At 63.4% G+C, this 56,450-nt stretch carries 50 protein-coding genes and 2 pseudogenes (2 of these 52 cut by a window edge); 20 read left to right on the top strand and 32 right to left on the bottom strand.

All coding sequences use genetic code 11. From position 1 onward, the window contains the following. On the bottom strand, nt 1-474 hold the 5' portion of the coding sequence (locus P3T43_RS23985; protein WP_429283531.1) for an amino acid ABC transporter permease. Its footprint begins 177 nt before the window's first position; the window shows 474 of its 651 coding nt (coding positions 1-474); the start codon lies at nt 472-474; its stop codon lies off the left edge, out of view. A gap of 78 nt (nt 475-552) precedes the next feature. Continuing rightward, a complete protein-coding gene (locus P3T43_RS23980; protein WP_429283530.1) occupies nt 553-1,380 on the bottom strand; it encodes a transporter substrate-binding domain-containing protein in 828 nt (275 codons plus the stop codon). A gap of 324 nt (nt 1,381-1,704) precedes the next feature. On the opposite strand from P3T43_RS23980, the gene P3T43_RS23975 reads away from it, so the two are divergent. Further along, the gene (locus tag P3T43_RS23975) at nt 1,705-2,688 is read left to right on the top strand and encodes an isopenicillin N synthase family dioxygenase (protein ID WP_429283529.1); all 984 of its coding nucleotides are present in this window, start codon (nt 1,705-1,707) and stop codon (nt 2,686-2,688) included. Further along, the gene (locus P3T43_RS23970) at nt 2,685-4,085 is read left to right on the top strand and encodes an FAD-binding oxidoreductase (RefSeq protein WP_429283528.1); all 1,401 of its coding nucleotides are present in this window, start codon (nt 2,685-2,687) and stop codon (nt 4,083-4,085) included. The genes P3T43_RS23975 and P3T43_RS23970 overlap by 4 nt, the downstream gene beginning before the upstream one ends. Before the next feature lie 74 nt (nt 4,086-4,159). Here the strand turns inward: P3T43_RS23970 and P3T43_RS23965 are convergent, their stop codons facing one another. Together P3T43_RS23965 and P3T43_RS23960 are read right to left on the bottom strand one after the other, a co-directional pair. After that, nucleotides 4,160-4,936 (bottom strand): hypothetical protein, encoded by a 777-nt coding sequence (locus tag P3T43_RS23965; RefSeq protein ID WP_429283527.1) that lies wholly within the window; start codon nt 4,934-4,936, stop codon nt 4,160-4,162. Nucleotides 4,937-5,058: 122 nt separating this feature from the next. After that, a complete protein-coding gene (locus P3T43_RS23960) occupies nt 5,059-5,850 on the bottom strand; it encodes a hypothetical protein (protein ID WP_429283526.1) in 792 nt (263 codons plus the stop codon). Between the two features lie 265 nt (nt 5,851-6,115). Here P3T43_RS23960 and P3T43_RS23955 point away from each other — a divergent pair, with 265 nt between their 5' ends. After that, on the top strand, nt 6,116-7,900 hold the full coding sequence (locus P3T43_RS23955) for a hybrid sensor histidine kinase/response regulator (protein WP_429283525.1): 1,785 nt from the start codon (nt 6,116-6,118) through the stop codon (nt 7,898-7,900). A 7-nt stretch (nt 7,901-7,907) separates the two neighbouring features. On the opposite strand, the gene P3T43_RS23950 is transcribed toward P3T43_RS23955, so the two are convergent. The 6 genes from P3T43_RS23950 to P3T43_RS23925 all read right to left on the bottom strand — a co-directional run bounded on the left by P3T43_RS23950 (nt 7,908) and on the right by P3T43_RS23925 (nt 12,543). Beyond that, nucleotides 7,908-8,654, bottom strand: coding sequence for a response regulator transcription factor (locus P3T43_RS23950; RefSeq protein WP_429283524.1), 747 nt, complete (start codon nt 8,652-8,654; stop codon nt 7,908-7,910). A gap of 522 nt (nt 8,655-9,176) precedes the next feature. Next, on the bottom strand, nt 9,177-9,353 hold the full coding sequence (locus tag P3T43_RS23945; RefSeq protein ID WP_429283523.1) for a hypothetical protein: 177 nt from the start codon (nt 9,351-9,353) through the stop codon (nt 9,177-9,179). Beyond that, nucleotides 9,328-10,332, bottom strand: a complete 1,005-nt coding sequence (gene cydB / locus P3T43_RS23940; protein ID WP_429283522.1) for a cytochrome d ubiquinol oxidase subunit II — start codon at nt 10,330-10,332, stop codon at nt 9,328-9,330. The genes P3T43_RS23945 and cydB overlap by 26 nt, the downstream gene beginning before the upstream one ends. 24 nt (nt 10,333-10,356) lie before the next feature. Beyond that, nucleotides 10,357-11,778, bottom strand: coding sequence for a cytochrome ubiquinol oxidase subunit I (locus P3T43_RS23935; RefSeq protein ID WP_429283521.1), 1,422 nt, complete (start codon nt 11,776-11,778; stop codon nt 10,357-10,359). A 287-nt stretch (nt 11,779-12,065) separates the two neighbouring features. Continuing rightward, entirely contained in the window at nt 12,066-12,353 is a 288-nt protein-coding gene (locus tag P3T43_RS23930; RefSeq protein ID WP_429283520.1) for a helix-turn-helix domain-containing protein, read from the bottom strand. Continuing rightward, nucleotides 12,340-12,543 (bottom strand): type II toxin-antitoxin system RelE/ParE family toxin, encoded by a 204-nt coding sequence (locus P3T43_RS23925; RefSeq protein WP_429283519.1) that lies wholly within the window; start codon nt 12,541-12,543, stop codon nt 12,340-12,342. The genes P3T43_RS23930 and P3T43_RS23925 overlap by 14 nt, the downstream gene beginning before the upstream one ends. Before the next feature lie 722 nt (nt 12,544-13,265). On the opposite strand from P3T43_RS23925, the gene P3T43_RS23920 reads away from it, so the two are divergent. Further along, nucleotides 13,266-13,571: a hypothetical protein gene (locus tag P3T43_RS23920; protein WP_429283518.1), complete on the top strand. Its 306-nt coding sequence runs from the start codon at nt 13,266-13,268 to the stop codon at nt 13,569-13,571. Nucleotides 13,572-13,583: 12 nt separating this feature from the next. On the opposite strand, the gene P3T43_RS23915 is transcribed toward P3T43_RS23920, so the two are convergent. Beyond that, complete coding sequence (locus P3T43_RS23915; protein ID WP_429283517.1) at nt 13,584-14,501, bottom strand: urea transporter; 918 nt, start codon at nt 14,499-14,501, stop codon at nt 13,584-13,586. A gap of 254 nt (nt 14,502-14,755) precedes the next feature. On the opposite strand from P3T43_RS23915, the gene P3T43_RS23910 reads away from it, so the two are divergent. Further along, nucleotides 14,756-15,310 carry a putative glycolipid-binding domain-containing protein gene (locus tag P3T43_RS23910; RefSeq protein ID WP_429283516.1) on the top strand — a complete coding sequence of 185 codons (555 nt, stop codon included), beginning with the start codon at nt 14,756-14,758 and terminating at the stop codon, nt 15,308-15,310. On the opposite strand, the gene P3T43_RS23905 is transcribed toward P3T43_RS23910, so the two are convergent. From P3T43_RS23905 to P3T43_RS23865, 9 genes are all read right to left on the bottom strand, one after another. Next, nucleotides 15,285-16,199, bottom strand: coding sequence for an alpha/beta fold hydrolase (locus tag P3T43_RS23905; protein ID WP_429283515.1), 915 nt, complete (start codon nt 16,197-16,199; stop codon nt 15,285-15,287). The two genes, P3T43_RS23910 and P3T43_RS23905, sit on opposite strands and share 26 nt — an antisense overlap. Before the next feature lie 14 nt (nt 16,200-16,213). Then, nucleotides 16,214-17,092 (bottom strand): metal-dependent hydrolase, encoded by an 879-nt coding sequence (locus P3T43_RS23900; protein WP_429283514.1) that lies wholly within the window; start codon nt 17,090-17,092, stop codon nt 16,214-16,216. A 62-nt stretch (nt 17,093-17,154) separates the two neighbouring features. After that, the gene (locus tag P3T43_RS23895; protein ID WP_429283513.1) at nt 17,155-18,060 is read right to left on the bottom strand and encodes an SDR family NAD(P)-dependent oxidoreductase; all 906 of its coding nucleotides are present in this window, start codon (nt 18,058-18,060) and stop codon (nt 17,155-17,157) included. Beyond that, nucleotides 18,057-19,637 (bottom strand): flavin-containing monooxygenase, encoded by a 1,581-nt coding sequence (locus P3T43_RS23890; RefSeq protein WP_429283512.1) that lies wholly within the window; start codon nt 19,635-19,637, stop codon nt 18,057-18,059. Before P3T43_RS23890 ends, P3T43_RS23895 begins: the two co-directional genes overlap by 4 nt. A gap of 204 nt (nt 19,638-19,841) precedes the next feature. Further along, the gene (locus P3T43_RS23885) at nt 19,842-20,750 is read right to left on the bottom strand and encodes a mechanosensitive ion channel family protein (protein WP_429283511.1); all 909 of its coding nucleotides are present in this window, start codon (nt 20,748-20,750) and stop codon (nt 19,842-19,844) included. Between the two features lie 217 nt (nt 20,751-20,967). Continuing rightward, nucleotides 20,968-21,996 carry a sulfonate ABC transporter substrate-binding protein gene (locus P3T43_RS23880; RefSeq protein ID WP_429283510.1) on the bottom strand — a complete coding sequence of 343 codons (1,029 nt, stop codon included), beginning with the start codon at nt 21,994-21,996 and terminating at the stop codon, nt 20,968-20,970. 241 nt (nt 21,997-22,237) lie between these two features. Further along, nucleotides 22,238-23,110, bottom strand: coding sequence for a MerR family transcriptional regulator (locus P3T43_RS23875; RefSeq protein WP_429283509.1), 873 nt, complete (start codon nt 23,108-23,110; stop codon nt 22,238-22,240). Nucleotides 23,111-23,119: 9 nt separating this feature from the next. Next, a complete protein-coding gene (locus tag P3T43_RS23870; protein WP_429283508.1) occupies nt 23,120-23,323 on the bottom strand; it encodes a hypothetical protein in 204 nt (67 codons plus the stop codon). Between the two features lie 124 nt (nt 23,324-23,447). Then, the gene (locus P3T43_RS23865; RefSeq protein WP_429283507.1) at nt 23,448-24,365 is read right to left on the bottom strand and encodes a DMT family transporter; all 918 of its coding nucleotides are present in this window, start codon (nt 24,363-24,365) and stop codon (nt 23,448-23,450) included. Between the two features lie 111 nt (nt 24,366-24,476). Between P3T43_RS23865 and P3T43_RS23860 the strand changes: the two genes are divergently transcribed. Then, on the top strand, nt 24,477-25,907 hold the full coding sequence (locus P3T43_RS23860) for a PLP-dependent aminotransferase family protein (RefSeq protein WP_429283506.1): 1,431 nt from the start codon (nt 24,477-24,479) through the stop codon (nt 25,905-25,907). 84 nt (nt 25,908-25,991) lie between these two features. Here the strand turns inward: P3T43_RS23860 and P3T43_RS23855 are convergent, their stop codons facing one another. The 3 genes from P3T43_RS23855 to P3T43_RS23845 form a co-directional block, all read right to left on the bottom strand. Continuing rightward, a complete protein-coding gene (locus P3T43_RS23855; RefSeq protein WP_429283505.1) occupies nt 25,992-27,068 on the bottom strand; it encodes a TAXI family TRAP transporter solute-binding subunit in 1,077 nt (358 codons plus the stop codon). 168 nt (nt 27,069-27,236) lie between these two features. Beyond that, nucleotides 27,237-28,286, bottom strand: coding sequence for a zinc ribbon domain-containing protein (locus P3T43_RS23850; protein ID WP_429283504.1), 1,050 nt, complete (start codon nt 28,284-28,286; stop codon nt 27,237-27,239). Between the two features lie 370 nt (nt 28,287-28,656). Then, nucleotides 28,657-30,165 carry an MDR family MFS transporter gene (locus P3T43_RS23845; protein ID WP_429283503.1) on the bottom strand — a complete coding sequence of 503 codons (1,509 nt, stop codon included), beginning with the start codon at nt 30,163-30,165 and terminating at the stop codon, nt 28,657-28,659. 106 nt (nt 30,166-30,271) lie between these two features. Between P3T43_RS23845 and P3T43_RS23840 the strand changes: the two genes are divergently transcribed. Then, the gene (locus P3T43_RS23840; protein ID WP_429283502.1) at nt 30,272-30,952 is read left to right on the top strand and encodes a TetR/AcrR family transcriptional regulator; all 681 of its coding nucleotides are present in this window, start codon (nt 30,272-30,274) and stop codon (nt 30,950-30,952) included. A 48-nt stretch (nt 30,953-31,000) separates the two neighbouring features. Here P3T43_RS23840 and P3T43_RS23835 read toward each other — a convergent pair whose 3' ends face one another. The 3 genes and pseudogenes from P3T43_RS23835 to P3T43_RS23825 form a co-directional block, all read right to left on the bottom strand. Continuing rightward, nucleotides 31,001-31,921, bottom strand: coding sequence for a phosphotransferase family protein (locus tag P3T43_RS23835; RefSeq protein WP_429283501.1), 921 nt, complete (start codon nt 31,919-31,921; stop codon nt 31,001-31,003). A 465-nt stretch (nt 31,922-32,386) separates the two neighbouring features. Further along, nucleotides 32,387-33,106 carry a ribonuclease activity regulator RraA gene (locus P3T43_RS23830; protein WP_429283500.1) on the bottom strand — a complete coding sequence of 240 codons (720 nt, stop codon included), beginning with the start codon at nt 33,104-33,106 and terminating at the stop codon, nt 32,387-32,389. Nucleotides 33,107-33,283: 177 nt separating this feature from the next. Next, nucleotides 33,284-34,212 (bottom strand): annotated as a pseudogene (locus P3T43_RS23825) (2-keto-3-deoxygluconate permease); the annotation flags it as partial. A 679-nt stretch (nt 34,213-34,891) separates the two neighbouring features. On the opposite strand from P3T43_RS23825, the pseudogene P3T43_RS23820 reads away from it, so the two are divergent. After that, nucleotides 34,892-35,349: pseudogene (locus P3T43_RS23820) on the top strand (response regulator). Between the two features lie 117 nt (nt 35,350-35,466). On the opposite strand, the gene P3T43_RS23815 reads toward P3T43_RS23820, so the two are convergent. From P3T43_RS23815 to P3T43_RS23805, 3 genes are all read right to left on the bottom strand, one after another. Continuing rightward, on the bottom strand, nt 35,467-36,072 hold the full coding sequence (locus tag P3T43_RS23815) for a Fur family transcriptional regulator (RefSeq protein WP_429283499.1): 606 nt from the start codon (nt 36,070-36,072) through the stop codon (nt 35,467-35,469). Nucleotides 36,073-36,218: 146 nt separating this feature from the next. Beyond that, nucleotides 36,219-36,845 (bottom strand): glutathione S-transferase family protein, encoded by a 627-nt coding sequence (locus P3T43_RS23810; RefSeq protein WP_429283498.1) that lies wholly within the window; start codon nt 36,843-36,845, stop codon nt 36,219-36,221. A gap of 37 nt (nt 36,846-36,882) precedes the next feature. Then, nucleotides 36,883-37,509 carry a glutathione S-transferase family protein gene (locus P3T43_RS23805; RefSeq protein WP_429283497.1) on the bottom strand — a complete coding sequence of 209 codons (627 nt, stop codon included), beginning with the start codon at nt 37,507-37,509 and terminating at the stop codon, nt 36,883-36,885. Nucleotides 37,510-37,683: 174 nt separating this feature from the next. Between P3T43_RS23805 and P3T43_RS23800 the strand changes: the two genes are divergently transcribed. The 3 genes from P3T43_RS23800 to P3T43_RS23790 all read left to right on the top strand — a co-directional run bounded on the left by P3T43_RS23800 (nt 37,684) and on the right by P3T43_RS23790 (nt 41,903). Continuing rightward, nucleotides 37,684-39,348 (top strand): ATP-binding domain-containing protein, encoded by a 1,665-nt coding sequence (locus P3T43_RS23800; protein ID WP_429283496.1) that lies wholly within the window; start codon nt 37,684-37,686, stop codon nt 39,346-39,348. A 237-nt stretch (nt 39,349-39,585) separates the two neighbouring features. Further along, on the top strand, nt 39,586-40,104 hold the full coding sequence (locus P3T43_RS23795; protein ID WP_429283495.1) for a molybdopterin-dependent oxidoreductase: 519 nt from the start codon (nt 39,586-39,588) through the stop codon (nt 40,102-40,104). Beyond that, nucleotides 40,074-41,903 carry an ATP-binding response regulator gene (locus P3T43_RS23790; protein WP_429283494.1) on the top strand — a complete coding sequence of 610 codons (1,830 nt, stop codon included), beginning with the start codon at nt 40,074-40,076 and terminating at the stop codon, nt 41,901-41,903. Before P3T43_RS23795 ends, P3T43_RS23790 begins: the two co-directional genes overlap by 31 nt. Nucleotides 41,904-41,942: 39 nt before the next feature. Here P3T43_RS23790 and P3T43_RS23785 read toward each other — a convergent pair whose 3' ends face one another. Next, entirely contained in the window at nt 41,943-42,797 is an 855-nt protein-coding gene (locus P3T43_RS23785; protein WP_429283493.1) for a helix-turn-helix domain-containing protein, read from the bottom strand. Nucleotides 42,798-43,206: 409 nt separating this feature from the next. Between P3T43_RS23785 and P3T43_RS23780 the strand changes: the two genes are divergently transcribed. Both P3T43_RS23780 and P3T43_RS23775 read left to right on the top strand, forming a co-directional pair. Next, nucleotides 43,207-43,839, top strand: coding sequence for a C39 family peptidase (locus P3T43_RS23780; RefSeq protein WP_429283492.1), 633 nt, complete (start codon nt 43,207-43,209; stop codon nt 43,837-43,839). Nucleotides 43,840-43,953: 114 nt separating this feature from the next. After that, the gene (locus tag P3T43_RS23775) at nt 43,954-44,223 is read left to right on the top strand and encodes a hypothetical protein (protein ID WP_429283491.1); all 270 of its coding nucleotides are present in this window, start codon (nt 43,954-43,956) and stop codon (nt 44,221-44,223) included. 140 nt (nt 44,224-44,363) lie between these two features. Here P3T43_RS23775 and P3T43_RS23770 read toward each other — a convergent pair whose 3' ends face one another. After that, nucleotides 44,364-45,101 (bottom strand): FadR/GntR family transcriptional regulator, encoded by a 738-nt coding sequence (locus P3T43_RS23770; protein ID WP_429283490.1) that lies wholly within the window; start codon nt 45,099-45,101, stop codon nt 44,364-44,366. A 194-nt stretch (nt 45,102-45,295) separates the two neighbouring features. Here P3T43_RS23770 and lhpH point away from each other — a divergent pair, with 194 nt between their 5' ends. The 3 genes from lhpH (at nt 45,296) to zwf (ending at nt 48,977) form a co-directional block, all read left to right on the top strand. Beyond that, nucleotides 45,296-46,303 (top strand): trans-3-hydroxy-L-proline dehydratase, encoded by a 1,008-nt coding sequence (gene lhpH, locus P3T43_RS23765; protein ID WP_429283489.1) that lies wholly within the window; start codon nt 45,296-45,298, stop codon nt 46,301-46,303. A gap of 30 nt (nt 46,304-46,333) precedes the next feature. Next, nucleotides 46,334-47,281, top strand: a complete 948-nt coding sequence (gene lhpI, locus P3T43_RS23760) for a bifunctional Delta(1)-pyrroline-2-carboxylate/Delta(1)-piperideine-2-carboxylate reductase (protein WP_429283488.1) — start codon at nt 46,334-46,336, stop codon at nt 47,279-47,281. A gap of 205 nt (nt 47,282-47,486) precedes the next feature. Continuing rightward, nucleotides 47,487-48,977, top strand: a complete 1,491-nt coding sequence (gene zwf / locus P3T43_RS23755) for a glucose-6-phosphate dehydrogenase (RefSeq protein WP_429283487.1) — start codon at nt 47,487-47,489, stop codon at nt 48,975-48,977. A 79-nt stretch (nt 48,978-49,056) separates the two neighbouring features. Here zwf and P3T43_RS23750 read toward each other — a convergent pair whose 3' ends face one another. Beyond that, nucleotides 49,057-50,136 (bottom strand): GlxA family transcriptional regulator, encoded by a 1,080-nt coding sequence (locus P3T43_RS23750; RefSeq protein ID WP_429283486.1) that lies wholly within the window; start codon nt 50,134-50,136, stop codon nt 49,057-49,059. Between the two features lie 373 nt (nt 50,137-50,509). On the opposite strand from P3T43_RS23750, the gene P3T43_RS23745 reads away from it, so the two are divergent. The 4 genes in view from P3T43_RS23745 to P3T43_RS23730 are tightly spaced (at most 29 nt apart) and all read left to right on the top strand, a layout consistent with a single transcriptional unit that may run on beyond the window. Continuing rightward, on the top strand, nt 50,510-51,895 hold the full coding sequence (locus tag P3T43_RS23745) for an L-serine ammonia-lyase (protein ID WP_429283485.1): 1,386 nt from the start codon (nt 50,510-50,512) through the stop codon (nt 51,893-51,895). A 16-nt stretch (nt 51,896-51,911) separates the two neighbouring features. Next, nucleotides 51,912-53,156 carry a sarcosine oxidase subunit beta family protein gene (locus P3T43_RS23740; RefSeq protein WP_429283484.1) on the top strand — a complete coding sequence of 415 codons (1,245 nt, stop codon included), beginning with the start codon at nt 51,912-51,914 and terminating at the stop codon, nt 53,154-53,156. Nucleotides 53,157-53,185: 29 nt separating this feature from the next. Further along, entirely contained in the window at nt 53,186-53,494 is a 309-nt protein-coding gene (locus P3T43_RS23735) for a sarcosine oxidase subunit delta (RefSeq protein WP_429283483.1), read from the top strand. Beyond that, nucleotides 53,491-56,450: the 5' portion of a sarcosine oxidase subunit alpha family protein gene (locus P3T43_RS23730; protein WP_429283482.1), read on the top strand. The gene runs 40 nt beyond the window's last position; the window shows 2,960 of its 3,000 coding nt (coding positions 1-2,960); it begins with the start codon at nt 53,491-53,493; its stop codon lies beyond the right edge, outside the window. The genes P3T43_RS23735 and P3T43_RS23730 overlap by 4 nt, the downstream gene beginning before the upstream one ends.

The following is a 56,450-nucleotide window of genomic DNA, read 5'->3' as shown; positions in this document are numbered from 1 at the left end:
CGCCTTGATCAGCAGCACCATCTCGTTGACGAGCGAGGGCAACGTCAGGCGGAAGGCCTGCGGTACCTGGATTCGCCGCAGCATGTCGAGCGGCGACATGCCGAGCATGCGCGCGGCTTCGATCTGGCCGGGTGGAATGCTCAGAAACCCGCCGCGCAAAATCTCGGCGATATAGGAGGCCGAGCAGAGCGACACGGCACTGATCGCCGCGACGAGCGGCGACACGTTGATGCCGACAAAAGGCAGCAGATAGTACACGAGCAGCAATTGCACGAGCATCGGCACGCCGCGAAAAAAGAACACATAGGCACCGCCGGCCATGCGGGCCGCACGATGCGCCGACAGCCGCGCCGAGCAGACACCGATTGCGACGAAGAAGCCGATCACGAGCCCCGTGAGCGAAATGCCGACCGTGGCGATCGCCGCGTGCAGCAGCAACGGCAAACCCTGAAGAAAGACAGTCATGCTGAACATGTGTTGGGCACCCGCGAGAGCAATCCAGCAAGCGCTGCCGAAGGCCGTACGGCCGGCAGCAGCGCTTGCCTCAATGCATCAATAGTTCGGCGTGGGCATCGTGGTCGGCGCGTCCATTGCGACGCCGAACCACTTCTTCTGCAAGGCCGCGAGCCGCCCGTCGTTATGCATCTTGACGAGCGCGGCATTGAACGCGTCGTCAAGCGACTTGCTGTCCGCATCCTTGCGCATGCAGTAAGCGAAGTACACCTTGGCGCCGAACGGCGGCTGTACCACGGTGAAGGTGTCGGGGCGCTGTTTCGCCACATAGGCGATGTTCGTCATCGAGTTGGCGACGGCGGCGATCCGGCCGGCGGCGAGGTCCGCGTAGGCCTGATTGTTGTCGACGTATTCGCGGACTTCAGGCGGCTTGGGCAGCGTCGCAATATAGGCCTTGAGCTGGTCGAGCTGGGCTGAGCCCTTGCCCGCGCCAACCGTCTTGCCGGCGATATCCGAGGATTGCTTGAGCGCGGTGTCGTTCGTGCGCTTGAGCAGCGCGTCGGTGGCGTCGGCGACGGGCAGCGTGTACGCGTAGCGTTCCATGCGTGCCTTCGTCACCGTCAGCGGACCGCCGACCATGTCGAACTTGCCGGCTTCCAGACCCGGCAGCACGCTGGGCCAGGGCAGGTCGATGAAGCGCACCTTCACGCCCAGTTCTTTGCCGACCTCGGCGAACAAGTCCTTGTTGAAACCGGCCTGCTGACCGTTTTCGAGGAAGTCGAATGGGGCGAACTGCATCTCCGTACCGACCACCAGTTCACCCGCCGCCTTGACCTTGGCAAGCTGATCTTCCGCGTGAGCGGCGACGCTTGCAGCGCACAAGGCTAACATCATCAAACGACACTTCCAGCCTGCAAGGATGCTCATGAGAATCTCCGGTTGGCAAAGCGGTGTCGCGCGATGAGGTGGGTCGACGCGCAGTATGCGGGGCAGTATATACCGCAGTTTTCGTGTGAAAAAAATAATCCTGTTGTGCGCTGCAAAGGGGCGCACGTAACGACTGGTACGTAGTGAAGAGGCGGCTTGCGATGCGGCTTTTGGCGGTATATACAACTGGGTAGGCGTGCGCGACGCGCCTGTTTTGCAAGGTGTTCGAAGTAGCGGCGACGCGCGCATTCGTCAGCTTATTAATCGGATTACTAAGCAGATTACCAGGCAGTCCAATCTGCTGAAGCTTTCAGGAGGGTTGCGATGCAGCCGGTCACCCGCATTCCGATCATCGACCTCGCTGGCGTACGCGTCGGCGATCCAGAAGCCATGCAGCGCGTGGGCCGTGAAATCCACGACGCGTGTACGACGATCGGGTTTTTCTACATCGTCAATCATGGTGTGCCGCAGGCCGCCATCGACGCGGCCGAGCGGGCGGCCCGCACCTTCTTCGCGTTTCCGGTGGAAACCAAACGGCGTGCTGCGGTGAACCAGCGGCATCGCGGCTTCAACGCGCTCGGCGATGCGACGATGTATCAGGCCAAGCGCCCCGACTACAAGGAGTTCTTCAGCATCGGACTGGAGTTGCCGGAAGACGACCCCGATGTGCTCGCGGGCCAGGCTTTGCGCGGGCCGAACAACTGGCCGGCGTTCATGCCCGAATTGCGGCCGGCGCTGTACGGTTACTATGAAGCGGTAGCGCTGTGCGGCGCCGACCTGTTGCGCGCGGTGGCCGTGAGTCTCGGCGTGGACGAACAGTTCTTTGCGCCGCGCTATACCAAACGCATGCAGCGCACGCAGATGGTGTACTACCCACCGCAGCCGCCGCAGTTGGATGCCGACCAGTTCGGCGTGGCGCCGCACACCGATTATGGCTGCATTACGCTGCTTTGGCAGGATCAGGTCGGCGGCTTGCAGGTGCGCGAGATTGCCAACGACACGTGGGTCGATGCGCCGCCGATTGCAGGCAGCTTCGTCGTCAACGTGGGCGACCTGCTCGCGCGCTGGACCAACGACCGGTTTCGCTCGACGCTGCATCGTGTGATCAACGCGTCCGGCCGCGAGCGTTATTCGATCGCCACGTTTTACGATCCGACCTACGGCGCGTCAGTCGATCCGCGCGAACTCGGTACGAGCGTCGCGGACCTCAGATATCAACCCGTCGCGGCGGGCGACTACATTCTTGGGCGCATCAACGACTCGATGGGTTACCGGAAGAAGCAGGCCGCGCAGGGGACGGCAGCATGACGAACGGACCCAGCGCCACGCTTTCCGCCACCCTGGCCGCGCTGCGCGAAGCACTCGGACATGACGCCGTGCGCGTTGGCGAACAGATCAGCGAGCGTTCGATGACCGACTGGACGCGTCAGGAGCCAACACGCGCAGCGGCGTTGTTGTTACCGCGGACTACGGAGCAGGTGTCGCAGGCGCTCGCGATCTGTCACGCAGCACATCAAACGGTGGTGCCGCAGGGCGGCATGACGGGGCTCGCAGGAGGGGCCATTCCCCGCGCCCAGGATATGGCGTTGTCGCTCGAACGGCTCACCGGCATCGAGGAAATCGATCCTGCTTCGGCCACCATGACGGTCCGGGCCGGCACCACCTTGCAGACGGCTCAGGAGGCCGCTGCGCAAGCGGGATTCGAGCTTGCTCTCGATCTCGGTGCGCGCGGCTCGTGTCAGATCGGCGGCAACCTCGCCACGAACGCGGGCGGCAATCGCGTCATCCAGTCGGGCACGGCGCGTGATCAGGTGCTGGGCCTGGAAGTGGTGCTGGCGAACGGCGCGGTCTTGAGCTCGCTCGGCAAGATGGTGAAGAACAACACGGGGTATGACCTCAAGCACTGGTTTATCGGTTCGGAGGGCACACTCGGCGTGATTACCCGCGCGGTATTGCGCCTGCATCCACAGCGCGCGGCGCGGCATACGGCGCTGGTGGCACTGGACGATTACGATGCGGCGGTCGGCTTGCTGCGCCGCTTGTCGACCCGCTTCGGCAATGACATCGGCGCGTTTGAAATCATGTGGCCGGACTTCTACGACTTCGGCGTCGCCTTGACCGGCAAGCGTTCGCCGTTTGCGCAGGCGCATCCGCTGTACGCGTTAATCGAACACGCCAGTTTCGATGCGGCTGATGATGGCGAACGCTATGCCGCTGCGCTAGCCGAAGCACTGGATGCGCACGCCATCCGCGATGCCGTCATTGCGCAATCGATGGCCGATGCGCGCGCCTTATGGGCAGTGCGCGAATGCACGGCCGAATTCCCGGTGAAGATGGACCCGATCAACTTCGACATCAGTCTGCCGATCGGCGAGATTGGTCGGTTTGTCGACCGCTGCCGTGCGGCGCTCGATCGTCAATGGCCGGATAACCAGTCCTATTTCTTCGGCCATATTGGCGATTCGAATCTGCATCTCACCGTGGATGGCCATTCGGTCCCAGACGTGGAGCATCGCGCGGTGTATGCGTACGTCTATGAAATGCTGGGACCGTTGCACGGCTCGGTCTCGGCGGAACATGGGATCGGCTCGTTAAAGCGCGAGTTCCTGCCGATCTCGCGCTCGCCTGAGGAACTGGCCGCGATGGCGGCGATCAGGCAGGCGCTGGACCCGCACGGCATTCTGAATCCTGGCAAGCTGTTCTGAAGGCTTCAGCGCAAACGGCGCCGGCATGTCCACATGCCGGGCGAGGGCGGCGTGCCGTGCCGCCCGAACCCATCTCAGAGCGCCGCATTCTCCAGCAAACCGTTCGCATAGCGGCGGTAGACCCACGCCATGACCGCCGCCGACAGCACGAGGAATATCGTGCTGACGAACGCCTGCACGACATTGGCGACCACGGAGCCCTGCAGAAGCGCCGCCAGCAGCGTCCTGCCGCCCACCAGCAATGCGGCGATCCAGATGACCAGCAGCGGTAGATAGGCGATGAATCCCATCCCGGCGATCGTCCAGAAATGACCTCGGCTGTCTTGCCACGCCGTGTGCAGCGTCAGCCGGCTGCCTAGCGCGACCGCCGGATAGATCAGGCTCAAACGGACGAGAATGAACAGGTACACCAGCAGCACGGGTACGACGATCAGCGCGAGCTTCTCCGATTGTGCCCCGTGCGCAAGCATGGCCGCGGCAATCGTGATGACCACGGTGCCGACACCCACGCCCAGCGTGAACAGCAGGTGGCGGCCAAGCGGTTTGCCGCCGAGGGGCACCAGGGGTTGCGTCCCTTCGCCTAGCAGGACGAAGCGCGTGACCTTGATCGTCAGGCAACCGCACACGACAATTTGCAGAATCGAAAGCGCCAGTCTGGCAAAGGCATGACCGGCCGCCGTGGCAGGATCGAAGTCGGCCCCGGATGGCGCGGGGTGAAATGACGCAGAAAGCAGAGACGTGCAGGTGATGACGACGAACACACCGAGGACGAGTCCCGGCATCTCGACGAAAGCTTGCCAGGTGCTGATCCAGCTTCTCTTGACGCAGGTACCGAAGGTCAACTGTTCCATAGGTGATTGGCGTGGCGGTGGCTTATGGGCTTCATGCTGGTTCGGATCATAAGTCAATTCGCACGCGTGGTCTGCAAGACCCTGCTCGCTCAGGCCGCGCTCAGGCCGCGCTCAGGCAGCACTCAGGCAGCGGCTTCGATCAATTCGCTGGCGCTCGATTCGGCGGCGAGCAGGTTCAGCGCGATCAGAATGGCCGAACGATTGTCGAGCTCGATTTCGATGCCGAGCACGTCGCTTAGCCAGCGGCCGATCTTCGTATTGGAAAAATCGCTGGCGTCGCCCGTCTTTTTCATAGTGACGCCGAGTTTGACGGCGCGATAGTGATAAGAGGGCACGCGATGCTGCGAAGCGACGGCCGACAGTCCACCTTTGCATTCCGAGCACCAGCCGAGACTGCCGGCCAGCACGATGCGCTCCGGTTCGTCGAGGCCGTCGATGAAGCGGCGCGCTGCGCGGCGCACGCGCGCTTCGTCGAGGCCGTACTGCAGCAGGACGCTTTCGACCGGGTCTTCGAGCGCATGGGCGTGCAGGTCGATTTCCTGTGCCATGCCTTCGTTTTCCATCGACACGTTGCGCTGATGGCCGGCGCTGCGCAGGCAGTCGATCAGATAGCGGCGGAAGTACGCACAGAGGGCGTAGCCGTTGGATGGGGCGCTTTCCGGGCAGGCATTCGTATCGGAATGGCCGGGAGTCAGGCGAAGGACACGGGAGAAGATGAACTGCGCGACGAGTTCTTCCTTGTCCTCGCCGAGCGCCTGTAATTCGAGCGGATGATAGGTGCGCAGTGCCCGCTTCACCAGTTCGACCATCGACACCATTTCGTCTCCGGACAGGTGAGTGCGGCGGCGCCACAGATCGGGAAGGATCGCATTGTCCAGATTGCGGACGAACTCGCGGCTCGGTACGGCGCCCATGAAAGCCTCCATTGAGGGATGGTGCAGGGAGCGCGGTAGGCCCCGCCAGGCGGGGCGGCGAGAGGGTCCGTGAAGACCTTTGGCCGCGCTTGAAAGTGACTTAAGTATGATTTTTGCGCGTGGCTTCGCCTATATGGATTAAGTGATAGCTGACAGGTAAACTGCCGGGTAAACCAAGCTCGCCATCGCCTGCGGTGCCATGCACCATGTTGGGCATCGTCGGCAGCGTAAAGCGCTAACTCCGGTCCACCAGGGAGACCGCACGATGCGGGACGATGCCATCCAGCGAGCGATAGACGAAGACCTGGCGCGCGTGCTGTACGCACAGGACGCGCTAGCGTTCTTCACGCACTGGTTTGTGATCGCTGTGCTGGTCTCGATCTACTGGGGCGACATGCCGTATCCGCAGTGGTTCGCGGCATGCTTCGTCTTCTACGCGGTGGTGAACTGCGCATCGATGGGATTGTTGCTGTACCGGCGGCGCCGGCCCGCTGCGCTGAGCGCACGCAACTGGATCAGGCTGCACGCGCTGCGCGGCGCACTTCTGTGCAGCGCGCCGGGCCTCTCGATCTGGTTCGCGTTTCAAACCCCCCAGAGCGATCTGCCGGTGCTGCACACCGTCATACTGGCGACGCTGGCGGCCGGCGTGTTCATGTCGAATGGCTTCGACGTGCTCAACTTTTCGACCAACATCACCTTGGTGCTGGTGCCGGCCATTGTGCTGCTGTTCGGCAGTCACAACTTCGACCGCACCATTCTGGCGGTCGTCCTCACGTTTTTCTTTTGCGCCGTCAACCTCTACGCGATGAGCTACCGCAAGCTGTTTCAGCGCGTGGTGGAGGCGCGCGTCGATCAGCAGCAACTGGCGGAATCGCTAGCCGAACAAAAACAGCGCGCTGACGAGGCGAGCCTCGCCAAGACACGCTTTTTCGCTGCGGCGAGCCACGATCTGCGCCAGCCGCTGCATGCGGTCAGCCTGCTGGCGGCGTCGCTCAACGACGCTTCCGTGACACCCGTGCAACACGCTAAAACCGCCGATCACATCGTCAACAACGTCGAGGCGCTTAACCAGTTGTTCAACCAGGTGCTCGATCTGGCGCGGCTCGAAACCGGCGCCACGCAGGTGATCCGGCTGCATTTCCGGCTCGACGACCTGTTCGAGCGGGTCGGCAGCCAGTACCGGCCGCAGGCGGCGGCCAAGGGCCTCGCGCTGCGCATCGCACCGACCACGATGGTGGTGTACGACGACCCGGTACTGCTCGAACGGGTGTTGAGCAACCTGCTCTCGAATGCCGTGCGCTATACCGGGGAGGGCGCAATCTGGATGGGCCTGCGACGCGCCGGCCGGCGCAGTGGCGGCTATATCGAGGTACGCGATTCCGGCATCGGCATTGCGGCTGCCGAACAGGAGCGCATCTTCGAGGAGTTCTATCAGGTGGCCAACCCGCAGCGCGACGCGAGCCAGGGACACGGGCTCGGCTTGCCCACGGTCAGGCGGCTGATCGGCTTGCTGGGTGGCGAGTTGAACTTGCGCTCGGCGCCGGGACGCGGTTCGGTGTTCCGCTTTCCGGTGCAGGCGGGCGACCCGGCCGCGCTGGTGGCGAGTCTGAGCGACACGGCGGCAGGCGGCCCATCGGCGCAGGGACGGCAGGTGCTGTGCATCGACGATGACCCGTCGACGCTCGAAGGACTGACAAGCCTGCTCGGCCGTTGGGGCTGTATCGCGCGCGGCGTGCGCAACGAAGCGCTGGCGCTGCGGGCGCTCGAAGAGGGCTTCGTGCCGGACGCGGTACTCAGCGATTTCCGCCTCGCGAACCACCGCACGGGCGTAGAGGCGCTGACGACCGTGCGCGAGGCGTTGCAGCGCAAGGGACAGGAAGGTGCCGTGATGTTGTTGATTACCGGCGAGATGGCCTCGGGCGAGCTGGCGGCCCTCGCGACGCAGGGGGTTCCGGTGTTGCACAAGCCGGTCACGCCGGCGCGCTTGCGGCGCATGCTGGAGACCTTGTGGCAGCAGGCCGAACAGGACCGGGCGCGGTCCGCGGTCTAGCCGGCCGCTAGAGTGTCTTGCCCGCCTCCAGCCAGCCATTGATGACGGCAATCGCCGCCGAGCGGTTGTGGACCCCGAGCGCGCGGAAGATCACCGACAGATGCACCTTGACGGTCCCTTCCGCGACGCCCAGTTCGCGCGCAATCATCTTGTTGGTCCAGCCGCGATGCACGAGCCGCATGATGTCCTGTTGCCGTGGCGAGAGGTTCTCCAGCAGATGCTGTTGATGCGGCTGCAGGGCTGTCACCTGGACGATCGGTTCGGTCACGGCTGGCGCGGCGGCTGCGGGCGCGGGAGCCGCGGGTGCGCTCATGGTGCTGCTGGCCGCGCCGGGTACAGCGGCTGCGCGCGTGCCGAGCAGGCTTAGTGCTTCCATCGGTACATACGCGCCACCGGACAGCACGAGTTCGATCGCCTTCAGCATGACACTCGCGGGCTGGCGTTTCGGAACGAAGCCGAGCGCGCCGGCAGCGAGTACCGCGCGCATTTCATCGGGCGATTCTTCGGCCGAGAGCACGACAACCGGCAACGCCGGATTCTCTTTCAGCAGGACTTCGAGGGACGCCGCGCCGCTCATGCCGGGCATGTGCAGATCGACGATCGCCAGATCGTGATCGGCGTCGGGCCGCGCGGCGGCGGCGAGCGTTTCCCAGCTGTCGGCTTCGTCGAACTGGGCATCCGGGTCGAGTCCGCGGAGCAATCCTTTGACGCCCTGGCGGATCAGTTCATGATCGTCGGCCACAAGAAACTTCATGATGTCTCCGCGTATCGGCCCTGCGTATGCGTATTGTCCACCGTTTTTTCGCCGATGCCGGACGCGGATGGCGCAACCCCCGTTCTGCGCCATCCGTCCCGTCGGGCCTCTTTGCAAGCGTGGCCTCGTCTACCGCGTGCCTCCCTGACTGCAAGGCTTATATTGAACTGCCGCTACTGCGCCACCTGCTGTCGCGATCATAGGCTCGATCGGCGCCAACGGTGTCACTAAGGGTGCTCGGGTGGCACCTTGGGCTCTTGCACAAATCCCCGCGGAAGCAGCGTACCGAATGCCGACGTCGAGGAGGTCTCCTGTGCGGACAGCGGGTGGGTACTTGTGGTGCGTTGTTCCACCCGCCGCCTCGCATCCATTCATCTGACGACTGTTTATGCTGCGACCTGCTACATAAACGCGTACGGTTGTCCGATTTTGAAGCGAGGGATGCAAGGTTTAACAATTGCCTTGCCCTGAGGCCTTTACCTGAGTGGCTGCGCGCGTGAGCACACGGCGGCAGCCCGCGCGTCATTTCACCGCGAAGAGCGTCAGGTTCATCAGGATCCTGAACGCGAAGCCGAGCGACATGGCGCCGCTCACGCCGGCGCACCACAGCGCGATGAACCAGAGCCAGCCAGGCAACGCGCGGCGCGTGGGTGCGACGGCCGGCTGCTTCGGCTTAGTGATAGTGATGCTGGTCGTCATGGCTCACCTTGCCGCGAAATACCCAATAGCCGAGGGTGGTGTAGGTCAGGATGATGGGAATGATCACCGCCGCGCCCGCGAGCGTGAACATCTGACTCGAACGCGGCGCGGCGGCTTCCCAGAGGGTCATGCTCGACGGGATCGCGTAGGGCCACAGGCTCACGAGCAAGCCGAGATAGCCGATCAGCACGAGCGCGAGCGCCAGCACGAAGGGCGTTTTGTGATGCCGGTCGCGTACGGCGCGACGCATGAAGAACACACACAGCGCGACGAGGAACGGTACCGGCAGCAGACGGTAGAACAGGCCCGACGCGAACCAGCGCTGCGCGATGACCGGCTCTTGCAGCGGCGTCCAGAGACTGACTGCGACGATGAAGGCGAGCAGCACCATCGTCAGCGGCCACACGACCCGATGCAGGCGGCGCTGCAGATCGCCTTCGGTTTTGGCGACCAGCCAGCAGCAGCCGAGCAGCGCGTAGGTGACGACGAGTCCGAGGCCGGTCAGCAGACTGAACGGCGTCAGCCAGTCAAAGGCGCCACCGGCATAGCTGCCGTCGGCGAGCGGAATGCCCTGCAGAAACGCGCCCAGCACGATGCCCTGGAAGAACGCCGCACCGGTCGAGCCGCCGATAAACGCCAGATCCCACAGATGCCTGGTCCGGTTCGCCTTGCCGCGCAGTTCGAACGACACGCCGCGGAAGATCAGACAGGCGAGCATGAAAACCAGCGGCAGATACAGTGCCGACAACACGGTCGAATAGACCACCGGAAACACCGCGAACAGCCCGGCGCCGCCGAGCACCAGCCAGGTCTCATTGCCGTCCCAGACCGGCGCGACCGTGTTCATCATCAGATTGCGCTCTCTCTCATCGGGGAAGAACGGAAATACGATACCAATGCCCAGATCGAAGCCATCCAGCACGACATACATGAACAGGCCCAGCGCGATGATCGCGGCCCACACTACGGTGACATCCATCTTTTTTTCCTCGTGATGGGAGATTCAGGCTGCGTCGACCAACCGGTCGACGGCCGTCGTGGGGCAGCGCGCAGTGCGGCCGGCGAGTGCGCCCGCCAACGTGTCAGGCGTGCCATGCGGCGGCAATGCGGGGCCCGCGCGCATCAGCTTGAGCATGTAGTAGATGCCGGTGCCGAACACGAGGAAGTAGACGATCACGAACGCCATCAGCGAAATGCCGACTTGCTGCGTGGTGAGCGGCGACACCGCTTGCGAGGTGCGCAGCACGCCATACACGACCCACGGCTGGCGACCGGCTTCCGTGGTGACCCAGCCGGCCAGCAGCGAGATGAAACCGGTCGGGCCCATCGCCACCGCGTGCTTGTGAAACCACTTCGCGTCGTACAGCGTGCCGCGCCGGCGCAGCACCCAGGCGGCGATCGACATCGCGATCATTAGTACGCCGAACCCTGCCATCACGCGAAAACTCCAGAACACGACGGTTGAATCCGGCCGGTCTTCGGGCGGGAATTCCTTCAGGCCGCGGATTTCGCCGTCCCAGCTATGCGTGAGAATCAGGCTGCCCAGGTGAGGGACCGAGACCGCATAGCGGGTGGTCTCGGCCTTCATGTCCGGGATGCCGAACAGATTGAGCGGCGTGCCGCCTTTCTCGGTGTTCCACAGACCTTCGATGGCCGCGATCTTGGCCGGCTGGTACTCGCGGGTATTCAGGCCGTGCTGGTCGCCGACGACGGCCTGGATGGGCGTCAAGAGCAACAGCATCCACAGTGCCATGGAGAACATCTTTTTCACGGCCGGATCGCGCCGCCCCTTGAGCAGATGCCACGCGCCCACGGCCGCCACCACCAGCGCGGCGACGATAAACGCGGCCAGCGCCATATGCGCAAGCCGGTAGGGAAACGATGGATTGAAAACGATCTTGAACCAGTCGAGCGGTACGACATGACCGTTCTCGACAGCGAAGCCCTGCGGCGTTTGCATCCAGCTGTTCGAGGCAAGAATCCAGAAGGTCGAAATCAGCGTGCCCACCGCGACCATCAGCGTGGCGCCGAAGTGCGCACGTGGACTGACGCGCTGCCAGCCGAACAGCATGATGCCGAGGAAGCCGGCTTCGAGGAAGAACGCGGTCATGACCTCGTACATCAGCAACGGCCCGGTAATCGGACCGGCGAAACTGGAGAAGCCTGACCAGTTGGTGCCGAACTCGTAGCTCATCACGACACCGGAAACGACGCCCATGCCAAAAGCCACTGCAAAGATCTTCGACCAGAACAGGCACAGATCTTTGTAGTAGGCCTTGCGGGTTCTGAGCCAGCGCCATTCGAGCACGGCGATGAAGCTGGCCAGTCCGATGCTCAGCGCCGGAAAGACGATATGAAACGAAACCGTGAACGCGAACTGGATGCGCGCCAGGTCAAATGCGGAGATTGCGGGTGCGGGGTTCATAGCGTTGCTGCCGTTGATGCCGAAACAACCAACGCGCGACGACCGGTGTCGGCGCGCACTGCGGTGTGCAGATGGCGCAAGAGTAGGGGAATGTGGAAGGCTTTGCTGCGTTGCGACGTGCGTCGAAAAGACGCGCAGAAGAGGGTCGCGTTGTGATCTGGAGGCGATAAGCCGTTGATCAATATCAGGTTTATTTCGGAGTGCCGCGCATGGCGACGCGACACCCGAAACGCAAACTGCGTCAATACACCGCGCTGCAGCAGAAGTGCAGCGCCGGACGCCTCAAACTACGTAATTGAAATGACGAGCTTCTTGCCGCACGCTGCGGCGTATTTGCGCAAGGTCTCGATGGATGGCGAATGCTGGCCGGATTCGAGCGCGCGCTCGAGCCGTGTAATGGCGGGCGCGTGCGTACCCATGCGTTCGGCGACTTGCGCCTGGCTCAGGCCGGCGGCGTGACGTGCCGCGAGCATCTGATCGAGCAGGGCGAATTCACCGCGATTCAGGCGTTCGAATTCCGCGCGGACCTCGGGATCTGCGAGGGCTGACTTCCGCAGTTCTTTATACGTTGACACGTTTGACCTCCAGCAGTCTTGTGCGAGCCACTTCCAGCTCCTTCAACGGCGTGTCTTGCGACTTCTTCACAAAGGAGTGAAGCATGACGATTCGATAGTCGACGATCGAGCAATAGAACACTCTGGCAATTCCTTCGGCTCCCTTCAGGCCAGCTAGCGCGATAAAGCGCGCCAACAGCGTTTTGGGCAAGGAAGCGACCTGGGTTTTGACCTTCTCACTCTAAAAGTCGATCTCAAATGCCATTGGGTTCCAATATAACAAATATGTTATCTAAAAACAAGTGCCCCCTCGATTGAACGAATCGCAATCGGTGCTGCATCGGAGGCGACGACACAGGGTTGTGGCGCACACGTCATAAGCATGGGAAGGCACAACGCTTGTGCTGCTGGATGAAAGTCAGGATAACGGATTGAATGTGTTCTGAGCATTGGCAAAATGGCCGGGCTTCGACGATATGAGGCGGTTCGTACTCGGTATCAGGAAATACGTGGAGTCCTATGCAATCGTAAGAAATGTTTGAATGTGTAAATTGATCATGGGTCTGAACAATGCGGCACGGCGCTCGCCCCTTGGTGCGATACGGCTTGCATGACGAGGCACTTTCCTCGGACGTAAGGACTACCGACCCCGCCGTTACAAACGAAGCTATTTCAGCTTGAGTAACGTCTGCGTAGCGGATATCTTGAGATCTCTCGTGTGATCGACCCCGACATGCGAGTGTGGTTCTCGCGGCGTCCCGCTTCAAGCGGCGACGCCGTTTTTTTATGCCTGTTCGGTGTGCTGTCCTGCAAGAAAGTCGAACACGATTCGTGTGCCAGATTGTCGCGCCCGGAGCGGATTGGGATGTGTCTGATCGTCCTGCGAACCTGCGGATGGGATCGTAGGTGTTTCCCGATGCGAGTGAGACAAAGATGAAAAAGTTAGTGGTTCTGACGGTCTTCGCGGCCAGCCTCGCTGGGCTGGCTGGTTGTGTGACACCCACGTACACCTACGACCAGATTCATACGCGTAACTGGACGCGTGAAAGCCTCGAGCAACGGTTCCCAGCGGGGACATCGAAGGTGCACGTGCTGGAACAACTGGGCGGTCCTTTCGCCGAGAAATCCGCGGGCGATCTCACGCGATGGGATTATGTTGGCGGCGCATCCGGTCAACTCCATGTCATGTTCCTGTTCAGGAACGGGCAACTTTTCGAAAAGCGCTTCGAGAATTTTTGAGCACGGATATTTTCATGATCTTCCGGCACGGCCGAGCCGCCGTGTCGGCATGCCCCGCCGTTTAGCGCCACGAGGCGTGATGCGGCGGCGTGTCAGCGCTTGCACGGTCCATGTCGCGGCGACGAACGGCGCGGTCATGGCGGGCCATCCGTCGTGTCCGGTCACGTGCTGCAGACCCATAACCAGCGCGATACCGCCGAGCACGGCGACCCAACCGGCGTCGGCGAGCGCCAGCGCCGTCAATGCTCCGTTGAATCCGAGCAGACCGGCGTCGAACGAGACGAGGCTTGCGCCAAGCAGCAGATGGACTGCGCTCGTCATACACGCGCCTGCCAGCGCCCACGCTGCGAGCCGCCACGACGACGCGGCGATACCGGCCAGCACGAGCACGCCGGCCACCGCACCTGACGCGAAACCCGTCTGTGCGAGCCCCGCGAAGAGACCGTCCGGAATGCGGGCGAAGGTCCAGACATGAGCGTCGGCAAGCGGCGCCGTGCCACGCTCGACAAGCGGCAGCCACAACCATGTAACGATCAGGCAAGGGCTCGAATAGACACTCAGACCCCGCGAGCGCAGCCAGCGTGACCACGGTGCAAGTCCCCACGCCGTGGCGAAGCCCGCGAGAATTGCCACGGCGCCCGCGGTGGCGCTATCCGCGATGAATGTGAATGCCGCGAGCCCGGCCAATGCACCGTTGAAGCCGTGCAGCCCGTCAAGCGTATCGGCCTCGTCATAACCGGCCAGCACAGCGCCGATATTTGCCGCTATCGCGCCGGTCAGCGCGGCGCAGGCGAGACGCAGGTCGTAAACGAGCCATGCGGCGACGAGGCACGCTCCGGTGAAGGCATTGGGCTGCAGGACGATCTGGCCGAGACTGCGCAACAGCGTGCGCAGCGCGGCGGATTCTGTCGGGTTGGAAGCAGCATGCATGATGGCGAGGCAGCGCAACGGCGTGACTGTGAAGAAGGACCGCGTGACGCGAGGGCGCCGCGGTCGGTTTATGGAGGAAGACCCGCGAGCATAGGGTATCCGTGCCTTATCCGGCATCCCGATACGATGATAGTGGCTATTTGTGATGTGTTTTGCGGGGCGCAGCGCACGCTGGCAGGTCTTGCTACGATAGAAGTCCGGCATGCGCTCTTGCAAACCCGTGCTGCCGTGCCGATCCACAAGGAGGCAGGCGTATGCGTGAAGTCCGTTGGGCATCGGAAGAGGGCGACGGCATCGAACATCTGGTGTTCGATGCGCGCGACGAGGGTGTCTTCGTCGAGAGCGCGGTTGTCGGGCAGCGCTATGGCAAGGGTTATGGGCTTTACTACGGGGTACATTGCGACCCGCACTGGCGCGTCGGGGACGGGTATCTCAAGATCATGGGCGGCGGCGAACTGGCGTTACACAGCGACGGCGCGGGGCATTGGCACGATGGCCAAGGCATGACGCTCGCTGCGATCGAAGGGTGTATCGACATCGATATTGCCGCGACCCCGTTCACCAACACGCTGCCCATCCGGCGTCTGCAACTGGCGGAGGGCGAGCGTCGGCCGATCGAGGTGGCGTACCTGTCGACCCCGGACCTGCAGGTCACGCGCGTCGCGCAGGCCTATACGTGCATCGCGTTGAACCGCGAATATCGCTACGAGGGGATCTTCCGCAACTTCAGCGCTAACCTGAGCGTCGACGAAGACGGCCTGGTGATCGACTACCCGACGCTCTTCACGCGCTTGCCGCGAACGCGCTGACGTCGTCTGGGCGGCCACGCGGCGCACAGCGGGCCGCGAAGCGATCGATCTTCGCGGCGATGTCCACGGGGTCGCGCAATACGACCCAGTGGCCAGCGTCGATCGTCTCGCGCGTATAGTCGCCGAGCCATTTTTCGAGGCCCAGCGACAAGGCCGGCCCGACGTAACGGTCGCGCAAGGGCACGATGAATTGCACTGGCGCATGGGCGCGTCGCGCACGTGGATGAAACAGCCGGTCGATGAAGTTGGCGCGGTAGAGATTCAGACCGTTGATCCCGTTGCGCAGCTGAGCAGGGTCGCGCTCGCCACGCACGTGTTCGGAGACGCGCAGCCACAAAGACCAGCCACGCGCCATCCCGCAGCGCCACGCGAGTTCCGGCAAGAGCGGCAGATGAAACACGAAGATGTACCACGACTTCAGCATTTGCCGCAGGCCGCTCGCGAACGGCCGCGCGGCGTGCTGCCCGGGAGATGTCCCGCGCGAGCCGCGCAAGCCGAGCGCTGCGTGGTCGAGGCATGGGCCGGAGATCGACGTGAACGACGCAATACGACCTTCGAATGCCGCGCTCGTGACGGCTTCCCAGCTCTGGATCGAACCCCAGTCGTGGCCTACCAGATGAAACGGTCGCCCAGCGCAGGTCGCATCGGCGACGGCGGCGAGATCGGCGGCGAGCCGTTCGAGTCGATACCCGGCGCGCCGCGCCGGCGCTTGCGATGCACCTGCGCCGCGCACGTCGTAGGCAATCACGCGGTAGTGCCGCTCCAGCTGTGCCCGCAGCGGCTCCCAGACGGCCGCTGAATCCGGATAACCGTGCACGAGCACCAGCGGCGGCGCCTCGCGCGGTCCGCTGACATACACCGCGAGGCGTACATCGCCTGTGTCGATCATGAGCGCGTCGCGGGTCACGCAGCCGCCCGCACGCCGCGGCGGCTCGCTTTCAGTGCGGCGGGGTCGGCGGCATTAGCGGCAGTGACCGCGGCGACGAGACCGTCAATGCGCGCCAGTTGCGCGCGATTGTCGTGATCCCATGGGTGGTAACCGGGTTTGAAGAAGCGCAGCCACTCCATTGCGATGCCGGGAAACACACCATGCCTCGGTCCGTAGAGGAATTTGACGACTCGCCACATGCCGCGCACATGGCCGCCGCGTTTGCGGTCGGCGATCAGGAGGCGCACGTGGTAGTCGAACACGATCAGCCAGAACACCACGGTCACCGTTAGCATGGTGCCGGTGCGCAGCAGATAGCGCGCGAGACCGGGCTTGACCGCTGTGTTCCATACATCGAACGAGACCGCTTTGTGTTCGGTCTCTTCCAGCGCATGCCAGGTCCACATCTGCGCATATCCTTCGACCGAGCCGCCCACACGGGTATCGTCCTCTAGCAGCAGGCCGGCCAGCATGGCCGTGTAGTGTTCGAGCGCGACGGTCATCGCCAGTTGAAACGACTTCGGCATCTTGCGATTGACGTTGAGGAACATCGCGAGACGCCGGTCGAGCTTGTGCGCGGGCAATCCGGCGTTCTGCAGCAGATCGTTGTACTCGACGTGCTCACGCGTGTGCATCGCTTCCTGACCGATAAATCCGAGTACCTGCTTTTTCAGCAGCGGATCGTGAATCCGGTCGCGGTAGTTGCGCACGCTGTCCATGAAAAAGCGCTCGCCCGCGGGGAACAGCAGTGACAGTGCGTTGAAAAAGTGCGTGACGTGTGAACCCTGCTGATGCCAGTCGCAGGCACGTTCAGGGGGTAAAGCGAAACGAAGGTCGCGGCGAACGGGCAGCATGGCCTTTCTCCTTGAGGTGCCGATGTTCCGGATGTGCGGTTGGTGCAGATGGTGCAGATGGTTTAGGCGCGCCGCCCAGCAGCTTCCGCCGCGCGGGCGCGTTTGTGCGCAATGCGCTGCATGCGCCGCGTTTGCATCACGACAAGCGTCTGATAGGCAGCCGGCAGTGTGCGCGCGAGCCAGTCGGCGGCTCGCGCGTCGCGGCCGATCAGCACGCGCCGCCGGTTCTTGCGCACGCCGTCGAGAATCACGCGGGCGGCCTGGTCGGCGGTGGTGATGAAGAACTTTTCGAAGTCGTCCTTACCTTGCTGTTCGCTCTCGATCATGAAGCCGACCATGTTCGAGGCAATCCGGCTCGATTGCGCGATGCTGGTGCGAATGCCGCCCGGATGCACGCAAGTGGCGGACACGCCGCATTTCATCAGGTCGAGCTCCTGGCGCAGCGCCTCGGTGAAGCCGCGCACCGCGAACTTGGTGGCGTTGTAGCCGCTCATGCCTGGCTGTGCGAAAAGTCCGAACACGCTCGACGTATTAACGATGTGGCCCGCGCCTGCAGCCTTCAGATGCGGCAGGAACGCTTTGGTGCCATGCACGACGCCCCAGAAGTTGATACCGACAATCCACTCGAGATCCGCGTATTCCATACCGTCGATCGTGCTCGACAGCGCCACGCCCGCGTTGTTGAACACAAGATTGACACGCTGGTGCTGAGCGACGGTCTCGGCCGCCCAATCGAACATGGCCGCGCGATCCGCCACGTCGAGCACACGTGTCGTGATATGCAGCGGTGCACCGACGATCTGCGGCGCCTCTACCCGCGCGAGCTGCGCGGTTTCGGCGAGGCTCGCGGCGTTGCGGTCCGCGAGCGCCAGATGGCAGCCTTCGCGCGCCAGCTGCAGGGCGAGCGAGCGGCCCATGCCTGAGCCCGCGCCCGTGATCGCTGCCACACGGTCTGTGAAACTCTTCATCGTATTTCTCCCATCCTCTCTGAGCGGTGCCTTGTGGTTTGTTCTGCGTGGCCGCCCGACGCGGCATTCGACTGCGCCGCAGGCGCATAGGCGAAGTAGTCGTCCATGCGGAAGGTGCGGGTCGCCTGGCGGAAACGGAATGCAAAACCGGGCCACAGGGTGGTGTTCTTGCCGGTTGCCGGATCGAGATACCAGCTCTTGCAGCCGCCGGTGGACCAGATTGCGCGGTCGAGTTTTTGCTGGATCTGCTCGTTGTAGGCGCGTTCGACTTGCGGACGCACCTCGATTGCCGCGGTGCGACCGCCTTTCATGGCTTGCAGTGCGCGCAGGATGTACTCGACCTGCGACTCGATCATGTACACCATCGAGTTATGACCGAGGCCGGTGTTCGGGCCGACGATCATGAAGAAGTTCGGATAACCAGGCAACGTCGTGCCGAGATAAGCATGGGCACCGTCGTGCCAGGTATCCACGATATCGACACCGCCTTTGCCACGCACCACGCCGCGCGGGAACGGGTCCGCGACCTGGAAGCCCGTGCCGAAGATTACACAGTCGACGGGGTGACGTACGCCATCTGCGGTGACCACGGCATCTTCTTCCACACGCGCGATACCGCTCGTGACGACCGAGACGTTCTGGCGCGAGAGGGCCGGATAATAGTCGTTCGAAATCAGAATGCGTTTGCAACCCATCGTGTAGTCGGGCGTGAGCGTGGCGCGCAATCGCGAATCGGGCACCTGTCGGCGCAGATGACGCAGCGCGATCTTTTGCGCGGTCTTCATCAACGAAGGATGCACCGCAAAGCCGAAGGCCCGCGATTCCAGCACGCAATAGAGGCCCGCGCGCATGATCTTCTGGGTGAACGGCACATGCCGGAACAACCATTGTTCGAGCGGCTTCACCGCGCGGTCGGCCTTCGGCATGATCCACGGCGGGGTGCGTTGGAACAGGTTCAGTTGAGCGGCGCGCGAGGCAATCTGCGGCACGAACTGGATCGCGCTGGCACCCGTGCCGATCACGGCGACGCGTTTGCCTTCGAGCGAATAGGTGTGATCCCACTGCTGCGAGTGGAAGGTCTTGCCCTTGAAGCTGGCGAGGCCCGGAATGTCGGGCAGCGCCGCGCGCGACAGGCCGCCCATGCCCGACACCAGCACGCGCGCCGACCAGCGCTGGCCGTTGGCGAATGCGATCTGCCAGCGGTGGCAGGTTTCGTCATAAGTAGCGCTAACCAGTTCGTGGCCGAAGCGGATATGCCGCGCTACGCCGAAACGCTGCGTGCACGCTTCCAGGTAGGCGCGGATTTCGGGTTGGCGCGCGAACATACGGGTCCAGCGCGGATTGGGCGCGAACGAGAACGAATAGACATGCGACTGGACGTCGCACGCGCAGCCGGGGTAATGATTGTCGCGCCAGGTGCCGCCGACCGAGGCAGCTTTTTCGGCGACCATGAAATCGGTCATGCCGGCCTGCCGGAGCCGGATCGCCATGCCGAGTCCGGCAAAGCCCGACCCGATAATCGCAACATCGGTCTCGAGAGGCGCCAACGCGTCGGGGGGCATTGTGCGTGCGTTCATCCGGTCCGTCTCCTTTTTTCACTCTTAACTGTGACATTGAGTGATGTAACGATAGGGGCTGAGAACGAATCACACAAGAAGCGGTTTAGACGGCGGGCTCTATGGGGGCGGGAGGCGGGGCGTCGAGCGCCATTCCACTATGCGGAATGGCGCCGAGGATGAAGCTGAAGGGAGGCGTAACGCCGGATCAGTCCGGCGCGGGCTTTACTGCGTGATGGCGCGTGAAGCCGCAGTCGCGCGAAGCGGCATCGGTTCACTCGCCGCAATCGCTTCGCTGCTCTGCACGATATGCAATTCCCGCGTGCGGACAGGCAAACCGCATTGGGCGTCGTTGAGTGTCTGGCGCACCTGGCGCGCGAGATCCCAGCGCATGTCCCAGAACACGTCGATATTCGCCCACACGCGCACGTTGAGCACCACCGTGCTGTCGTCGAAGCGGCTCACCATGACTTGCGGCGCGGGCGTCGGCAAGGCACGCGGGTCGGCGGCGGCGAGCGAGCGCAGGGCGGCTAGCGCGTGATCGACGTCGTCGCGCACGGAGATTTCCACTTCCAGATCCAGACGGCGCGTCGGATTGCGGTTGTAATTGCGGATCGAATTGCTCCACAGCGCGCTGTTCGGCACGTATTCGCAGATGCCGTCGGCCTTGGTGAGCCGCGTCGTGAACAGACTGATTTCTTCGACCGTGCCTGCCACGGTGCCCGTGCCGGCTTCGATCGAATCGCCTACCTTGAAGGGCCGCAGCAGCAACAGCATGATGCCGGCCGCGATGTTTTGCATCGTCCCTTGCAATGCGAGACCGATCGCGAGGCCGGCGGCGCCGAGCACCGCGACGATGCTGGCCGTCTGGATACCCAACTGCGACAGCGCACCGACGATCGCCACGACACGAATGCCCCACAGGCTGGTGTCGCAGAGGACCGGGCGCAGCGTGGCGTCCATACGCGACTGACGGGTCAGCAGGCGGTTGAGCGAGCGCGAGACGCGGCGTGCGACCCACCAGCCCGCGACGAGGATCAGCGCGGCGGCGCACAGGTGCATCGAAATGGAGGTGAGTGCATCCCAGAGGAAAGTCCACCGGTTCGGGTGGATCTCGGCGAGAAGATTCTGCATAGCCTTGAGGGTCCTTCTTTTCTGCAACGGCGCGCGTGGCGCCGCATGATGGTTCAAAAGGGAAAAGCGCTGCCGCTACAACGTTTTTGGCAATCGGGACAGATGGAATGTGCGCGGCGGGACCCGCATGATACCGGGTCGCAGAGGCGCTGTTGTGGCCCCGTCATCGTTACGATGCGTGGCCGGAGAGAGTGGGTCAGGTGATATCGCTACGCGCTTATTTTGCCGCGAGACTGGCCGCCACTTCGCTGTTTTGCCAGACGTTGTCACGCACGGTGATCTTTTGCGGAATCAGATGCGCGCCGTAGAACACATCCGCAACGCTCTGCTGCGAGCGGACGATGTCGTCGGTCACAGCGGTTGTGCCATAGGGATAGCGGCGCACCCAGGTTTCGACCAGTTGCTGATCGAGGCCGACCTTCGGCGCGATCAGCGCCGCGGTTTCCGCCGGATGCTGGTTGACCCATTGACCTGTCGTGCGCAACTGGCCGAGCAGCATGCCGATGACATCGGGATGGTGCTGGGCGAAGTCGCGGGTCGCCTCATAGAAACTGTGCGCGGTGTTGACGTTTGAATAATCGGCCAGCGTGCGCGCGTGCAGTGCCTGCTGTGCAGCGGCATAGTAAGGATCCCAGATTACCCACGCGTCGACGTCGCCGCTCTCGAATGCAGCGCGGGCGTCAGCAGGCGGCAGGTAGACCGGATGGATATCCTCGTAGCGCAAGCCCGCCTTCTGCAGGACTTCGAGCAGCAGGAAGTTCGCGCTCGAGCCTTTTTGCAGGGCGATGCGTTTGCCCTTGAGTTGTGCGATCGTCTGTAGCGGCGAGCCGGTCTTGACGATCACCGCTTCGGTATGAACGCCCTCAGGTTCCGCGCCCACGTACACGAAGTTGACGCCGCCCGCCTGGGCGAACACCGGCGGTGGGGCGCCCGTATAACCGAAGTCGATGCTTTTGGCGTTCAGGGCTTCGAGCAGTTGCGGGCCGGCGGGGAACTCGAACCATTTCACGCTATAGCCGAGTGGTCCGAGCTTCTGTTCGAGCGAACCCTGCGCTTTCAAAATCGCGAGCAGGCCGGCCTTCTGATAACCGATCCGCAATACCTTGCCCGCTTCGTCGCCGTTGTTCTGAGCGAAGCTTTGGCCCGCGCTGACGAGCGTCAATGCCGTGAGCACGGCCAATGCTGTGAATGTGCCTGATGCGCGGCGGGTGGCGAGACGCGGGCGGGTGATCGGACTGCGTGTCATTCGGTGATCTCCATGCGTGCGGTCGATGCAGCAGCGTGAGCACGCTCATCCCACGCGTTTTTGCAGGGTGTATGTCGGCGCGGCTGTTATGACGTCGCTGCTGCGGTAAAGGGATCGTCGCATGGACGTGCTGTGGCGCAAACCAAGCAATGGAGATTTGGATATGACGCGCAGCAGACGCTCGGCTCACTGCGCTTCCCGCCGATGACAGCACGATTGACGGCAGCAACGCCGTGGTCACTTACTTTCTGGCGGGTGATTTTTTTGCGCTGACGGCGCGTGCGGGCTCGGCTCCGGCGGAGTTCGCGGAGGCCGTCGGCGTGGTTTCGTGCGTACTGCCGAGCTTTTCCATGATGCCTGCGACGCGATCGCCGAGATAGTCGCCGGATGCTTCTTCGAGCGCACGGTTCATTTCGGTTTCAACCAGCACCATGGCGAGGGGACGGACCCGCCAGATCGCCTCGACCAGCGCCGGCACGTCGGCGGGCGGTGGCAGCGCCCCAGCTTCGTAGCGATCGAGCTGACGCACCACGAGGTCGACCATCGCCTTGGCGACGGCATTGAAATGCGGACGTGAGATCCGCACGGCTTCGAGCAGATCGGCGAGCGGAATGCCTTCATGCACCATCGTGGCGCCAGCGGATAGCGCGGCGGGGCTATTGGCGACGAACGACAGTCCGTTGCGGTCGATCAGTCCCAGATCGACCGCTTTCGACAAAGTGCCTGGGGAGGCATTGCCGCCGAACATCTGCAGCAGTTCGACCAGCGAGTACTTCCTCGGCCGCTCGCGCGACCAGCGGCTGCCGATGGCCGTCTCGAGACCGAGAATCGAGCGCAGGTCGTGGCCCTCGTCGACGGCCTTGATCAGGTCCTGGATGTTGGCGAGCGTGTAGCCGCGCGCCAGCAGATGGTTGATGAGCTTCAGCCGCGACACATGCGTATCGTCGTACACGCCAACCCGCCCGCGCTTTTCCGGCGGCGCGAGCAGGCCACGGTCCTGGTAGGCGCGCACGTTACGCACCGTGCTGTCCGTCACCCGTGCGAGTTCGTCGACGGTGTATTCGTTGGGCGACGCGCTGGACGCTGGAGGCGCGGAGGAGGGCGTTTTCGGCATGCGGGGATTTTACCGCGGGGCGGAGGCGGGATGCTGCGTCCTCGCATGCTTCGGCTTGGCCTTGGGCTGTGTCTGAGCGCCGTGCGACGGACGCGCATGCGCGCCGTTGAGGGTGGTTTGGCCCTCACCGAAGGTAAAGGTCTGCGAGGTTTGCGCATAGGCGCTGACGGACAGCAGCAGCGCCGCGTATCCCAAACAGGTCGAAAGCTTCATGGATGCTCCTTCTGAACGAGCGCGTGAGCATACAGCAAACACGCTGGACAGCCGGGCGAGCGACCCTTTCAGCGCTGGCAGGGAGACAGACGGATGGCGGGCGGGACATCCCGCCCGCAGGCCGCTAGGCGGTGGGCCGCAGCGGCACGGTTCGCGCAAAGCGCCGCGCGCCTGCCACACAGGCCACCACGATCACCGTGACGACAATCATTACCGGCGGCACCTGCTCGTGCAGCAGCAGGCCCGCCAGCACGAGCCCGAAAAACGGCTGCAGCAACTGCAACTGGCCGACGCTGGCGATACCGCCCAAGGCGAGCCCGCGATACCAGAAAACGAAGCCGATCAGCATGCTGAAGAGTGACACGTAGGCGAGGCCCCACCACGCGGCCTGACTGACGCCGTCGAACGAGAGCGGCCGCGTCCACCAGGTGAGCGGCGCCATCAACGGCAACGACAGCACCAGCGCCCACGAGATCACTTGCCAGCCGCCGAGATGCCGTGACAGCCGGGCACCCTCCGCGTAGCCGAGTCCGCACACCACGATCGCGGCCAGCATCAAGGCGTCGCCGAGCGGCGCTGCATGCAGTCCGTCGCGCACGGCAAATGCGACCACCGCGCAACTGCCGAGCGCCGAAAACAGCCAGAACGCCGGCTGCGGACGTTCGCCGCCGCGCAGCACCCCGAAGATCGCGGTGGAAAGCGGCAGCAGACCGATAAAGACGACCGCGTGAGCCGAGGTGATATGGCGCAAGGCGAGGGCGGTGAGCAACGGAAAGCCGACCACCACGCCCAGCGCGACAACCAGCAACGGCAACAGTTCGCGCCGCGCCGGGCGTGTCTCGCGAAAAACGAGCAGCAGGATGAGCCCGAGCGTGCCGGCGATGGTCGCGCGTGCCACGGTCAGAAAGATGGGATCGAGCCCTTGCACGGCGATTCGCGTGGCCGGCAGCGAGCCGCTGAAGATCAGCACGCCGAGCATGCCGCTCACCCAGCCGCTAGAAGCGCGACTGTGGCCGGGCTGGCCGGTTTGGGACTTTTGCATCGAAATTTCCATCTGCGGGATCAAACCGCCAGCATGCGCCGGACTGGCTAAAAGTGTAAGCTATGGATCAGTACAATTCGTTCAAACTGTACCGAACGTGGAGCAGTACAGATGGCAGTCAGCACAAGAGACAATTCCAGCAATCCTGCTTCCTCGCGTACCCGCGTCGAGGTCGTGATGGACGCGCTGCGCGAACGCATTGCGAGCCGCTCGCTGATGCCCGGCGCCCGCGTGCCGTCGATCCGGATGATGACGGAGACGCTCGGCGTGTCGAAATCGACGGTCGTCGAAGCCTACGACCGGCTGGTCGCGGAAGGCACCATCGTCGCGCGGCGCGGTTCGGGGTTTTTCGTCTCCGGCCATGCGCCGCCACTCGCGCTGTCCGATCTGGGCCCGCGTCTGGATCGCGACCTCGATCCGCTATGGCTCACGCGGCAATCGCTCGAAGCTGGACAAAAAGTGCTGAAGCCCGGCTGCGGCTGGCTGCCGGCGTCATGGTTGCCGGAAGACGGCGTGCGGCGCGCGCTGCGCGCGGTGGCGCGCGACCCGCATGCGGCGCTGGCCGAGTACGCCACACCTCCCGGCCTGCCCGCGCTGCGTCACCAACTCGCCTGGCGTCTCGGCCAGCATGGGGTCGACGCGCCGCCCGAACAGATCATCCTGACCGACGGCGGCACCCATGCGCTCGATCTCGTCTGCCGTTTCCTGCTCGAGCCAGGGGACACGGTGTTGATCGACGATCCGTGCTATTTCAACTTTCAGGCCTTGCTGCGCGCCCATCGCGCGCGCATCGTCAGCGTGCCGTACACGCCGGCCGGACCGGATCTGGCGAGCTTCGAGCGGGCTCTGGTGGAGCATCGCCCGCGCCTTTATGTGACGAATTCGGCGATCCACAATCCGACCGGTGCGACGCTTGCGCCAGCCGTCGCGCATCGGCTGCTGAAGCTGGCCGGCGAACACAATCTGCTGATCGTCGAGGACGACATCTTCGCCGACTTCGAAGACGAGGCCGCGCCGCGACTGGCGGCTTTCGATGGGCTCGCGCGGGTGGTGTCGATCGGCAGCTTTTCGAAGACGCTTTCGGCGGCGGTGCGCTGCGGTTTCATCGCGGCACGCGCGGACTGGATTGAACCGTTAATCGATCTGAAGCTCGCGACATCATTTGGCAACGGTCAACTGGCGGCGAGCGTCGTGCATCGGCTGCTGGTGGACGGCACGTACCGGCGCCATCTCGAAGGACTGCGCGCGAAGCTCGCGGACGCAAGGGGTGACACGATCCGGCGCCTGACGCAAGCCGGGCTGGAAGTATGGACCCGGCCGCGCGCCGGCCTGTTCGTCTGGGCGAGGTTGCCGGCGGAACTGGATGCCGCCGAAATCGCGCGGCACGCATTGACGGAGAACGTCGTGCTGGCACCGGGCAATGTGTTCAGCGCCGCGCAATCGGCGGCGGGATTCCTGCGCTTCAACGTTTCACAGTGCAACCGGCCGAAGGCTTACGAGGCGCTGCAGCGTGCGATGGATCTCGCGCGGGTCCCGGCCTGAACCCGCGCAAAGGCCTATCAGAAAGGTGTGGAAGGCGCTGTGCAAGCGCCTCATTCCACCCCTGCGCGCAGCGTTAAGGCCGATTCATTTACACAGCATCAACACGCGCGCTTCATCCGTGCAATTTGATTTCACCGGCGCCTTGTCCGCGGTTTGCGCGGGCGATGCAGTGGTCAAACCTGCTTCGCGACGGGCAATGCAGGCGCGCAGATGCTTTTCCACCGGTGCGTAGTATTGCCAACCTTTGCCGAGACTCGGCAATTCCATCTTCACCTGCTTCCACTTCGGGTGACCGTGCTCCTGCAGGTTATCGAAGTTCGTACACAACGACTCGGCAAAGCGGTCGAGATTGACGACCGTATCGCGCAGCCCGTAGTCGTAGGTGACGAGAAAAGCCTTTACGGTGAAGGTCGGCACGTCCTCTTTCAACCAGTTAGGGTAGCTGGCGGTATGAATGATGGCTGGAAAATAGGTCTGTTTGGCGCGCGCCGTTTCGGGCGCGTTGGGATCGACCCGCAACAGGCGGAGTTGTTGCAGCAACTCCGGGTTCATGTCGGTGAACAGCTTGGCGGGCTGGCCGACCACGATCACCGCCACATCGATCTTCTTGACGATCAGCGCGGCGAGCGCGTCCTCGTTGCTGAAGTGCTGGGCGTTCTGCTCGGGAATTGGCTGGCCGAACATCAGGTGATAAATCGTGTTGGCGGATTGCGCCGTACCGCTGCCCAGCAGCCCGACGCTAATGTTCTTGTCCTTGATCTCGTTGATGGACTTGATCGGCGAATCGGCCCGTACGACGAAGTTAATCTCCTCGTCGTAGAGCGGCATGATGAGCCGTAGCGGCCGGATCGCCTGTCCCGCATCGGTATTGCCGGCGTTGGCCATGTCGACGTAGGCCTGATAGACATCCGACTGCACCAGTGCGAGCTTGACGTTGGGCTCGAAACGCATGCGCTGGACGTTCTCCGCCGAACCCTTCGACGGCACCACGTCGAGGTCGATGCCGACCGGCTCGGCCACCCATTTCGCCAGATCCGCGCCGATCTGGATATACGTGCCGCGTTCAGGGCCAGTGACGATCTTGTAGTGCGCATTGTCGGCAAGCGCGCTCGACGACGCCAGCAACAACCCGAGCCACCCCGCCAGAATTATCTTGAGCATGGTTGTTCCACCTATCGGTCTGGTTTGAACAGGCTTCGCGCGGCGAGCCGCGACGAAGCATTGGTGAGTCGGTTCAGCAACTGCCAGGTATTGCGACTTGCGTAGTGCCTGAAGATCGTGCGGACAGACGCTCAGACTTGCGCGCGTCGGCGTGCGCTCGACGGTGCGCTAATGTGCCGGTGCCGGTGCCGCTGCCGATGCCGGCGAATTCCGCCAGCCCGACTGTGCGATCGCGCGTACTTGTGCGTCGACGCTGTCAGGAGCCGGCGCGGCGGGCGCAACCTGAGCGGCCGGAGCAGGCAGAGGGGGCAGCGGCACCTGAGAGACTTTCGAGGGCGGCGCGGCGTGGTTGCCGAGCGGCGTCCAACCCGTTTCGACGATCGCCTGTTGCAGCAGCGACCTGGCCTGGACGCTGCCGCTATCGATCGCGATAGCGTCGCTGGCGCTGTGCGCCACGCAGTTCCACAAGTGGTCCTTGAGGCATACGTTGGCGGTTTGCAGCGCGGCGTCACGGCGTTGCTCGAGCGGCGTCAACTGGCTTTGGATCGCGTGTGCATCGGCGTTGTCCGGTTCCAGCGAGAACGCTGCGCCGAGCGCTGCCTGTGCGCTCGACAGGTCATGGGCGGCGGCGTACGTATGCGCGGCGCGCAGGCTTTCGGACACATCGCGATAGTGCGGGACAACCGGCTGGGCCGGCGCCTGGGTTGGCGCCGGCGTTGGCGTGGGCGCCGTGGATGGCGCTATGGACGGCGTGACGGCGGCTGTCGTGGTGCGCGTATTCGTGTTCTGATCAGGCGTGTACGGTGCGATGGAGCCGGTAGTTGATTTGGTGTCCTGCTCATCGTAGACGGGCGTGCTCGTATGATGATCGCTGAGCAGCGTGTAGCCGACATAACCTAGTATGACGACGCCAAGCACGACCAGTCCGCGGGTGAGCAGCCAGCGTGCACCCACTGAGGTACCGAGCGGCAGCTGATCCAGCGGCGGAATCGGGGTGTCCGGCGAAGCGAGATTCGGTGCGGCCGGTTCGGACTGGGCGCCCGCACGCAGCGGACGATGCAACGGACCATCCGAACCTGTGAAGTGTCCGCGCGCGGGCGCGGCGAGCGGATGAGCCGCGCCGCAGTAGGGGCACAGATCGGCGTGCTGATACAGCGCGCCACCGCAACGTTTGCACGGCGCGGGAAAACTCTGGTCAGGAGTATTTTGGGCGGACATGCGGTGACCCACCTGCGATAGGCTATGCCGATACGGCATGCGTCAGAGCGTGTCGAGGCAGCGCGCAATCGCTGCGGGAATCACGATCTACATGCGCTGGAGTTCAGCGCTCGCCACAGAAAAATGACGGCGCCGCCATGAACAATATGTGAGCTTTCGGTGTGAACGTCAATCGACGTTCGCCCCTACCCCTACCAAGTGTTCGAAACCGCACATAGCGGCGGGCCGAAGTGCTGCACATGTCGGGAGAACGAAACAGGAGGGGATCTTTTGCAAGCTGCCGGCAGCGCGAAAGCACTGCGGATTCTGATCGGATGAAGCGCTTAGCGAAGCCGGCCGCAATGGCATGCGGCTTCGCTCATCGCAGTACTCAATGTTTGCGCAACGGATGATCCTTGAGCAGCCAGGCCAGGGCGAACGCCAGCACAACCACGCACGAGGCCGACAGATAAACCGTGTGCAGCGCGCCGGCAAATGCCTGCATATAGTCGTCACGCAGCGCCGCGGGCAACTGGTGTATCGCCACCGGGCCGAGCGCGTGCGGCAACTCGGTGTCGGGCGGAATCAGCGTTTGCAGGCGGGAAGCGAGGCCGTTCGAAAATACTGCCCCGAAGCCTGCGACACCTACCGAGCCGCCAATGGAGCGGAACAGCGTGGCGCCGGACGTGGCGACACCCATATGCCTGAATTCCACGGTGTTCTGCACGGCGAGAATCAGCACCTGCATCACCATGCCCAGACCCAGTCCCAGCACGCCCATGTAGAGATACATCACATGAATCGGGGTGGAGATCTGCAGATGCGCGAGCAAGGTCATCGCGACAGCGACGAGGAACGTGCCGGCGATCGGAAACATGCGGTATTTGCCGATCTTGCTGATGATGCGTCCGGTGATCACTGACATCACCAGCAGGCCGCCCATCATTGGCAACATCTGCATGCCGGCTTCAGAAGGCGTCGAACCTTTGACCACCTGCAGATAGAGCGGAATAAACGTCACCGAGCCGAACAGCGAGACACCGATGATGAAACCGATCAGACTGCTCAGCAGAAAGGTGCGCTGCTTGAAGAGTTCGAGCGGCATGATCGGCTCGACTGCGCGCTGTTCTTCATAGATGAAGCCGCCGATACAGACGAAGCCCATTACTAGCGTGAACCACAGTTGCGGGGACGACCACGGCAGGATCGTGCCGCCCTGGCTGGTGAACAGGATGATGCAGGTGAGCGCGCCGGCCAGAAACGCCGCGCCCATGTAGTCGATGGTGTGCTTGATATGCGCGGCGCGCGGTTTGAACACCGCCCCGATCACGACCAGCGCGAGTACCCCGAGCGGCAAATTGATGTAGAAAATCCAGCGCCAGGACAGGTGCTCGACCAGGAAGCCGCCGAGCAGCGGGCCGATGACGGTAGCAAGACCGAACACGCCGCCGAATACGCCCTGGTAGCGGCCGCGCTCGGCAGGCGGAATCACGTCGGCGATGGCGGCCATGGTGACCACCAGCAATCCGCCGCCGCCAAGCCCCTGCAAGGCACGCAAGATAATCAGCTGCGTCATGTCCTGCGCGACCCCGCACAGCGCCGAGCCGACCAGGAATAGCACGATGGCTGCCTGTAGCACGATCTTGCGGCCGAACAGGTCGCCGAACTTGCCGTAGAGCGGCACGACGATGGTGGAGGTCAGCAGGTAGGCGGTGACGACCCACGACAGGTTGTTGAGCCCGCCCAGCTCACCGACGATGGTCGGCAATGCCGTTGAGACGATGGTCTGGTCCAGCGCGGCGAGCAGCATCACCAGCAGCAGGGCCGGAAACAGCAGGCGAATCGGCGGATGCTCCGTGGCTGTCGCGAGTTCCGCTGGGGTAGTGGTACGTTGATCCATGGATGGGGACCTATCGAACGGGATAAAGATGTGTTGAATGTGTTGAAATTAATTAATTCAAAGATTAATATATGCCACATCTCACCGTCAGTCAAATGAAACCACCATGACCACTGCTTCTTCCGACAAGCCCGTGCCCACCGCGCGCCGCCCCGGCAGGCCCACCGGCAGCGCGCGAGGGCCGGAGCAGCGCGCCCGGCTGCTCGACGCGGCGCTCACGCTGTTTGCGCGCGAGGGCATCGTCGATACGACGCTCGGCGCAATAGCCCGCGAGGCCGGCTTCACGCCGGCGATGGTGCATTACTACTTCAAGACGCGCGACCAGTTGCTCGACGTGCTGATCGAGGAGCGGTTTTTGCCCTTGCGCGCGGCCATTGGCGGCGCATTCGAAGCCAATCCGGACGATCCGGTGGCGGCGATCACGCAACTGGCGCGCGCGATGGTGGCGGTGGCGGTCGAACATCCATGGTTTCCGCCTTTGTGGGTCCGCGAGGTGATCAGTGAGGGCGGGCTGTTGCGCCAGCGCATGCACGAGCGTTTCGGTCACGCCCATCACGACGCTTCATTGGCGCGCATCGAGCAATGGCAGAAAGAGGGGCGGGTGAATGCGGAGTTGGAGCCGTCGCTGGTGTTTCTCACGCTGCTCGGCCTGACCATCCTGCCGCTCGCCACCTCGAAAATGTGGCGCAACGATCCGGCGCGGCGCAGTTTGACGCCGGATGACATCGCCCGCCACGCGGTGGCGTTGCTGGTGCACGGGTTGAGACCGGAGCGCGATACGCGCTAGACGGGGTATGGATAGCGTTGCTTGCAACGGCGCGGTGGCCGCTCCGATTCACGCGTGAAGGTGGGTTTCGGCGGTGCGTAGCATCGCGTCAGTGGCCTGCTGCAACTCGGCGGCGCGTTGCGTCTCGCCTGCGGCTTCGGCGGCGGCTAGAAAACCTGTCATCCAGAGCGAACTGTAGAAATAGATCGCACGTTGGGCGTCCGGCGACGGAGCCGCGCAGCGGATCAGCTCTTGCCCGTAGAAACGCCCGGCCTCGCCGACATCGGCCGCAATGTGCGCGAGCGTGGTGCCGACTGCCATCAACGGGTCGCCATAGCAGACGAAATCAACATCGATGATGCCCTGCAATTCACCCTGCTCGACGAGCACGTTCTTGAGCGTCATGTCGTCCAGAAAGCAGATGGGACGCAACGACGCGAAATAAGGCTCGACAGCGCGGCGTATCGCACGCAAGCGTGAGCGCAAATGCTCCAGCGCAGATGCGTCGTGGGGCGGTTCCTCAGTCGAGGGCTGGCCGAAGATGCCGGTCCATTGCGCGGTCGTCGCATGGCGGCGGATCGGCGCCCAGCCGAACCCTTGGCTTTCGGGCAGGCTCGCCACGCGCTTCTGATAGCCGGTCACCGTCTCGGCAATGCGCGTCGACTGCAGCGCGGACAGGCTCGCGAGCTCGTACTGAAGATCCCGCCCGGGCAACCACTCCAGAATCACGAAGGAGGCCTGCGCGGGCGTGGCGCCCGCAGCGAGAACGTTGGGTACCGGCAGGCCGAGCGTGCGCAGCGCATCGAGATTGTGCCGGGTAAAGCTGAACATGCCGCGGCGCGGATTGATACGTACCGCGACCGCGCGACCGTCGGCTAGTTGGACGCGAAAAATGGCATTGCCGCTCTCCGTGAGCGACTGGCGGCTGACGTGGACGACGCCGGTCTTCAACGCAACTTGCGCCAAGGCCGCGGCCTCGTGCTCGGCCACGTCCCTCTGCGGATGGGCGTGGCCTCGAACGGATTCGCAAGTGATGGCGGGCGCGTCGTGGGAATGCGGTGTGTCAGCCAATTTATCGTGCGCCGGGAATGGAGGGCGAGTCCATTACATCCGACCCGCACGCACGCGACAACGCGCAGATATTCCATCCTGTTACGTCGGAAAATATCTGGACGGCGAATCTCAGCGCGATTGCGCTGCGTGTGTAAGGTCAAGGCGCCAGAGCGGCGCTGTGACGTGGCCCGACATTACAGGGAGAGGCGTGCGCCAGTTTGCGGACAAACCGGATATGACCAGGCGGTAACGCGCAGAAAGACGCGGAAATATGCGGCAGACAAGGTGCGACCCGGAGGGCCGCACGCGAGGAAATATCGGAGAACGAATCGAAAGCTGAACGCAAGGCCGCGCATCGCCATGCGATGTGGCCAATCGACGACGCGCGATCTGAATGAAGCGTTACGGGTTACGGGTTTTTTTCCACGCTTCGTAGGCCGCCTTCGTCACATCATTGGGCGGATACGTCCCCGGCAGCGCCGCGCCTTCGCGAATGCGTTCCGTCAGAAACTCTTCCAGTTGTTCCTGCTCGGCGGCTGCCTTGGCAACGTCATCGGCCATCTCGCGCGGGATGACGACCACGCCGTCCGCATCGCCCACGATCACATCGCCCGGAAACACGGCCACGCCGCCGCAGCCGATCGGCACGTTGATATCGATCGCGTGATGGCGCAGCAGATTCGGCGGCGCACTCGCGCCCGCGCAAAACACCGGCAAACCGAGGGCGGCGATCGTCGTGCTGTCGCGCACCGGGCCATCCGAAACCATGCCGGCGACGCCGCGTATCTTCAGACGCTGCGTCAGGATCGAACCGAACGATGCGCTGTTGCGCTCGCCGCGGCAGTCTTGCACCAGCACATGGCCGGCGGGAATCGTTTCGACGCATTTACGCTGCGCGTACTCCGGATTCGCAAACAGCTCCAGCACGTCGATGTCCTCGCGCGACGGGATATTGCGCAAGGTGAAGGCCGGCCCCACGAGATTTTCGCCGCCCGGCGCAGCCAGCGGCGCGACACCCTGCATGAACGTGTTGCGCAGCCCGCGCTTGAATAGCTGCGTGGTGAGCGTGGCCGTGCTGACGTGACGGAGGGCTTCGAGCGTAGCGGGATCGAGTTCTTGCATCGTGAGGTCGGGTGGTGTCAGGTTGAAAAGGAGAGACTACTTCAACGGATGATGGAGCGTGGGCTCGAGTCCGCGATTGTCGTGGTCATCGTGATTGTGGCGGCTTTCGCGATTCCCGGATAGCGGGTCGGTGGCGAGCGGGTGCTCGCGCCGGTAGCCTGCCGAGAGCACACCCCAGCGGCGCGCCCAGATGGCGGTGAGGATCGGTGTAAGCAGCGAGGTCACCACCACCGAGGTCGCGACCAGCGCGGTTGCCGCAGGCGCGATCGCGGCATAGCGCGGTTCGATGCCGGCGATGATCTGCGGCACGGCGACCGCTGCGCCTGCCGTCGACGCGGCGCCGATGCCCGCCGTGCCGTTGCCGCGCGCGAGAAAAATATCGGCCAGCACGAGCGTGGTGCCGGTCACGAGAATCACGCAAAGGTCGATCAGCACGCCGGGCCGGCCCGTGTCGAGGATGACGCGAAAATCGAGGTTGTTGCTCAGCGCAAACGCGAAGAACGGCACCATCACGGCAACGGCCTGGCCGAAGAACTGCCGCAGGTCGCTGTCCAGATTGCCGAGGACAAAGCCGATCAGGAACGCAGCAGGGCGCCGAGCAGCGTGGCATACGGAAAGCTCGCGAGCCCGGCGATGCCGAGCGTCACCATCGTCATGAAGGGCCCCGACTCGAGCGACATCAGGCAAAACGTGCCCGCTTCCTCCTGGGTGCCGTATTGCTACATCAGCGCCATATACAGACCGCCGTTGCTCTCATTCATCACGCAGATCACGGTGAGCACCGACATGCCGGTGAGAAAGCCCGAGGTGATGCCGCCGGGCGGCAGGAAATGCGAGGCGATCACGCCCGCGGCCGTCAACACCTTGGTGACGACCAGCACGCCGTTCTTGAGCAGCACGATCGGCGTGGCCTTCAGGCTGATGCTGGCGCCCATGCAGAAAAACCATACCGCGAGGATCGGCAGCGTGCCGGTAATCAGCGCGTTGGAGAACGAGCCGAGAAATTTGCCGGCGTGCGGCGCGAAGGTGTGAACGCATGCGCCGAGCAACAGGGGGACGAGCATCAGCCCGCCGGGAATACGGTCGATCGCCTTCTTTATCTTCATGCCGGATGCTCCTCCACGGACGGTCTGCCCGATCGGTTTATTGTCTTTGTGTCAGCGGGCCGGACTTCGGGCATTGCACGGGTGCAATGGTGCGGGCACGGTCGTCGCCTCGCTCGGAATTTAGCATCGAGGGGTAGCGCCGCCGGAAAAATACCGGCGCTTTGAAGTCATCGTTTACACCTAGGGAAGGCAGGCAAAAAATGGCATCGCGTGGCAGATTTTGCGCGCTGTCTGCGTGGTGGCTGCGAGGTGTCTTTGCGCAGCAGCGAGCGCTGGATCGCTGGCTCGGGTGTTTTTTCGCGTGCGGCGTAGTCCGGTGCGGCCGCTGTAACGGGAGGCGCGACAACGCTTCGCGCTCCACGCAGTGGGCGGTGAAGCCCGCGTAGCGGGGCAAGGCACGCCTCGTGCTGTTCATCACCCGCTTCCTTTGAGGCGACTCGCTGCCGGACGTAGTTTGGCGTTTCGCGCGAGCGCCACGCAAGGGGCCGAACAGGCCTGTTTCATGCATATGACTTGTCGCTGCACGAGGATGCACGGAACGTCATGGCAGCACAGCGACAGGCCAGGTCTTTTTGTTACAGAACGATTGCAACTCGTCGCGCGAAACCGAGTCGGACCTTGCGAACTGTGGACGGCGAATAGGCGCGGTTAACAGGGTCGCGACGACAGGCGCGATACAATGGCTCCCTTGTCGGGCCTAACCTGCTTTTTAGCAACAACGAAAAAATGAACGGAGTGTTGAGACTCGATCAGGCAACGATCGTACTCGTCGAAGATGACCTGCAAAGCCGGGAATCGTTGACGCTGTTGCTTGAGTCGGAGGGTGCGCATGTCGTCGCAGTGGCGGATGCGGAAGAAGGCGTCGAAGCGGCGCTGCGGGTGTCACCGGATGCGGTGGTGTGCGATCTCGAACTACCTTGCATGGACGGCTTTTACCTGATCCAGCGGATTCGCGATCACGAGATTCGTGGCGATCATGCGCCGGCGGTTGCGGTGGCGCTCACCGGCCACACGGACGACGCCTACCGTTTGCGAAGCATCGGCGAAGGCTTCCAGCATTTCATGACCAAACCGGCCAGGCCGGACGAACTGGTCAACCTGCTGCACGACGCAATCGACGCCCGCGCAGCCGGTTAATCGCCGGCTGTATGGCGCAGGGAAGCGCCGCTGAACACGGTGCCTTGCGTCAACGCTCTCGGGGCAATTCCACCTCGGGCGAGCGGGGCGTTATCTACGATTGGGTTCAGGCAGCGATCAGGCGTCGCTCGCGGCTGCCTTGGCTGCGCTGGCCTCAGCGGCCTGGCAAGCGGAACACAAGCCTTTCAGCTCGATCTCCTCGCTCGCGAGACGGTAGCCCGCATCCTCGATTTGCGCCACCAGCGCTTGCCGCAGCTTCGGCTGATGCAACTCGGTGACATTGCCGCATTGCTGGCACACCACCAGAATGCCATGCTGACATTGGGTCAGGTCATGGCACACCGTGAATGCGTTGATCGATTCGATGCGGTGCACGAGCCCGGCCGAAAGCAGAAAGTCGAGCGCCCGGTACACCGTGGGTGGTGCCGAGCCGGGGTGAATCTGCCGCATGTCGTCGAGCAGCGAATACGCTTTAGTGGCGCGGCCTGACGTGAGCAGGAGCTCCAGCACCTTGCGCCGGATCGGTGTGAGTTTCTCGCCGCGTTCGCGGCAATATTCCTCGGCCAGCACCAACGCGGCTTCTGGCGAAGCGGCCTGGAGGTGCCCATGGTCGTGCCCGTCCTCATGCTCGTGACCGTGTGCATGAGCGTGCGCACTGTCGTGAGCCGTGGTTGAGGCGAGGGCGGCTTTTTCGGCCACCGTGGAAGGCTTTGCGTTCTTCATAGGCAGATTATAAGGTCCATCGCGGTTCGGCGTGCCGGGGCTGCGGCGCGCCAGTCAGCGCCGCACCCAGTGGCGATATCCGCGCTGACGGGCGGCTTCTGCCTGCCATCCGCCGGACGATCGAGCCGCGCCGCCGCGCGACTCGATCACTCGAATTCCAGCGCGAAGCCACGCTGCACGCCGGGGCGGGCGAACAGCGTGTCGTACCAGCGTCGCACGTTGGGATAGGTGGCGAGGTCGACCTTATGACGTTCGTGCCGCCATGCCCAGCCGAGAATTGCAAAATCCGCCACCGACAATTCGCCCGCGACGAACTCCACTTCCGCCAGCCGCCGGTCGAGCACGCCGTACAGACGGCGAGTCTCCTCCGAGAAACGCTTCAGGCCGTAACGGCGGTCAGCCTCCGCTTCAATTGCGGCGAAGTGGTGCACCTGACCGGGCATCGGCCCGAAACCGCCCATCTGCCACATGAGCCATTCGAGCACCGGCACGCGTTCGCGCAGGCTCGCAGGCAGGAATTTGCCGGTTTTTTCGCCGAGATAAAGCAGGATCGCGCCCGATTCGAACACGCTGATCGGCCCGCCGCCCGGGCCATCCGTATCGACGATGGCGGGAATCTTGTTGTTCGGGCTGATGCGCAGGAAGTCGGGTTGGAACTGATCCCCTTTGCCGATGTTGATCGGCACCACCGCGTATGGCAGTGCCATTTCTTCCAGAGCGACGCTGACCTTGCGGCCGTTTGGCGTGCCCCAGGCGTAGAGCGTAATTGTCATATCAGATCCCATCAGGCCAGATGTTCAGAACAGGCGTTCAGGTCAGCGGAAAATCGACATACTTGCGAAAGCCCGTGCGGGTAGCGAGTCTCGAATACCAGCGCTCGAGATTCGGCAGCGAAGGCCGTTCGATGCCGTCCAGCCCGAACCAGCGTTTCGCATACGCGCCGATCACGATGTCAGCCAGCGTGCATTTTTCGCCTTCGAGGAAAAAGCGTCCTTGCAGATGCGTGTCGACCAGCTTCCACAACACGGTGACGGCGGCGAGGTCCGCAGTCAGCTTGACGGCGTCGCGTTCGGCAGCGGGCGTGCGCACGATGGCCCAGAACACCGGACGTTCGGCCGGTTGCAGCGTGGACAGCGACCAGTCCAGCCAGCGGTCGATGCTCGCGCGCTGCTGCGGCTCCGGCGGATAGAGCGGGCTCGACGAGCCGTATTGCATCACGAGGTAGCGCAGGATCGAATTCGACTCCCACAGCACGAAATCGCCGTCGACCAGCGTCGGAATGCGGGCGGTCGGATTCATCGCCAGATAGGCCGGCTCGGTGACGCGGCCAAACTGCATGCCCGCATCGATACGCTCGTACGGCAGCACGAGTTCGTCGCAACACCACAACACTTTCTGGACGTTGACCGAGTTGGCGCGTCCCCAGATTGTAAGCATCCGGTAGATCCTCTTTCCTGTTTGCTGGTTGGCAAGCCGCACGCGAATGCGGCGTTCAACCACTAACGATACACGAAGCCGTCTCGATTCACCCTGTCACTGACCGAACGGCCGATGCCGGCAAGCCACATGCGTTGCGTACAATGGGCGCACCTGAAAATGACGAGGCACCGCATGGCCCGCATTGTCCCCGACGACTGGAAGAACCTCGCCGCCACCGGCGCCGCGGCACGCGAACGCGAGACCCTTGCGCTCCTCGAAGGGGCCTTGCCCGACGCTTACACCGTGTATCACGGCGTGCACTGGACGCGGCTCAATCAGGGCTTTTCGGTGTTCGGCGAGGCCGATTTCGTGATCGTCAGTCCTTCGGGGCGCGTGATGATCGTCGAACAGAAAACCGGCTTTTTGCGCGAAACGCCCAAAGGGCTCGTCAAGGTCTATCTGCAGACCGAGCGCAATGTGGCGATCGCGCTGGCGCATACCATCGAAGGCATGCACCGGCGCTTCACCGCGGCCTTCGGCGCGGGGACCTATTTCATCGAGGAACTGCTGTACTGCCCGGATCACGTGGTGAAAGATGCGGCGATTGCCGGCGTGAATCCGGCGCGGATCGTCGACGCCACGCGCAAGGAGCGGCTCGCCGCAATCATCCGCGAGGCGTTGCCAGCCGACGAACCGCGCCTCGCCTGCGCTGCGAAGATTCACCATTTCCTCGCCGACGAACTTGCGCTGACGCCCGACGCGAGCGCGCTCGTCGGTCAGGCCGGCACGCTCGTCACGCGCCTCGCCGGGGGGCTCGCCACCTGGGCGCGGCGGCTCGAATTCACGCCGTTCCGTTTACGCGTCGCCGGCACCGCTGGTTCGGGCAAGACGCAACTGGCCGTGCAGGTCATGAAGGACGCCGTGGCGCGCGGCCAGCGGCCCCTGTACGTCTGTTTCAACCGGCCGCTTGCCGACCATATTGCACGGGTGGCGCCATCCGAAGCCAAGGTGGCGAACTATCACCAGTTGTGCGACTGGATTGCCCGCGACGGCGGCCGGGCGCCGGACTTTCAGGCCGCCGACATTTTCGACCAGCTCGAAACGATTTTTGCGGACACACCGATCGACGCACGCTGGCAATTCGACGTCCTGATCGTGGACGAAGGCCAGGACTTTCAGCAGGCCTGGATCGGTGCGCTCGAACGCCTGTTGCGGCCGGGCGCGGCGTGGTGGTGGCTGGAAGACCCGCTGCAGAATTTATATATGCGCGCGCCCGTCGATCTGCCTGGTTGGACGACGCTCAAGGAGACCACCAACTATCGCAGCCCGCGCGACATTCTCGATTTCGTGCGCGACGTCGTGGGCGGCGAGGTGCCGCTCGCCGCGGCGCTGTCGTCGGGCAGCCCGTTCGACGGCTCCGATCTGGCGCTCTCCACGTACGACGAGGCGTACGCGGCCGAGGCTTGCATCGACGCCACCAAGCGGGCGATCACCCAGGCGCTCTCGCTCGGATTTCGCAAACAGGACATTGCGGTGTTGTCGTTCCGCGGGCGCGAAGGATCGGTGCTGAGCGCGCTCGACCAACTCGGGCCGCACCGCCTGCGCAGCTTCACCGGCAAGTACGATCTGTTCGGCAATCCGGAGTACCGCGAGGGCGACGTGCTGCTGGAGTCGATCTACCGCTTCAAGGGGCAATCGGCGCCGTGCGTGATCCTGACCGAGGTCGATTTCGATCATTTCGATGAACGCAGCGCCCGCAAGCTGTTCGTCGGCGCCACGCGGGCGACCATGAAGCTGATCGTGGTGGCTTCGCAGCGTGCAGCGCGTCATCTGCGCATCGCGGACGGCAAGGCGTGAGCGGCGCTTGAGCGCGCGATGTCTGGGCGATGTCACGCTTTTTGATGTCACCGGTTTGACGATATGATGCGTGCGGTTTGGCTGTTCGGCCCCATGCGGACATGGATGGCAGAAGGTACGTCGGGATCGGGTTTGCGACGCCTCCTGATAGCTGCGGGTTATCGGGGAGAAATGGGGGAGTCGCGGGCAAGCAGGTCACGGCGAAACAAGAAAACAGATGAAAAGAAGGCTGGTTACATGGACTACACCAGGAAGGGCGCGCGCTGGATCGCGTGTCTTGCTGTCGCGCTCGGGGCGCTGGGAATGCTTGGGGCTGGGCGCGCGCAGGCTGCTTCGCTGTCGCTCGACGCAGGCGGCAGCGTTGCCATCACCAATGACGCGTCCCACACCGTCTATCACCTGACAGAAGCGCAGCTTCTTGCGCTGCCCACGCACTCCATCACGACCTCGACCACCTGGACGGGCCGCTCGACCTTCACAGGTCCGTCGCTCGCGGATATCCTGAAGCTGGTCGGCGCCAAAGGCAGCGAGATTGAAGTCCATACGCTCGACGATTACACCGAAACGATCCCCGTATCGGATTGCGACCGCTACGGGGTAATCGTCGCGTATAGCATGAACGGCAAGCGCCTGAAGGTCAGCGATTTCGGACCTCTGTTTCTCATCTATCCGCGCGACGCGTTCCCATCGGAACTCTCGGGTGCGGCCGCGGACTCGAAATTCGTATGGCAAATCAAGGGCTTGATCGTCAGGTAATGCCGCACCGGCTGCGCCGCTGGCTGCTGGCCGTGGTGTGGGTGACCGCGCTCGCCGCGCCGGTCGGGGCGATCGGTTATCTGATGTACGCCAACCTGCTCAACCCGCGCTCCACGCAGTTTCTGACAGGCACGTACGACGGCTTCTATTGGGACGCCGCGCAACTGCAGATCGCCTACGCTCGCCTTGAAAACCAGTTGCTGCTCTATCGCAGCGGTACGGACGTCGATTACCCGCGACTGCAGTTGCGCTACGATGTGCTGCAATCGAAGCTGCACGTGATGGCCGGCTCGACGCGCATGCTGGTTGGCCAGCTCTCGTTGCTGCAGCGTCAGGAGAGCGAACTCCGCACGCTCGAAGCGACCCTGGACGAACTCGCGCCCAAGCTCGACACCTTGCCGAAGGATCCTCATCAGGCCGACCTGATGGTTGCCGCATTGCGCGCCCATTGGCAGGAGGTCAACGATCTGGCCTTGACCCGGCGCTTCGCCGACGTCGCCGACCGCGAAGCGTTGAGCCGCGATTTCCTCGACAAGCGGCGCATGCTGTTTGCCACCGGGATCCTGCTGTTGCTGCTCTCCGCGGCGGCCACGTTGCTGCTGGTCGTCAACGGCCGGCGCCGCAGCCGCCTGATCCGCCAGCAACGCGCCGCGCTCGAGGCGGAGCATCAGGCCACTCGCGCCGCGCGCGAGGCGAGTCTGGCGAAGGACGCTTTCCTCGGCATGATCAGTCACGAACTGCGCACGCCTTTGCACGCGATCGTCTCGTCGATCGAACTGCTCGGTTTCAATTTCCAGTCCGAGGCGGACCGCAAGGTGATCCAGCGGCTCGAAAGCGCGGCCCGTCATCTGGAAGCGCAGATGCGCGATCTCACCGATTACGCGCGCCTCGGCGCCGGCAAGCTCGAATTGCGCTACGAGCAATTCGAGCCGCGTGAACTGCTGGCGTCGATCGTCGACGAACATACGCCGGCCGCGGTGGCGCGCGGGCTGACGCTCGAAAGCGAGGCGAGCGGATTGACGGGACCGGTCGATTCCGACCCGCACCGGATCCGCCAGATTGTCAGCAACCTCGTGACGAACGCAATTCGCTACACCGAAAAGGGTTCGGTACGGGTGCGGCTGGTGCAGCGGCTGGCGTTGCTGACCATCGAGGTGAGCGACACCGGACCGGGCGTGCCGCCCAGGCAACTGCCGCTCATGTTCAAGGAATTTACCCAGCTCGACGGTTCGCGCGCGCGGCGTTTCGAGGGCGCCGGTATGGGCCTCGCGATCGTCCAGGGACTGCTGAAACTGTTTGGCGGCAGCGTCGCGGTGGAAAGCAAAGTGGGCGAGGGGACGATTTTCAACGTGACGATCCCGGTGGGACCGGTCGAGCCCGTCAAGCCGCCTGGCGCGAAGGCGGCGAGCGCGCGGCAAGATGGCCGGTCGCAAGTGCTGATCGTCGACGACAACGGACTGATCCGCGAATCGCTGCTGGAAATGATCACGCACATGGGTTACGAGGCGAGCGCAGTCTCCAATGCCAAAGAGGCGCTGGCATGGCTCGATGCGCGGCGCTGCGACGTATTGTTACTGGACCTGCATATGCCGGATCAGGACGGCTACACGTTCTTCGCCGAATTCCGCGCGCGTAGCGGACCGTCGGCGGGCGCACCGGTGATCGCGATCAGCGCGTATGCACCGGACGCGCCGCCGCCCGGCACCGTGCCGTTTTTCGACTATCTGGTGAAGCCGGTGCATTACGAGCAGTTGCGCGAAGCATTGCAGCGCGCGCTGGCAGCACGCAATCTGAACTGATGCGTTTCAGGCGCGCTTCAGGCCCGATTCGATTCCGCTTCAGGCACGGTTCAGACGTTTGGACAGATCGGCGACGAGGATCGCCATGCGCGCCGGCTTCTCATAACACGCCACGTTGTAATTGCGAATGATCTCGCTGATCTCCGACTCGCTGGCCTTGCCGGTCAGCAACTCGCCGGTCAGTACGAACACCGGCGCCTCTGGATTTTCCGAGGCGCGCACGGCGCGAATCACCGACGCGGAAGTCTGATTGCCGAACAGCCAGTCGATGACGACACCGTCGAATACCTGCGTCTGCAGCTGGTCGACGAACGCACCAAGTCCGTAAATCGCTACCGCCGTGAAGCCGCTGCGTTCGAGATAGTCGCGCAGGTTGTCGGCCGAAGCCTGATCGTCGTCGACCACGGCGATCAGCGGTTTGTCGGCTTCCGAGCGGCGCGGATAGATTTCGATCTTGTGCACTTCGAATGCGCTTTGATACAAGGCGCCGTCGTGACGCGTGACGCGCCATTGCCCCAGCTTCGAATAGGCAACGAACTCGGGGCGGCTGCCCGGCTCGAGCGCCGCGCCCACCCAGGCGGTGCAGGCAAGCTCGATGCCGCCCACCGAGAAGGCCGCTTCCTGCGCAATGGCGCCGACCATGCCGGGATCGAGCGATTGCGCGCCGAACAGTTGCGCAGCCGGTTCGCCGAACACCTCGGCCACCTTCTTGATTTGCGACAGCGTCCACGGGCTGTTGCCACGCAACTTACGGTGACCCTGAGAAAAACTCAGATCGAGAATGCGACATAGCTCCGTGGTCTGCTGCCGCTTGCCGATGCCGTGACGGCTCATCAACTCGCGCACGCGTTCCGCGACTGCGATGGAGTCAGGTGAGGTTGCTTCGTTGGCCATGCTGCGTGGAGGTCCGTCGTTTTAAATGATAGCGGGTGAAGAACGCGAAAAGACCGGATGGCGCTGGTACGCATGGCCTTCGCTGCGAGCCGACCGGGCACGCATGGGAGAGCAAATGTACAGCAAAAACGTGGCGTTGTTGGGGATTTTGTGGCGACGCCGCAAAGTTGTCGTGGCGCTGCCTGATTGAGGCGTGCCGACCGACTGCACGCTCGAGTCGTACTCGATGTGCGTTATCTATTCTAGCGAGGAAAGCGGGTCCGACATGTAATGAAATGTGATCCATCGCGCGCTTTCCTGCGGCGCAGATTCGATGTTGCACGCGGCGTCGCAATTCGACGAGACAAGCCCGCGATCGATCTGGCAGAGTGGCGTCTGCCATGCCGTTCCCACTACCTCGATCGCATTCATGAAAGACAAGACTATCCGCCATGCCGGCGTGCCGTATTACTCCCAATGGGGCAGCCCCGAATGGGTGCAGCCGATCGTCGACGACGACGCCGATCCTTGCGACGACCCCGCATGGCAACGCAGCGGCTTCACCGAGCGCGAGCACTATCGATTCTGGGCGCAACGGCTGTGCGGCCTGACGTGCCTCGAATCCGCGCTGGACTTCTGGGGCATCGGACATGCGCCGCGCGCCGCGCTGCTCGACGAAGCGTTGCGCCATGAGGTGTACCGGATGCGCGCCGACGGCGGTGTCGATGGTCTGATTTATCGGCCATTCGCCACGTGGGCCGAGCGGGCCTTTGGTCTGCAGGTCGACGTGTTGCCGGAGGCCACGCTCGAGGAGATCGCTGCGCGTATCGACAGCGAGACGCTGGCGATCATTTCGGTGAGCCCAGAGATACGCCGCCCGGACGCGCCGAATGCGCAACGCGGCGGCCATTTGATTCTGCTGCATGGGCGCGACCCGGACGGCGTCTGGTTTCACAACCCTTCCGGCATCGCGCCGTATCAGAGCGACGTCTACCTGCCGTTCGCCACGGTCGCGCGTTTTTATGCCGGCCGGGGTTTGACCTTGACCCGACCGGCCGGCTAGTCGCCCGACCAGACGCCGCGCAATCCTTGAGCAGATTTCCGGGTCCGATTTCTGCTGAAGGGACAGATGGGCAGCGGGGGAAATCGCTGCCCGATTTGTCAACCCGGAGCCCATATGAACCGATCTCCCGCCCTGATTGCCGTCAGCCTGCTTGTGCTGCTGACGGTCAGCGAAGCATGCGCGGCGACCCAGGACGAACAGGAAAAGGCCTGCCGCGGCGATGCGATGCATTTTTGCAGTTCGGACATTCCCAACAGGGACAAGATCACGGCGTGTATGAAGGAGCACGTGAGCGAACTGAGTCCGCCGTGTCAGGCGATGTTCAAACAGGGTAGTCATTCTTCTGGCAATGCAGCGAGTGCGGGTAAGGAGCAGACGCAGTAACCGCAGTGCAGCTTTGCACGATGGCGTGATGCGTGTGCAGTGGGAAAGCGCGCTTGGGTGTTGCCGTGATTTCGTAGTTGCCCGTCGCGACCGCCGCCCGCCGTGCTCGAATGCATCGTCAGGCGTTACCTTGACCGCCGTCACTTCGGCGCGATATCGCGACGCACGCGCATGATGTGCTGCTCCACGTAGAACGCCGCGGCGTCCGCATCGCCGCCCACGATCGCCTCGTAGATCAAGCGGTGCTCGGAGACGTAAAGACGAATCCGGCCCGCATCGTAAATGCCGTCGTTCTTGAGCCGTTTCCAGAGCGGCTGGTCCATGGTGTTCGCGACTTCGTCCGCGATCTTCACCAGCAACGCGTCGCCGGTCATGACCGCCAGTTGCCGATGGAACAGGCGGTCGCTGTTGTTCCATAGAACGCGCTGCTGCGGGTCGGCCACGTCGACGATCGAATCCATCTGTGCCAGATAGCGCTCGGCCAGTTCGTCACGCTGGGCGTGCGCGGCCGCGCGCCGGGCAATGGCCGGTTCGAGGATCAGCCGCACGTCGAGCGTCGAGGTGGGGCTGAAATCCGGGTCGGCTAGCGAAGCCGCTTCGAGCGGCGCGACGGCGAGGCGCTGCAGCGCATCCGCGCACACATAAGTGCCTGAATTGCGCCGCGTGATCACCAGCGCCTCGTTTTGCAGGGCGCCGATGGCCTCGCGCACCGCCGGACGTCCCACGCCAAAACGCGCGGCCAGTTCACGCTCCGACGGCAGGCGCGAATCCGCCGCGAACTGCCCGTTGCGAATTTCGGCGCGGATACGCTCGGAGACCTGCTCGTAGATCTGCTTGGGGCGAAAGCTGCTTTCCATGGCGAGGGCGGAGTTGACCATAAGCACCTGTTTGTCTTTGTCTGACTGATCCCGATTCCAACCAGATTAACAGGACACTATTGAAACTGGTTGATGTAAAACCAAAGGTGGTCTACATTTTGATCCAGTATAGAACAGGATGGAGGCAACGGAATGGTCGGCAGGAAGGGTTGGGGCGTCGTCGCGCGGCATGCGCAACAAGGGTGTCGCGCATCATGAAACTGAACCGAGTCATCAGCACGGTGGAAGTGCACACAGGCGGCGAGCCGTTCCGGCTCGTCACGAGCGGGCTACCGAAGTTTCCCGGCAAGACCATTGTCGAGCGGCGCGCATGGCTCAAGGAGCATCACGATCCATTGCGCCGCGCGCTGATGTTCGAGCCGCGCGGCCATGCGGATATGTACGGCGGCTACCTGACCGAGCCGGTCAGCGAGGGTGCCGACTTCGGTATCATCTTCGTGCATAACGAAGGCTATAGCGATCATTGCGGCCATGGCGTGATCGCGCTGGCGACCGCCGCCGTGGCGCTCGGCTGGGTCGAACGCACCGAGCCGGAGACGCGGGTAGGGATCGACGCGCCGTGCGGTTTCATCGAAGCCTTCGTCAAATGGGACGGCGATCACGCGGGCAGCGTGCGCTTTGTCAACGTGCCTTCGTTCATCTGGCAGCGCGACGTCACCGTGACGACGCCGAGCTTTGGCGAGGTGACGGGCGATATCGCCTTCGGCGGCGCGTTTTATTTCTACACGTCGGGCAAGCCGTTCGATCTGAACGTGCGCGAGGCGGAGGTGGATCGTCTGATCCAGTTCGGCGCCGAAGTGAAGCGCGCGGCCAACGAAGCGTTCAAGGTGGTCCATCCGCACATTCCCGAAATCAACCACATTTACGGGACGATCATCGACAACGCGCCGCGTCACGCAGGCTCGACACAGGCCAATTGCTGCGTATTCGCGGACCGCGAGGTGGACCGCTCGCCAACCGGCTCGGGCACCGCGGGACGCGTCGCGCAACTGTATCTGCGCGGCGAACTGGGGCGCGACGAGACGCTCGTCAACGAATCGGTGATCGGCACGATTTTCCGCGGCCGGGTGCTGTCCGAAACGAAGCTCGAGCAGTTCGATGCGGTGATTCCGGAAATCGAGGGCGATGCGCATATCTGCGGGTTTGCCAACTGGATCGTCGACGAACGCGATCCGCTCACGTATGGCTTTCTCGTGCGCTAGACGGCGCACGTCGATGGAGAAACCCCGCTTATGACTCACCCCGCCACGCAGATTTTCGATGCCGCGGCTACCGCGCGTCTCACGCCTTACGCCGAACTCGTGGAGGCGCTGAAGACCGCGTCGATCGACTACGCGCAGCAACGGATCGTGAGCCCCGAGCGGCTGGTCGTGCCGCTCAATGCGGGCGGCATCATGCTGTCGATGCCCGCCACCGCGCCCGATCTCGGTATCCACAAACTGGTCAACGTCTGCCCGGCCAACGGCCCGCGTGGCTTGCCGACCATCCACGGTCAGGTGATGGGATTCGACTCGGATAGCGGCGAAACGCTGTTCATCCTCGACGGTCCCACCGTCACCGGGCGGCGTACTGCGGCCATGTCGATGCTCGGCGTGCAGACCTTCAAAGGCAGCGCGTCCGGCCGTTCGGCGCCGCGCGAGTTTCTGCTGATCGGCACCGGCACGCAGGCCGCGAATCACGCCGAGGCGATTGGCGAACTGTTTCCCGATGCTCTCATCTGGGTGAAGGGCAGTGCGCTGGCGAAGGCCGACGCCTTTTGCATCGCGCATCGCAACAAGGCGCGCAATCTGCAGCCGCTCGCGGGCACAGAAGTGCCGAATTCCGTCGATGTCGTGATTGCCCTCACGACCAGCAAACAGGCGGTCTACGACGAAGCGCCGCGCGCGCAGCGTCTCGTGATCGGGGTCGGGGCGTTCACGCCCGCCATGCTGGAACTGGGTGCGCACACCGTGCACGGCAGCGCGCTCTACGTCGACGATCTGGCGGGCGCCAAGCACGAAGCCGGCGATTTCATCCAGGCGGGCGTGGACTGGGCCGGTGTGATCGGCATTGCGGCGGTGCTGGGCGGCTCGGCGCCGCTGCCTGCGGCTAGCACGCCCGTGCTATTCAAGAGCGTCGGTTGTGCCGCGTGGGATCTGGGCGCCTGCCGGGTCGCCCGCACGGCGTTGCAGCACGAATAAACCGGCAATAAACCGGCAATAAGCTTGCAATGAGCTTGCGATACGCGTGCAAGCGCGTGTAGTTTTTCTACCGTATCGGGCGTGTTGCGTGCAAACAATCCGAAAACGTTGCACCATAGGCGTTTGCCAGAAAATGTCGGTTCCCGGCATTTTTGCCCTTTCGCGTTGCCTTTTGCGACGCTTTTCACGACGGTGACATCGCGCCATGATTACCCAACACGCATCTGCCACCCCGGACCTGCCGCTCGACATGATCATCTTCGGCGGCACCGGTGACCTGTCGTTCCGCAAGCTGTTGCCGGCGCTCTACATGGCGCATCTGCACTGCAATCTGCCGCCGGAGACGCGCATTCTCACGATCGGCCGTAAGCCGTGGTCGCGTGAGGAGTACATCAACGAATTCATGGAATCGAAGGCGAAGCCCTTCATCGAGAAGAAAGCGTTCGATGCCGCCGCCTGGGACAAATTCCTCGCCATGTTCGAATACGTGCGCATGGACGTGGATTCGGCGGAGGACTACGAGCGTCTGAAGGAAGTGTCGCGGCCGGACGCCCGGCGGGTGTTCTACCTCGCCACCTCGCCCGATCTGTTCACGAACATCTGCGACAACCTCTCGGGCGCGGGCCTGATCGACGAGTACGCGCGCGTCGTGCTGGAAAAGCCGCTGGGTCACGATCTGGCCTCGGCGCAGGAAATCAACACCGACGTCGGGCGGCATTTCAGCGAAGCCCAGATCTACCGGATCGACCATTACCTGGGCAAGGAAACGGTGCAGAACCTGATGGTGCTGCGCTTTGGCAATGCGATTTTCGGTCCGCTGTGGCAGGCGCCGTATATCAAGAGCGTGCAGATCACGGTGGCGGAGACGGTGGGCGTGGGCAGCCGCGCCGGCTTCTACGACAAGACCGGCGCATTGCGTGACATGGTGCAGAACCATCTGCTGCAACTGTTGTGCATCGTTGCCATGGAACCGCCCGTGTCGCTCGACCCGGATGCGGTGCGTGACGAAAAGCTCAAGGTGCTGCGCTCGCTGCGGCCGATGACGCCCGAAGATATCGCGCGCGACACCGTGCGTGGCCAATACACCGCCGGCGCGGTGGACGGCGAGGCGGTCAAGGGTTACCTCGAAGAGGACAACGTGCCGGCCAAGAGCGGCGCCGAAACCTTCGTCGCCTTGCGCGCGCAGATCAATAACTGGCGCTGGGCCAACGTGCCGTTTTATTTGCGCACCGGCAAGCGCATGCAGAAGAAGGTCTCGGAGATCGTCATCGAGTTCTCCGAAATGCCGTTCTCGATCATTCCGAGCGGCCCGCATCATTATGGCAATCGCCTCGTGATCCAGTTGCAGCCGGAAGAATCGATCCAGTTGCAGATGATGGCCAAAGAACCGGGCAGCGGCATGAACATGCTGCCGGTGAATCTGAACCTCGATCTGCAGGAGGCGTTCACCGAGCGTCGTGCCGAAGCGTACGAGCGCCTGTTGATCGACGTGGTGCGCGGACGTCTCACCCACTTCATGCGCCGCGACGAACTCGAAGCGGCATGGGCGTGGGCGGAGCCGATTTTGCACGGCTGGGCGAAGTCGGGCGACCGGCCGCGTGGCTACTCCGCCGGCACGTTTGGACCGGCAGCGTCCACGGCCTTGATGGCGCGGGAAAATACCGTGTGGTCCGAAGAATCGCAATACGGCGATTAACGCCCAGATGCTTCGCATGACAAAGGCGGCCGCCGGATCGGGCCGCCTTTGTCGTTGTGTGCATCATCATTAAGATTCCTTAATAGACGTCCACGCGTCCGGGAAAGGTCTCGTCAAAGACGGCGGCATCCTCAGCGGGTACGGCGCCTCGCTGCTCGCGGAACATCACCGGGGGCACGCCGAACTGCTTGCGGAATTCACGCCCCAGGTGCGAGGCGTCCGAGAAGCCGCAGCTCGATGCGATATCGGCCACCGTCCGGTCCGAACTGGTCAGGAGCCACGCGGCGGTTCGCAGGCGCACCTGTTTGGCGAACACCTGCGGGCTCTTGCCGGTCTCGGCTTTGAAGAGCCGCTCCAGTTGCCGCGGCGACATATCGAGCTTGCAGGCCAGTTCTTCGAGCGGCAGCGAACGCCCCACATGCTGTTCCATCAGCAGGATCGCGCGCTTGACCTTGGGATGCGTGGCGGGCTCCAGACCCGGCGGATGCGGCTGCGGCGCGTTGCCTTTCTGCATCTCGCCGACTAGCAGGATGCGCAGCGCTTTTTGCACGGTTGCGTGTTCGAAGTGCCGGAGCAAGATAGCGGCCGCCACGTCGATGGACGCCCGGCCGCCGGAACAGGTGATGCGCCGCCGGTCGATCACGAACAGGCGGTCGGCAATCAGCGCATCCGAATTCACCGACGGAAAGCGCTCGAGAAAATCCCAGTAATGAAACCAGCTCACGCAGATGCGGTGTTCGTCCAGCACGCCGGCGCGCATCAGCGCAAACACGCCGGTGCAGATGCCGACCAGCGTGGTATTGCCGCGCGCGGACCGGCGGATGAACTGCAGCGTCTCGTCGGTCGCCTGCGGACCGGAATGCAGCAGGCCGCCCACCACCACCACGTAGTCGAAGGCCTCGGCGTTCTCGAAGGTCTCCCATGGCGTGATCTGGATGCCGCAACTGGCCCGCACGGGCGCGAGCGTATCGCCGATCACGCTCCACGAGCAGCGCACGGGCTTGCTGTAGTCGCCTTCGTCGGCGGACAGCCGCAGCATGTCGACGAAGCCCGAAAACGCCGTCAGCGTGAAATTCGGCAGCAGCACGATGCCGAAACGGATGCGTTCCTTGGGCACGCCGTCGATGGAAGTCAGCGGTAACGATTCTGCGGTTTTCATGGTGCGACTGCGCCAGGGTGCGTCATAGGGTAAACGGGAATCAAAAGAGGCGAGACGTGAACCAGCCGAGTGTGACGCGCGCGGGCGCAGGCGCGCGTCGCATCAAGCGTCGCCGATCCGAGCTGCCCCGGCTTGCGCTTTTGCGCCGTCAACCATCGCAGAAGCGAACCGCCCGCCGGGTCGTGTGCCGGGGTGGCGCCGCCGTCCCAAATTGATGGCGCTTTTGTTCTATCGGCCAATTTTACGCTTTGGTGTACTAGCGTCATGCAGCAATGCACGTGAAATTCTCCGGAACGAACGGTTTGCGCCACCCTGGTGGCGAGCGGCGATCCGGTACACCGACCCACCGACCCATCACGACCAGGCAGCCCACATGAACGTCAGCGTCTTCGATCTGTTCAAGATCGGCATCGGTCCGTCGAGTTCGCACACAGTCGGACCGATGATCGCCGCGTGCCGCTTCGCCTCCCATATCGAGGATGCCAATCTGCTGGCCTTCGTGCGGCGCGTCAAGGTCGAGTTGTACGGCTCGCTCGGCGCGACCGGCAAAGGCCACGGCACCGACAAGGCGGTGCTGCTCGGCCTCGAAGGTCATCTGCCGGATACGATCGATCCGGACCTGATCGAGCCACGTCTCGCGCAGATCCGTCAGGACAAGACGCTCGTGCTGCTGGGCAAGCATCGCGTGCAGTACGACGAGAAAGAGCATCTGGCGTTCTACCGCAAGTTGCTGGCGGGCACCGGCGTGGTCCATCCGAACGGCATGCGTTTTCAGGCCTTCGACGAGAACGGCCAGTTGCTGGTGGAGAAGGAGTATTACTCGGTCGGCGGCGGCTTCGTGGTGAATCGCGAGGGCGATCGGGTCAACGGTGTGCGCGCGGGCGCCGACGAGCCGTTTCCGTTTCGCACCGGCGACGAACTGATGCGGGTGTGCCGCGAAAGCGGCTTGTCGATCGCCGAGGTGGCGATGGCGAACGAGTGCGCAACGCGCTCGCAGGCCGAGGTCCGCGACGGCCTGCTGGCGATCTGGCGCACGATGGCCGCCTGCGTCGAGCGCGGCTGCAAGGTGCGCGGCGAGTTGCCCGGCCCGATGCGCGTGAAGCGCCGCGCCGCCGATCTGTCGAGCCACCTGCGCATCCGTTCCGAAGAATCGTTGCGCGATCTGCTCTCGATGCTCGACTGGGTCAATCTGTACGCGATGGCCGTCAACGAAGAAAACGCCGCCGGTGGCCGCGTCGTGACGGCGCCGACCAATGGCGCGGCCGGCGTGATTCCGGCGGTGCTGCACTACTACGTCAAGTTCGTGCCCGGTTCGAACGACGACGGCATCGTGACCTTCCTGCTGACGGCTGCGGCGATCGGCATCATCTACAAGGAAACCGCGTCGATCTCCGGCGCGGAAGTGGGGTGCCAGGGCGAAGTGGGCGTGGCCTGCTCGATGGCCGCTGCGGCGCTCGCCGCCGTGATGGGCGGCACGCCGAGCCAGGTCGAAAACGCCGCTGAAATCGGCATGGAGCACAACCTGGGCATGACCTGCGACCCGGTGGGCGGCCTCGTGCAGATTCCCTGCATCGAACGCAATGCGATGGGCGCGATCAAGGCGCTGAACGCATCGCGCATGGCCCTCAAAGGCGACGGCCAGCATTATGTGTCGCTCGACAACGTGATCAAGACGATGCGCGAAACCGGCGCCGATATGAAGACGAAATACAAGGAGACGTCGCGCGGTGGTCTCGCCGTGAACGTCATCGAATGCTAAAGAGAGGATCCACCCCATGAGCCGCTATTCGATATTCAGTTTGTTCCGCAACGGGTTGTCGTATCACGAGAACTGGGAGCGGCAGTGGAGAAGCCCGGAACCGAAGCGGGAGTACGACGTGGTGATCGTCGGCGGCGGTGGGCATGGTCTGGCGACCGCCTATTACCTCGCCAAGGAACACGGCGTGCGCAACATCGCGATTCTCGAGAAGGGCTGGATTGGCGGCGGCAACACTGCGCGCAATACCACCATCGTGCGCTCGAACTACCTGTGGGACGAATCGGCGGCGTTGTATGAGAAGGCGATGAAGCTCTGGGAAGGGCTCTCGCAAGACCTCAATTACAACGTGATGTTCAGCCAGCGCGGCGTGATGAATCTCGCGCACACGCTGCAGGACGTGCGCGACACCGAGCGCCGGGTGAACGCGAACCGCCTGAACGGCGTGGATGCCGAATACCTCACGCCCGCGCAGATCAAGGAAATCGAGCCGACCATCAACCTCAACAGCCGCTATCCGGTGCTGGGCGCATCCATTCAACGGCGCGGCGGCGTGGCGCGTCACGATGCGGTGGCATGGGGTTTTGCGCGTGGCGCGGATCAGCATGGCGTCGACATCATTCAGAACTGCCAGGTGACCGGCATTCGCCGCGAAGGCGGTGCGGTGACGGGCGTCGATACGGTGAAGGGCTTCATCAAGGCGAAGAAAGTGGCGGTGGTGGCCGCAGGCAATACCTCGACGCTGGCGGATATGGCCGGCATACGCCTGCCGCTGGAAAGTCACCCGCTGCAGGCGCTGGTGTCCGAACCGATCAAGCCGGTGGTGAATACGGTGGTGATGTCGAACGCCGTGCATGCGTATATCAGCCAGTCCGACAAGGGCGATCTGGTGATCGGCGCGGGTGTCGACCAGTACACGGGGTTCGGTCAGCGCGGCAGCTTCAACATTATCGAAGGCACGCTGGAAGCGATCGTCGAAATGTTCCCGGTGTTCTCGCGCGTGCGGATGAACAGGCAGTGGGGCGGGATTGTGGACGTCTCGCCGGATGCGTGCCCGATCATCAGCAAGACCGATGTGAAGGGGCTGTATTTCAACTGCGGCTGGGGCACGGGTGGCTTCAAGGCGACACCCGGTTCGGGCTGGACCTTCGCCCATACGATTGCCAACGACGCGCCGCATCCGCTGAACGCGCCGTTCTCGCTGGACCGGTTTTACACAGGACATCTGATCGACGAACACGGCGCGGCAGCCGTGGCCCACTAACGCTGCACGCACACAAACCGGAGAAACCTATGTTGATGATCGAATGTCCGTGGTGCGGGCCGCGCGCCGAATCAGAATTCTCGTGCGGCGGAGAGGCCGGCATTGCCCGTCCGCTCGAAACCGAAAACCTGACCGACAAGGAATGGGGCGACTACCTGTTCATGCGCAAGAACCCGCGCGGCGTGCACCGCGAACAATGGCTGCACACGCAGGGTTGCCGCCGCTGGTTCATGGCGACGCGCGATACGGTGTCCTATCAGTTTCTCGGCTATGAAATCTTCGGCGGCCCGACCGCCGGATCTGCCACCCACGACGCTCACGAGGGCAACAAGCAATGAGCCAGAAAGACCGTCTCGGCGCCGGTGGGCGCATCAATCGCGCGATTCCGTTGACCTTCACCTTCAACGGGCGCACTTATCAGGGCTTTCAGGGTGACACGCTGGCCTCGGCGTTGCTCGCCAACGGCGTGCACTTCGTAGCCCGAAGTTTCAAGTATCACCGTCCGCGCGGCATCGTCACTGCGGGTGTGGAAGAACCGAATGCCATCGTGCAACTCGAGCGCGGCGCCTATACGGTGCCGAATGCGCGGGCGACGGAAGTGGAGTTGTATCAGGGACTGGTGGCCACGAGCGTGAACGCGGAGCCAAGCCTCGAGCACGACCGCATGGCGATCAACCAGAAGTTTTCGCGCTTTCTGCCGGCCGGTTTCTACTACAAGACGTTCATGTGGCCGCGTAAATGGTGGCCGAAATACGAAGACAAGATTCGTGAAGCCGCGGGTCTTGGCAAGGCACCCCAGGAACTGGACGCCGATCGTTACGACAAGTGCTTTGCCTATTGCGATGTGCTGGTCGTGGGCGGTGGCCCGACCGGGCTGGCGGCGGCGCATGCGGCCGGCTTGTCCGGCGCGCGCGTGATGCTGGTCGACGATCAGAGTGAACTGGGCGGCAGCCTGCTGGCGGGCCGCGCGGAGATCGATGGCCGCGCCGCGTCGCACTGGGTCGAGAAAGTGGAGGCGGAACTGCGGCAGATGCCGGAGGTGAAGATTCTGAACCGCAGCACGGCGTTCGGCTATCAGGACCACAATCTCGTCACCGTGACACAGCGTCTGACCGAGCATCTGCCGGTCTCGATGAGAAAGGGCACGCGGGAATTGCTGTGGAAAGTCCGCGCCAAACGCGTGATTCTCGCCACCGGTGCGCATGAGCGTCCCATTGTCTTCGGCAACAACGATCTGCCTGGCGTGATGCTGGCTTCGGCGGTGTCGACGTATATCCATCGCTATGGCGTCTTGCCGGGCCGCGAGGCCGTGGTGTTCACGAACAACGACGACGGCTATCAATGCGCGCTCGATCTGAAGACGTGCGGCGCGAAAGTGACGGTGGTCGATCCGCGCGGGCAGGGCAATGGCGCATTGCCGGCCGCCGCACGGCGCCACGGCGTGAAGGTATTGAACAACGCGGTTGTCACGACCGCCAGCGGCAAGCTGCGGGTGGGCTCGGTCGAAATCGCCGCGTATGCGAACGGCAAAGTAGGCGCGAAACAGCCTGAGCTGGCGTGCGATCTGCTCGCCATGTCCGGTGGCTGGAGTCCCGTGCTGCATCTGTTCGCGCAATCGGGCGGCAAGGCGCACTGGAACGACGACAAGGTGTGCTTCGTGCCGGGTAAGGCGATGCAGCCGGAAACCAGCGTCGGCGCGGCGGCGGGTGAATTCAACCTTGCACGCGGCTTGCGGCTTGCGGTGGACGCAGGCGTCGAAGCCGCGAAGGCGGTGGGTTTCAACGTGACGCGTCCGCAGGTGCCGAAGGTTGCCGAGATTGCTGAAGCGCCGCTGCTGCCGCTCTGGCTGGTAGGCAGTCGCGAAGCCGCGGCGCGCGGTCCGAAGCAGTTCGTCGATTTCCAGAACGACGTGTCGGCGGCAGATATTCTGCTTGCCGCGCGCGAAGGCTTCGAATCCGTCGAGCACGTCAAGCGCTATACGGCGATGGGCTTCGGCACCGATCAGGGCAAGCTCGGCAATATCAACGGCATGGCGATTCTGGCCGACGCGCTCGGCAAGACGATTCCGGAAACCGGCACCACGACGTTCCGGCCCAACTACACGCCCGTGACGTTCGGTACGTTTGCGGGCCGGGAACTGGGCGACCTGCTCGATCCGATCCGCAAAACCTGTATTCACGAATGGCACGTCGAAAACGGCGCCGCCTTCGAGGACGTGGGCAACTGGAAGCGTCCGTGGTACTACCCGAAAAAGGGCGAAGACCTGCACGCGGCGGTCGCGCGCGAATGTCTGGCAGTGCGTCACAGTGTGGGCATTCTCGATGCATCGACGCTCGGCAAGATCGACATTCAGGGTCCGGACGCGGCACAACTGCTCAACTGGGTCTACACCAACCCGTGGAGCAAGCTCGAAGTCGGCAAGTGCCGTTATGGCCTGATGCTCGACGAAAACGGCATGGTGTTCGACGACGGCGTCACCGTGCGTCTGTCCGACCAGCACTACATGATGACCACCACGACGGGCGGTGCCGCGCGCGTGTTGACGTGGCTCGAACGCTGGCTGCAAACCGAATGGCCGAACCTGAAGGTGCGGCTCGCTTCGGTGACGGACCACTGGGCGACTTTCGCCGTCGTCGGTCCGAAGAGCCGCAAGGTGCTGCAAAAGGTGTGCGGCGATATCGATTTTGCCAACGCCGCGTTCCCGTTCATGTCGTACCGCGAAGGCACGGTTGCCGGCGTTGCGGCGCGCGTGATGCGCATCAGCTTTTCGGGCGAACTGGCCTACGAAGTGAACGTGCCGGCAAACATGGGGCGTGCCGTATGGGAAGCGTTGATGGGTGCGGGCGCTGAGTTCGATATCACACCGTACGGTACGGAAACGATGCACGTGCTGCGTGCGGAGAAGGGTTACATCATCGTCGGACAGGATACGGATGGCTCGATCACGCCGTACGACCTCGGCATGGGCGGGCTGGTGGCGAAGTCGAAGGACTTCCTCGGCAAGCGCTCCCTGATCCGTTCCGATACCGCGAGGGAAGGCCGCAAGCAGTTCGTGGGCTTACTCAGCGACGATGCGTCGTTCGTGATTCCGGAAGGCAGCCAGATCGTGGCCGGTCCGTTTTCGGGCGACACCGCGCCGATGCTCGGGCACGTCACCTCGAGCTACTACAGCCCGATCCTGAAGCGTTCAATCGCGCTCGCCGTCATCAAGGGCGGCCTCGGCAAGATGGGCGAGAACGTGACGATCCCGCTCGCGAACGGCAAACAGGTTGCGGCAAAAGTCGCCAGCCCGGT

Source organism: Paraburkholderia sp. GAS41, assembly GCF_050436545.1.
In the GTDB taxonomy this organism is placed as follows: domain Bacteria; phylum Pseudomonadota; class Gammaproteobacteria; order Burkholderiales; family Burkholderiaceae; genus Paraburkholderia.
The sequence above is the reverse complement of the archived record's forward strand: the minus strand, read 5'-3'. Positions and strand labels throughout refer to the sequence as shown.

Coding starts and splice junctions, on each gene's coding strand:
- P3T43_RS23980 (WP_429283530.1), bottom strand. CDS start 1,380: ATGAGCATCCTTGCAGGCTGGAAGTGTCGTTTGATGATGTTAGCCTTG.
- P3T43_RS23975 (WP_429283529.1), top strand. CDS start 1,705: ATGCAGCCGGTCACCCGCATTCCGATCATCGACCTCGCTGGCGTACGC.
- P3T43_RS23970 (WP_429283528.1), top strand. CDS start 2,685: ATGACGAACGGACCCAGCGCCACGCTTTCCGCCACCCTGGCCGCGCTG.
- P3T43_RS23965 (WP_429283527.1), bottom strand. CDS start 4,936: ATGGAACAGTTGACCTTCGGTACCTGCGTCAAGAGAAGCTGGATCAGC.
- P3T43_RS23960 (WP_429283526.1), bottom strand. CDS start 5,850: ATGGGCGCCGTACCGAGCCGCGAGTTCGTCCGCAATCTGGACAATGCG.
- P3T43_RS23955 (WP_429283525.1), top strand. CDS start 6,116: ATGCGGGACGATGCCATCCAGCGAGCGATAGACGAAGACCTGGCGCGC.
- P3T43_RS23950 (WP_429283524.1), bottom strand. CDS start 8,654: ATGAAGTTTCTTGTGGCCGACGATCATGAACTGATCCGCCAGGGCGTC.
- P3T43_RS23945 (WP_429283523.1), bottom strand. CDS start 9,353: ATGACGACCAGCATCACTATCACTAAGCCGAAGCAGCCGGCCGTCGCA.
- cydB (WP_429283522.1), bottom strand. CDS start 10,332: ATGGATGTCACCGTAGTGTGGGCCGCGATCATCGCGCTGGGCCTGTTC.
- P3T43_RS23935 (WP_429283521.1), bottom strand. CDS start 11,778: ATGAACCCCGCACCCGCAATCTCCGCATTTGACCTGGCGCGCATCCAG.
- P3T43_RS23920 (WP_429283518.1), top strand. CDS start 13,266: ATGAAAAAGTTAGTGGTTCTGACGGTCTTCGCGGCCAGCCTCGCTGGG.
- P3T43_RS23915 (WP_429283517.1), bottom strand. CDS start 14,501: ATGCATGCTGCTTCCAACCCGACAGAATCCGCCGCGCTGCGCACGCTG.
- P3T43_RS23910 (WP_429283516.1), top strand. CDS start 14,756: ATGCGTGAAGTCCGTTGGGCATCGGAAGAGGGCGACGGCATCGAACAT.
- P3T43_RS23905 (WP_429283515.1), bottom strand. CDS start 16,199: ATGATCGACACAGGCGATGTACGCCTCGCGGTGTATGTCAGCGGACCG.
- P3T43_RS23900 (WP_429283514.1), bottom strand. CDS start 17,092: ATGCTGCCCGTTCGCCGCGACCTTCGTTTCGCTTTACCCCCTGAACGT.
- P3T43_RS23895 (WP_429283513.1), bottom strand. CDS start 18,060: ATGAAGAGTTTCACAGACCGTGTGGCAGCGATCACGGGCGCGGGCTCA.
- P3T43_RS23890 (WP_429283512.1), bottom strand. CDS start 19,637: ATGAACGCACGCACAATGCCCCCCGACGCGTTGGCGCCTCTCGAGACC.
- P3T43_RS23885 (WP_429283511.1), bottom strand. CDS start 20,750: ATGCAGAATCTTCTCGCCGAGATCCACCCGAACCGGTGGACTTTCCTC.
- P3T43_RS23880 (WP_429283510.1), bottom strand. CDS start 21,996: ATGACACGCAGTCCGATCACCCGCCCGCGTCTCGCCACCCGCCGCGCA.
- P3T43_RS23875 (WP_429283509.1), bottom strand. CDS start 23,110: ATGCCGAAAACGCCCTCCTCCGCGCCTCCAGCGTCCAGCGCGTCGCCC.
- P3T43_RS23870 (WP_429283508.1), bottom strand. CDS start 23,323: ATGAAGCTTTCGACCTGTTTGGGATACGCGGCGCTGCTGCTGTCCGTC.
- P3T43_RS23865 (WP_429283507.1), bottom strand. CDS start 24,365: ATGCAAAAGTCCCAAACCGGCCAGCCCGGCCACAGTCGCGCTTCTAGC.
- P3T43_RS23860 (WP_429283506.1), top strand. CDS start 24,477: ATGGCAGTCAGCACAAGAGACAATTCCAGCAATCCTGCTTCCTCGCGT.
- P3T43_RS23855 (WP_429283505.1), bottom strand. CDS start 27,068: ATGCTCAAGATAATTCTGGCGGGGTGGCTCGGGTTGTTGCTGGCGTCG.
- P3T43_RS23850 (WP_429283504.1), bottom strand. CDS start 28,286: ATGTCCGCCCAAAATACTCCTGACCAGAGTTTTCCCGCGCCGTGCAAA.
- P3T43_RS23845 (WP_429283503.1), bottom strand. CDS start 30,165: ATGGATCAACGTACCACTACCCCAGCGGAACTCGCGACAGCCACGGAG.
- P3T43_RS23840 (WP_429283502.1), top strand. CDS start 30,272: ATGACCACTGCTTCTTCCGACAAGCCCGTGCCCACCGCGCGCCGCCCC.
- P3T43_RS23830 (WP_429283500.1), bottom strand. CDS start 33,106: ATGCAAGAACTCGATCCCGCTACGCTCGAAGCCCTCCGTCACGTCAGC.
- P3T43_RS23815 (WP_429283499.1), bottom strand. CDS start 36,072: ATGAAGAACGCAAAGCCTTCCACGGTGGCCGAAAAAGCCGCCCTCGCC.
- P3T43_RS23810 (WP_429283498.1), bottom strand. CDS start 36,845: ATGACAATTACGCTCTACGCCTGGGGCACGCCAAACGGCCGCAAGGTC.
- P3T43_RS23805 (WP_429283497.1), bottom strand. CDS start 37,509: ATGCTTACAATCTGGGGACGCGCCAACTCGGTCAACGTCCAGAAAGTG.
- P3T43_RS23800 (WP_429283496.1), top strand. CDS start 37,684: ATGGCCCGCATTGTCCCCGACGACTGGAAGAACCTCGCCGCCACCGGC.
- P3T43_RS23795 (WP_429283495.1), top strand. CDS start 39,586: ATGGACTACACCAGGAAGGGCGCGCGCTGGATCGCGTGTCTTGCTGTC.
- P3T43_RS23790 (WP_429283494.1), top strand. CDS start 40,074: ATGGCAAATCAAGGGCTTGATCGTCAGGTAATGCCGCACCGGCTGCGC.
- P3T43_RS23785 (WP_429283493.1), bottom strand. CDS start 42,797: ATGGCCAACGAAGCAACCTCACCTGACTCCATCGCAGTCGCGGAACGC.
- P3T43_RS23780 (WP_429283492.1), top strand. CDS start 43,207: ATGAAAGACAAGACTATCCGCCATGCCGGCGTGCCGTATTACTCCCAA.
- P3T43_RS23775 (WP_429283491.1), top strand. CDS start 43,954: ATGAACCGATCTCCCGCCCTGATTGCCGTCAGCCTGCTTGTGCTGCTG.
- P3T43_RS23770 (WP_429283490.1), bottom strand. CDS start 45,101: ATGGTCAACTCCGCCCTCGCCATGGAAAGCAGCTTTCGCCCCAAGCAG.
- lhpH (WP_429283489.1), top strand. CDS start 45,296: ATGAAACTGAACCGAGTCATCAGCACGGTGGAAGTGCACACAGGCGGC.
- lhpI (WP_429283488.1), top strand. CDS start 46,334: ATGACTCACCCCGCCACGCAGATTTTCGATGCCGCGGCTACCGCGCGT.
- zwf (WP_429283487.1), top strand. CDS start 47,487: ATGATTACCCAACACGCATCTGCCACCCCGGACCTGCCGCTCGACATG.
- P3T43_RS23750 (WP_429283486.1), bottom strand. CDS start 50,136: ATGAAAACCGCAGAATCGTTACCGCTGACTTCCATCGACGGCGTGCCC.
- P3T43_RS23745 (WP_429283485.1), top strand. CDS start 50,510: ATGAACGTCAGCGTCTTCGATCTGTTCAAGATCGGCATCGGTCCGTCG.
- P3T43_RS23740 (WP_429283484.1), top strand. CDS start 51,912: ATGAGCCGCTATTCGATATTCAGTTTGTTCCGCAACGGGTTGTCGTAT.
- P3T43_RS23735 (WP_429283483.1), top strand. CDS start 53,186: ATGTTGATGATCGAATGTCCGTGGTGCGGGCCGCGCGCCGAATCAGAA.